The following is a 57,671-nucleotide window of genomic DNA, read 5'->3' as shown; positions in this document are numbered from 1 at the left end:
GCCCGGGCACGGCCGTCATGCCTCGCCGCAGGACGCCCCCGGCGAGGCCAGCACCCGGGACGCGCTGCGGTGCCCGAGCCCGGCCGCCAGCCGCAGGTCGCCGGTCTCCAGGAATCCGGCCAGGAACCCCGCCGCGAAGGCGTCCCCGGCCCCGGTGAGGTCGCGCACCTGCGCCACCGGCGGCACCGGCACCGTGAACGGGTCCTCGCCGGGCGCGTCGACGGTGGTGGCCTCGGCGCCAGCCTTGGTGACCACCGTGGTCGCCGCCAGCCGGGCGCGTTCGGGCCCGGGCAGGCCGTCCACCAGCAGGCCGAGGAAGGCTGACTCGGAGCGGTTGGCGAACAGGAAGGTCGGGGTCAACTCGGCCATCAGGGTGAGGAACCGGTGTCGACCGAACTGCTGCAGCATGCCGGTGGAGGAGGCGTCCACCGAGGTGGTGGCGCCCGCCCGGCGGGCCCGGACGAGTGCGTCCACCGCGGTGGCGCCGACCGGCTCGCCGTCGAAGGAGTAGGCCGGCACGTGCAGGTGGGTCAGGCCGGCCAGCCACGCGTCCGGAACGCGTTCCAGCAGTGTGGCGGCACCGCGGTCGGGCAGCATGGTCCGCTCGCCGTCCTCGTCGATCAGCACCACGATGCTGCCGGTCCGGCCGCGCCGGGAGACCCGTACGTCGACGCCGTGACCGCCCAGTTCGGCGACCACGCCGTCTCCGGCCGCGTCCTCGCCGACGCAGCCGAGGAAGCGGGCCGGGTACTGCCCGGCGGCGAAGCGGGCGACGTTGGCCGCACTGCCGCCGCGCCGTCGGAAGACCCGGGCGCCGGTGTCGGTGCCGTGCCGCAGCGGTCCGTCGACCCAGACCACGATGTCCTCGACGAGGTCGCCGAGCACCCCCAGCACGGCTCAGGCCCCGGTCTCGGCAGCCGAGGCGGACGCCCCAGCCGACCTGGTCGGCCCAGCCGAGGGCGCCGGCCCGGTCGAGCCGGCCGACGCCGCCGGCCCGGCCGCCCCGGCCAGGGCGATGGCGATCTCGCCGCCGAGGCGGACGTTGCCCCGGTAGACCTCGACGTTGACCTCCAGGCTGCGGCCGCCGGTGTCGCGCTGGATGTGGTCCAGCAGGAACGGCGTCGAGGCGTTGCCGGTGATGCCCTGGCGCGCGGCCTCGGCCCAGGCGCGGGCCAGGATGCTGTCCAGTTCCTCAGGCGGCAGTTGCTTGGCCGGGTCGACCGGGTTGGCGATCAGGACGGCCTGCGGCAGGTCGAGCCGGTCGCGGGCGTCGATGACCTTGGCGGCCTCCTCGGGCGAGTCGACGCTGAAGTTGATCTCGTGGCCGGAGTCGGTGACGTAGAAGCCGGGGTACTTGCGGGTGCGGTAGCCGATGACCGGGATGTTGTAGGTCTCGAAGCGCTCCAGGGTGGCCCGGATGTCGAGGATCGACTTCACGCCGGCGCTGATCACGGTGACCGGGGTGGCGGCCAGGGTGGTCATGTCGGCCGACTCGTCGAAGCTCTCGGAGGCGCCGAAGTGCACGCCGCCGAGGCCGCCGGTGGAGAAGACCCGGATGCCGGCGCGGTGGGCGAGGAAGGCGGTCGCGGCGACGGTGGTGCCGCCGTGGCGGCCGAGCGCGGCGACCACCGGGAGGTCGCGCAGGCTCACCTTGTCCAGGCCGTCGATGGCGGAGAGTTCGGTGATCTGCTCGGTGCTCAGGCCGACCGTGGGAATCCCGGCGTGCACACCGATGGTCGCCGGGACGACGCCCGCCTCCCGCAGCCGTTCCTCCGCCTCCAGCGCCACGGCGAGGTTGCGGGGGCGCGGCAGGCCGTGGGTGAAGATGGTGGATTCCAGGGCGACCACGGGCCGGCCGACGGCGAGGGCCCGCGCGACCTCTTCGGCGACGCGGATGGCGGGGGCGGCGGGGGCGACGGAGGCAGTGGGGGCAGCGGCGGCGCCGTGGGTGCTGGAGCCGCCGGGGGTGCTGGGCGGAAGTTCGGTCATGTTGCGAACTCTCTGTGAGATGCCACTGCGGTGGGGCAACGCGGATCTCAGCGTATGGACGGCTCGCATCGGGATCCAGAATGAGTACTGGGGTTACTGATAGACCATCACCTATTGGTTCGTCCGCCCCTCCTCTACCCTGGCGGCCATGGGTTTCACCTTGCGTCAGCTGGAGGTCTTCCTGACGGTGGCCGGGACGCTGCACTTCGGACGGGCCGCCGAACGGCTGCACATCTCCCAGCCGACGGTCAGCCAGGAGGTCGCCCGACTGGAGCGGACCGTAGGCGTCGAGCTGTTCGACCGCAGCCGCCGTTCCGTCGCCCTGACCGCCGCGGGCGAGGTGATGGCCGCCGAGAGCGCGCGGCTGCTCGGCCAGGCCGAGGCACTGCTGGCCCGGGTCCGGCTGCACGAGGAGACCCGCCTGGGCACGGCCCGGATCGTCGCCTCGCCGAGCGTGGTGAACCGGCTGCTGCCCGCCGTGGTCAGCCGGGCCGAGCAGGAGCTGCCCGCGCTCGACACCGTCGAACAGGCCGTGGACACCGGCCAGGTGTCCGCCACCCTGGCCGCCGAACTGGCCGACATCGGCCTCGGCCGCTTCCTGGACGAGGTGGACGGCTACCGGCTGGAGCGGATCGCCGACGAGCCGGTCCTGGTCGCGATCGGCCGGGACCACCCGCTGTCCGGCCGCGCCGCCCTGCGCCTGACCGAACTGCGCGACCTGCCCCTGCTGCTGTGGCCGCGCGAACAGCACCCCCGCTACTACGACCACGTCCTCGGCCTCTGCGGGGACCGCGGGGTCGACCCGCCGGTCCTGGTCAGCCCGCCGCGGATCGTCGGCTCGCGGCTCTACCTGCTCGCCCGCAACCGGGCCTTCTCCCTCGTGCCCGGCTCGATGACCGGCCACCTCACCGAGGACGTGGCCACCGTCCGGCTGGAGGGGCGGGCCACCCTGCCACTGGAGATGCAGTGGCGGCTGGACGACCGGCGGCCCCGGCTGGCCGCTCTGCGCGACCTGATCCGGCAGGAGGCGGCGGCCCTCGAAGCGCACGACGAGGAGCACGAGGGGCACGACACGGAGCAGGACACGGCGCCCGGCGAACGGCCCGGCGAACGGCCCGCCGAACGGCCCGCCGAACGGCGGTAGCAGGGCCTCGACCGCCACCCTTGACGCTGGCATGCCACCGCCGGAAGGATGCCGGATCATCCCTCCGGCCCACGGCGACGCTACGGGCCGCCCGACCCCGGGATCCGCCTTGGCCCTGCGCCCGCTCCTCCGCCGCGCCGCCGGATTGTTCGGCGCCGCCGTCCTCTCCCTCGCCGGCACCCTCACCGCCGCCGGCCCCGCCCACGCCGACTTCGGCACCGACTACCACGACCCGGTCACCGCCACCAGGCCCCTCACCCGGCCGGACACCCGCTCCTGCACCGTCGAGGTGATGCACGAGCGCGAGTTCCGCAACGGGTACGGCAACCCGCCCGACACCCCGTACGCCGCCACCCTCACCCCGCCCGCCGACTGCGCGGGGCCGTGGTCCGCGGTGGTCATGGACGTGCACGGCCAGGTCGCCGGGCGGCAGTTCGACCGGATGTTCAGCGTCCGCGTCGGCGGCGTCCAGGTGCTGCTGTCCTCCACTCCGGAGCCGTCCAAGGACGGCATCGCGTGGAGCGTCGAGCACGACGTCACCCGGTACGCCCCGCTGTTCACGGCCGGCCCGCAGGAGTTCTCCTTCGACCTCGCCAACGTCACCGACGCCACCTACACCGGCGTCTTCACGATCAGCACGAGCCTGACCTTCTACACCGCGAACGACCGCTGGCCGGCCGCCCGCACCGCCGACCGGCTGCTCACCACCGGGCCGTTCGCGCTCACCCAGGCCGCCTCCACCGCCGGGCGCGAACTCACCTTCCCGCAGAACCTCGAACGCCTCACCGCCGAGGTCTACACCCGGGGCGGCGGAGCCTGCGAGGAGTTCGCCTACGCCTCCGCGCCGGACGCCTTCGTCGCGGCCAACCCCGGCCTCGGCGCCTGCGGCAAAGGCCCGTTCCGCGAACTGCGGCTCACCGTCGACGGCCGGGTCGCCGGGGCGGTCTGGCCGTACCCGGTGATCTACACCGGCGGCTGGGATCCGCTGCTCTGGCGGCCCGTCCCCGGCATCTTCGCCTTCGACCTGCCCGCCTACCGGCTCGACCTCACCCCGTACGTCGGTCTGCTGCTCGACGGCCGCCCGCACACCGTCGGCGTCACGGTGAACGCTACCGAGGCGCAGAGCAACGACGGCTGGACCGGCCAGGTCAACCTCTTCGCCGAGACCGACCACGGCGCCGCCCGCACCAACGGACAGCTCACCGAGCACCAGGTCGCTCCCGAGGCCGCCGTGGCCACGCAACTCGCCGACCACGGCGGCGGCAGCGGGGACTGGACGGTCACCGCCGCCCGGCACGACCTCGCCCGCGGCTGGGTGCAGACCTCCCACGGCCGGATCACCACCGAGGTCCGCGACGACCTCACCTTCCGCTCCGCCCAGCAACTGCGCGACAGCGGCAACGACGTGGCCCTGCACAACGGCGCCGACCTCACCCGCACCACCGCCACCTGGGGCGGCGGACCGCACCGCACCGTCATCGTCCACGAAGGCGAACCGCTCGACGTCACCTACAAGGTGAGCCACGACGCGGCCGGCAACACCGACCAGAGCACCGCCATGGACCTCGGCTACCACCGCGAGGCCACCGCGGCGACCGGCGGCCACGTCACCCGCAGCGCTACCGTCGACCACACCCTGCGTCCCACCGCCCGGCGCCACGACGGCGACCGCACCGTCCGGACCGGCAGCAGCACCGAGGACTACCGCAGCACCGGACCCGAGGGGCCCTACCACCGCACGCTGGACTTCGTGGACGGCTGGCCGCGGCCCTGACCCGGTCACCCGACCCCGACCCCGACCCGCGAAAATTGTCCGGATTTCGCACCGTTCACCCCTGGTGCACGCGGCGTGGGAGGCGCATCATGGGAAATGGACCTGCGAGGTAGCTGAAGGAAGTTCGACCGCAGGAGGCAGTGGCGACAGATCGAGACGGATCAGGGTCTGCCGCTGATTCTCTACCTCGGTCGACGATCGAACTACCGGCCCGGAGGACGAAAGTCCGGAGGCCACCCCCGCCTCGCAGGTTCCGCGCGTCCACGGAGCATCCCCTCGACTCCGTGGACGCGCTGTGCGCCGGTCCGCCGGCCCTCCGGAATGGCGCGCGGCGGCGCCTCTCAGTGCGGCAGGTTCCTGAGGAGCCCGGCCCAGCGGGCACTCGGCGTCCGACGCTCGTCACACCGGGCAGTCGCCACGCGCCGACCCCACGCGCCGCCCGGCGGAGGAGTCCGGCCGACCGGAGAGTTCACGCCGGGACCCCGGCGCGGTTCACCTCCGTACGGTGAGCTGACCGCCATGAACGCTTCCAGTGGACGATCCCCTGTCAGCCGGCGCGGACTCCTGGCCGGCGCCTCCGGTCTCGGCCTCGGCAGTGCCGTGTCCCTCTCCGGACTCGCGGACACCCCCGCCGCCGCTGCCCCGCCCTCCCCGCTGCTGTGGCAGCGGCCCGGACGCTCCGGCGCCCCACGGGTGGCCGGCCTGCACCTCCAGTTCGGCTCGGACGCCTCGCGCGAGGTGGTCGTCTCCTGGCACACCACCCGGTCCGTCGCCAACCCGCGGGTGGTGTACGGGACTTCGAACGGTGGTTTCGGCCGGAGCGCCCAGGCCGCGACCCGCACCTACCGGGACGCAGCCTCCGGCACCGAGGTCCAGGTGCACCACGCCCGGCTGACCGGCCTGCACCCCGACACGGACTACGTCTACGCCGCCGTCCACGACGGCACCACCCCCGAGCTGGGCACCGTCCGCACCGCGCCGTGCGGCCGCGCCGCCTTCACCTTCACCAGCTTCGGCGACCAGGGCACCCCCACCCTCGGCAGGAAGACGGCCAACGGGTACGTCAACGACAACCTCGGCAGCCCCGCCGCCGGCGACACCACCGCCGGGGTCGAACGGATCGCCCCGCTGTTCCACCTGCTCAACGGCGACCTCTGCTACGCCAACATCGCCACCGACCGGGTCCGCACCTGGTCCGACTGGTTCGAGAACAACACCCGCTCGGCCCGCCACCGCCCGTGGATGCCCGCGGCCGGCAACCACGAGAACGAGAAGGGCAACGGCCCGATCGGCTACGGCGCCTACCAGGCCTACTTCGACCTGCCGGGCTCCGGCTCGGACGACGAACTGCACGGCCTCTGGTACTCGTTCACCGCCGGCTCGGTACGCGTCATCAGCCTCAACAACGACGACGTGGCCCTGCAGGACGGCGGCAACTCCTACGTCCGCGGGTACTCCGGCGGTGCCCAGCAGCGCTGGCTGGAGCGGGAGTTGGCGGCGGCGAACGCGGATCCGGGGATCGACTGGATCGTGGTCTGCATGCACCAGGTGGTGATCTCCACGGCCGACAAGTTCAACGGCGCCGACCTCGGCGTCCGCGAAGCCTGGGTCCCGATGTTCGACAGGTACGGCGTGGACCTGGTGGTCTGCGGCCACGAGCACCACTACGAGCGCTCGCACCCGATCCGCGGCCAGCAGCAGACCGACACCCGCACCCCGATCCCGGTCGCCACCGGAACCCGGACCGTCGACACCACCAAGGGCACCGTCCACCTGGTGATCGGCGGCGGCGGCACTTCCGCCCCGTCCAACCAGCTCTTCTTCGACCCGCCGAAGGCCCGGGTCATCACCGGCGTCGGCGCCGTCGACCCGGCCACCGGCAAGCGCCCGCCGGTGTACGTGATCGAGGACGCCCCCTGGTCGGCGTTCCGCGACGCCGACCACCCGTACGGCTTCGCGTCCTTCGACGTCAACCCGGGCGAGCGCGGCGGGCAGACCACCATCGACGTGACCTACTACTCGGTCAGCGGACCGTACGGCGACCTCGTCCCCGTCGACCGCTTCACCCTGACGCGCCCCCGAGGCGCTCGCGGCGGCGGCCGGGGCCGCTGAGCCGGCGCTCGTCCCGCCCGGCCGGTCTGCGGGCCCGGCGGGCGGCTCTCCCGGGGGAGGCGGCCCTCCTCCTCCGGGGGGAACCGACTGCCGTGAACTCCCCGCCCCAGCGGGAGGTCCGCGCGGGCGGCCGGCAGCAGACTCATTGCCGTCGGAACCACCGCCCCCGAAGGAGGACGAACCCGCCATGAACCGCCGGCTCGCCACCATCGCAGCCTCCCTGCTCCTGCTCGCCGCGACGACCGCACCCGCCATGGCCGCACCCGCCCCTGCCCCCGCGACTCCTCCCGCCGCGGCGCTCGCCACCGCACTCGCCACCTCGGCGCCGACCACCCCGGGGGAACCGGCCGCGGCGGCGGAGCGGAGCGGGGCGGTGAGCGTGCACGGCAGCGGTGACACCGTCCTCACCTCCGCGTTCCGGGACTTCGCGGGCGACCCGGTCCGGATCACGCTGGACGCCCGGGCCACCGGCAACCTCGACCCGGGTGGCACCCACGGCCACTTCCACGTCCGGCACGTCCACACCGACGGCCGGCTGGTCGCCGACTTCGAGGGCGACGTCACCTGCCTGGGCGTCGGCGGCCGGGAGGCGATCGCCACCGGCGTGATCACCAAGGGCGAGGCGTCCTGGTTCCCCGGCCTGGAGATGACCGGACAGAAGGTCTCCCTCTCGGTGGAGGACGACGGTCGGCACGGGGACCGGATCGGCTGGGTCTGGGGCGCGCTGGGGCAGCCGGTGGCGGACTGCCAGGGCGCGGTACCGTTCATCCGCACCACCGGTGGCGACTTCACCGTGCGCGGCTGACGTCCGCCTGACCAGGGTTTTCCGGGGTCGCCGGGCGGGCCGCGCGCCGCCGCCGACCCGTACACCCGGACAACCCTGGAGGCCCGATGTCGCCCGACCGCCCGACCGCACCGGGGCCGTCCGAGCCAGGCGCGGGGTCCAACGGCCTCACCGGGGAGGGCCGTTGAACCCCGCGCCCGACCGGCCGGAGCCTGCGCCCGACCCGCTCTCCGCACCCGGTCCGCACCCGCCCGACTACGGCCGACTCACCGCGATCGGCCCGTACTTCGCGCTGGACACCTCCCCGGAGGCAGCCCCGCCCGCCGGCTTCCGGCCGCTGCCCGAGCTCTTCGACACTGGGCCGGACGCGCCCCTGGCCGCGCGACTGCGGGTGGTGGCGCAGCGGCTCGGCACCACCGAACTCCGGGTGGCCGCCTCGATCCTGCACCTGGGGCTGGCAGCCCGCTTCTGGTCCGTGGGCCTCGGCTCAGCCGTCCTGCTGGGGGTGGTGCCGACGCTGGAACGCGCCTGGGTGCGCATCCCGGACCAGGGCCCGATCGACCTGTGGGCGCCACCGGAGCCGGTCCCGCCCACGACCGGCCTCCACCCCGGCGCCGGCGCCGGCATCGCCCCCCGCCCCGCTTCTCTCGTGGAGCAGCTCCACGAGGCCGTGCTGCTGCGCCAGTTGGATCCACTGGCGGCGGCCGTCCGCGCCGCCGCCCCACTCTCCCCGCGCCTGCTGCTCGGCAACGCCGCCTCCGCCCTGGCCGGCACGCTGCGGGTGCTGGACGCCCACGCGCCCCACACCGCACGGGCGTTGGTCGCCGAGCTGCTGGGCCGCCCGCCGCTGGCCGGGGCCGGCGCGCTGCGCGTCGGCCCGCGCGGTACGGCCTTCCGGCGGAGCAGCTGCTGCCTCTACTACCGAATCGGCCCGAATGCCGGACTCTGCGGGGACTGCTGCTTCACCGAACCGCCCACCCGGGCAAAGCGGAACGGCTAGACCACCCCCGACGGCGTCGCCGCCCGCTCGACCACCGGATCGGCGCATCGGCACATCAGCGCACCGGCACAACAGCGCACCGGCACAACAGCGCATCAGCGCATCGGCGTCGCTCCGGCCCGCCACAACCTGGAGTCGGCGCCTGCGCGGGAGGAGACCAGCAGGATCCCTCCACCTGCGCGTTCCGGCCCGCGTCCGGCTTGTCCAGGGCCGGGCGCGGGCCGTCAATCCTCACCCGGGGCCGATGCCCCTGGCACCGGGTGAAGCCTTCCGAGCGGGCGGTCAGACGCCGACCGCCTCCTCCATCTCCTCCTCGGCCTCCGCCGGCGTCTCCACCGAACGGCGCCCCCGGCCCTCGTACCTCGCCGCGGCGACCAGGGCCACCCCACCGAGCAGCAGCCAGACCAACAGGGTCAGCACGTGCCCGCCGAGGCCCGCGCCGCCGTCGAAGTACAGGATGCTGCGCGCGCCCTCCTGGAAGCCCGCGCCGGTCCAGAAGCCGTGCAGGCCGCCGAAGAAGCCGTTCTGCAGCTCGGGCCGGTAGATGCCGCCGGAGGAGGTGAAGTTGAGCATCACGAACAGGACCATCATCGTCAGCGTGGTCCACTTCTTCAGGAAGCTGTGCAGGCCGATGCCGATCAGCACGATTCCCGCGGAGTAGAGCCAGCCGAGGGCCCAGACCGCCGCGCGGTCGTGGTCGACGACGTGGAACACGGGCCCGGCGGTGACGATCCCGATGACGCTCACCACCAGCGAGACCACCACCCCGACCAGCGCCCGGACCTTCATGCCCAGGGCGGCTCCGGCGGCGCCGATCACCGCCACGCTCGCGTAGGACCCGATGCTCAGCGCGACCAGGAGGAAGAAGAGGCCCTGGCCGGTCGGGTCGCCCTTGGCGGGGGTGGTCAGGTCGGTGACGTGCAGGGGCACGCCCTGCTTGTCGGTGACGGTGGTGAACACCGCCGTGGCGGCCACCACCGAGGTGTCGGAGTTCCCCTTGGCCACGAGCAGTTCGGGGCTCCTGGCGTCCGGGACGAAGGCGCCGATCAGGTCGCGGTCGCGCAGCTGGTGCTCGGCGGCGGCACGGTCGTCGACGGTGCGGACGTCGAGCGCGTCACCGGCCTTGTCCTGGATGGCCTGTGCCAGCCCGTGCGCCTGCGGGGAGGTGCCGACGACGGCGACCTTGAGGTGGTGCGGCTCGGGCTGGTGGAAGGCGCTCTGGTAGGCGAGCGCCATGCCGAGGCACATCAGCAGCGGGGTGATCAGGTGGACGGCGAGGTGCTTGAGCGAGTGCCCCAGGGCGGGCGCTGCGGCGGGGTTCTGGGGTGTGCTCATGGTGTTCGTACCGTCCTCCGTGGTGTCGCGTTCAATCAAGAAGGTGTCAAATACAACCAATCAAGGTGGCAAATGCAACCATCTATGGATGGAGTTTACAACTATCTGGCCGTGGGCGGAAGCCGGTTCCCCGGCCCGCCGCCATCTCCCGCCTCACACCGGCCCGAACACCCGAGGACCGCGCCCGCACCGGCACGAACACCCCGGGCCGTGTTCACACCAGCATGAACACCCCGAGCCGCGTTCACGCCGGCACGAACACGCCGTGACCCGCGCTCACACCAGCTCGAACACCCCGTACCCGAACCCGTCGGCCCGCAGCTCCCCGTCCGCCACCCGCACGCCCTGCACCTCCAGCGGCCGGACACCCCCGGGCTCCAGGCGTACGGCCGCCGGCTCCCGGCGCGGGTTGACCGCCACCAGGTACCGCCCGGCCCGGGTGTACACCAGCGGATACCCGGCGTGCCGGACCTCCACCGCGCCGCCGGAGCCCAGACCCCGGTGCGCACGGCGCAGGGCGATCAGCCGCCGCACGGTGTGCAGCAGCGAGGTCGGGTCGGCCCGCTGGGAGAGCACGTCCGGGCGGTGCGGGTCCGGGTCCACCGGCAGGTACAGCCGCTCGGGCGGGGCGGTGGAGAAGCCCGCCGACGGGCCGGGCGTCCACTGCATCGGTGTGCGCGAGCCCGCCCGGTTGAACCGGGGCCCGAGTACGCTGCCCTCCGTGTCCGGCAGGCCGGGCAGGTAGCGCATGCCGATCTCGTCGCCGTAGTAGACCGCCGGGAGGGTCGGCCAGGTGAGCAGGAAGGCGAACGCGGGGGCGAGTTGCCCGGCCGTGCGCGGGCCGGCGGCCAGCCGCGAGAAGTCGTGGTTGGCGGTGGGCAGCACGATGTGCCCGCTGTCCTCGGTGAGTTGGGCGGCGGAGCGCCAGGCGTCCAGGAAGGGCTCCGGGGTGCCCCGGCCCTCGGCCTCGAAGTAGCAGGCCTCCTGCTGCCAGAACTCCTCCACCGTCCCGCCGTTGTTCTGCCACAGCGACCGCAGCGGCAGTCCGTGGTCCTCGCCGCCGAAGTGCAGGAAGAAGTCCGCGTGGAAACCGGCCGCGACGGCGGCGGCCGGGTCGCCCCACTCGGCGAGCAGGACGGCCTCGGGGTGGCTGCCGTCCAGCCAGTCGCGCAGTTCGGTCCAGAGCTTGGCGGTCTCGACCTTGCCCGGGTCGTCCTTGACCAGGGAGTACGCCATGTCCACCCGGAAGCCGGAGACGCCGAGGCCGAGCCAGTGCGCCATGATGTCGCGCAGCGCCGCCCGATTGGCGCGCGGCCCCTCGGCATCCACCGGCTGGCGCCAGGGTTCGTCGGAACTGCTGCGGGCGTAGCCGAAGTTGAGCGCCGGCTGGCAGTCGAAGAAGTTCGGCCGGTACCAGCCCGGGCGGCTGCCCGGCGAGGCGACGAAGCCGTCCACCCGGCGGTCGGCCCAGATGTAGCGGTGGTCGGACGGGTCCTCGGCGGCGGCCAGGAACCAGGGGTGGCGGTCCGAGGTGTGGCCGGCCACCAGGTCCAGCAGGATCCGGACGCCCTTGCGGCGGGCGGCCTCGACCAGCGCCACCAGGTCCTCGGTGCGGCCGTAGCGCGGGGCGGGCGTGAAGTAGTCGCTGACGTCGTACCCGGCGTCGCGGAACGGCGAGGCGAAGCACGGGTTGAGCCAGACCGTGTCGATGCCGAGCCAGGCGAGGTGGTCGAGGTGCGCCGCGATGCCGGCGAAGTCTCCGATGCCGTCGCCGTCCGAGTCGGCGAAGGTCTGCGGGTAGATCTGGTAGAGGACGGCATCGGCGAGCCAGTCGGGGCCGGGGCGGGTCGAGGTCATGGGCGGGTCCTCCTACCGGGTCCGGGGCCCGGAGTGCACCGGGCGGGGCTGAGCCGGCCGGATTCGGCCGAGGCCGAGCCGGGTGCCACCGATTCTCGTCCAATCCCGGCCGCTCCGACAGCCCGCCTCGCTCCGGCGCCGGTCGACCGCAGGCGCCGGTCGAACGCGGCCGCCGGGCGAACGCGGCCGCCGGGCGAACGCGGCCGCCGGGCGAATGCGGCCGCCGGGCGAACGCAGGCGCCTACGACGCCTCGCACGCCTCGCACGCCTCGCACGCGTCCGTGAACTTCCGGGCCCGCCGGGTGATCTCCGCCCAGTCCCCCGCCGCGACCGCCTCCGCCGGCACCACGTCCGTCCCCGCGCAGACCGCGATCGCGCCCTGCCCCAGGAACTCCGCGGCGTTGCCCGCGTCGATCCCGCCGGAGGCCACCAGCGGGACGTCCGGGTAGGGGCCGCGCAGGTCCTTGAAGTAGCCGGGGCCGAACGCCCGGGCCGGGAAGATCTTGACGGCCGCGGCGCCGAGGTCCACCGCTCGGGCCACCTCGGTCGGGGTGAGCGCCCCGAGCACCACCGGCACGCCGGCGGCCTGCGCCGCTTCCGCCACCTCGGGCCGGCAGCCGGGCGTGACCAGGAAGGACGCGCCCGCCGCGACGCCCTGCTCGGCCTGTTCGGCGGTCAACACGGTACCGACTCCGACCCGCCACCCGGCCTGCGACGCCCGTCGCAGATGCTCCGTCACCTCCGGCGTGGTGTAGGTGAATTCGGTCAGTCGGATGCCTCCTGCGGCGAGTGCCGCGCACAGCGCGGAGGCGTCCGGGATCCGCGGCGCGCGGACCACCGCGATCACCCGGTCGTCCCGCAGTACGGAGAGAGAGTTCATGCGGCGCGGGCCCCTCGGTCGGTTCGGCGCAGGGCGCGCCCGGGTCGGGCGCCGGTGGTGCGGCCCTGCCGGACGACGGCGATGCCGTTCACGTACACGTGCTCGATGCCCTCGGCGGGCAGTCTGGGCTGCTCGAAGGTGGCGGCGTCCCGGACCCGTTCGGGATCGAGGAGCACCAGGTCGGCGTGGTGGCCGGGGGCGATCCGGCCGCGCCGCTCCAGCCCCAGTCGGGCGGCGGGCCTGCCGGTCATCCGGGCGACCGTCTCCTCCAGCGTCAGCACCCCCAACTCCCTGCTGTAGTGGCCGAGGTAACGCGGGAAGGTGCCCCAGGCCCGGGGGTGGGGGCGGGCGCCGACCAGCAGACCGTCGCTGCCCACGGTGTGTGCCCGGTGACGCATGATCGCCCGCACGTTCTCCTCGTGCCCGACGTGCTGGAGGACCGTCGTGGCCAACTCGTCCCGGCGGAGCAGGTCCAGGAACACCTCCGTGCCCGTCCGCCGCTCCTCCTCGGCGAGTCGGGCGATCGTCCGGCCGACCGTCCCGGCGAGCGCGGCCGACCGGACGCCCGAGATCTGGATCGTCGCCCAGTCGGCGACCACGCCGTGGCAGCCGTCGCTGCCCTTCTCCTCCAGGTCGTGGCGGATCCGGGCGCACTGCGCCGGGTCGGCGAGCCTCGCCAGCGTCGCCGCCGGGCCGCCCTCGGTGGCCCAACTCGGCAGCAGGGCGGCCAGTGTGGTGGAGCCCGGCAGGTAGGGGTAGCTGTCCAGGGTGAGGTCGACGCCGTCGGAGAGCGCCCGGTCGACGAGTTCCAGCAGCTCGCCGGCCCGGCCCCGGTTGACGCCGAAGTTCATCGTGGCGTGGGTCAGGTGCAGCGCGCAGCCGCTCCGCCGGGAGATCTCGACCATCTCCGCGTACCCCTCCAACGCCCCCTGGCCGTACGACCGTTGGTGCGGCGCGTGGAAGCCGCCGTAGGCCGCGACGATGGTGCACAGCTCGACCAGCTCGGCGGTGTCGGCGTACGTCCCGGGGGTGTAGCTGAGGCCGCTGGACAGGCCGACCGCGCCGTCCAGCAGGCTCTTTGCCAACACCTGCCGCATCCGGTCGAGTTCGGCCCGGGTGGGCGGGCGGCGGGCCCAGCCCATGACCAGCGTCCGCAGCGTGCCGTGCGGCACGAGGTAGCAGGCGTTGACGGCGACGCCGGTGCGGTCGAGCCGGTCCAGGTAGCCGGCGACGTCGCGCCAGTCCCAGTCGAGGTCCGCCGGATCGCCGTTCCAGCCCGCGAGTTGGCGCCGCAGCGCGGGCAGTGTGGTGTCGTCGACCGGGGCGTAGGAGAGGCCGTCCTGGCCGAGGACCTCGCAGGTGACGCCCTGGGTGACCTTGGCCGGGTGCGCGGGTTCGAGCAGCAGGGCAAGGTCGGAGTGGGCGTGCATGTCGATGAAACCGGGGGTGAGGACCAGGCCGTCGGCGTCCACCACCTCGGGCGCGCCGAGGCGGTCTCCGATCCCGGTGATCAGGCCGTCGGCGATCCGGACGTCCGCCCGGTAGCGGTCCGCACCGGTGCCGTCCACGACGGTGGCGCCCCGGAAGACCACCGCCCCGGCCCCAGGCCCGACCGCTCCCGCCTTACCTGTATCCACCCCGACCGCTCCCGCCCTGCCTGTGCCCACCCCGGCCGCCCCCGCCCCGGCCATCAGAAGAACGTCCTGACCAGACCGGTGATCTTCGGCTCGGCCGCGTCCGCCGAATCCAGCACCGGAACCGCCGTCCACTTGTCGAAGGCCGTGCACGGGTGCGACACCCCCAGGCGCAGCACCGCGCCGATCGGCGCGAGGTCGCCCGCGTCGCGCAGGAAGGCGTGCTGGTCGTTGAGCGCGGTGATCCGGGCCGCCGTGCCGGTCAAGCGGGCGCCGCCGCGCACCTGTTGCGGCTCGGGCAGGCCCTCGTCGAACGGCAGGTCGCGCTTGCCCGCGTCCAGCAGGGCGAGTTGCGGCTCGGGCCGGGAGATCACCCGGGCCCAGCCGTGCAGCGCACCGCGGAACTGCGCTTCGCCGCGGTTGCGGGCCAGCGGCGAGATGCCCCGGTAGAAGCCGTCGTCGTGGGCGATGTAGGCGCCCGAGCGGAGCACCACCAGGGTGTCCGGCAGGTCGGTCAACTCCTCGACCACCAGGTCGAAGTAGGCGCTTCCGCCGGCCGTGACCACGGGTGGCGCGTCGTCCGGGTAGGCGTTCGCGAGCCGCCCGTGGAGTCGGCCGAGGTCCTTGAGGTAGCCGCGCACGGCGGCGAGCCCTTCGGTGGAGGCGTCGTGGGCGAGGGCCCCTTCGTACCCGCCGATGCCGGCGAGGCGCAGTGTGGGGGCGCGCAGCACGGCGGCGGCGACCTCGACGGCGGTGTCCGGCCCGCGGGCGCCGGTCCGGCCGCCGGGGCCGCCGAGTTCGATCAGCACCTCGACCGGCCGCTCGGCCCCGGCGACGCGCAGTGCCTCGTCCATCAGCCGCACGCTCTCGGTGGAGTCGACCCAGGAGACGAAGGCGAAGCGCGGGTCGGCGGCCAGTTCGTCGGCGAGCCAGGCCAGTCCGGCCGGGTCGAGCAGGGTGTTGGCGAGCAGGATCCGCTGCACGCCGAAGGCCCGGGCGACGCGCACCTGGGGGAGGTTGGCGAGGGTGATGCCGTGGCTTCCGGCGTCGAGCTGCGCCTGCCAGAGGGCCGGTGCCATGGTGGTCTTGCCGTGTGGGGTGAGGGCGACGCCCGCCTTGGCGCACCAGTCGGCCATGGTGCGGATGTTGTGGTCGAGCGCGGCGCCGTCGAGGGTGAGCAGCGGGGTGCCGAGCGAGGAGAGGGTCGGGCTGGTGGCCAGCCACTCCCGCACGGTGCGGATCGTGGGGGTGCCGTCCGGCCGTCCGGCGGGGGGAGGCGGAGAGGGCGCGGCCTTGAACCGCCAGTCCAGCGGTTCGTCGGCCAGGGCCGCCACCGCGTCGGCGTCGATGCCCGGGCCGGTACCGCTGCTTGCGAAGGTCTGCTCCACGGTCTTCCTCCATCCGCCGCGTTGCACCGTGCGGCGCGTTGCAACATGCGCAACGAGGGTTGCACATGTTGGCAGCACGGTTCTAGCATCGGCGCCGGACCACGGTCAACGGAACCCGACCATGCTCCGAGGCTCCGGCTCGCACCCGACGGGCTCGGACCGTCCGTGCCGACGGTGTTGCCGCACCCCGGCATGGTCGACGCACGACCGACGCCGCTGCCGCACCCCGGCATGGTCGACCCACGACCGACGCCGCTGCCGCACCCCGGCCGGTCGGCGCACGGCCGACGGAGTCGGCCCGCTCTCGACGGAACGGCCGCAGACGAGGAGCCCCGCACATGCCGCGACAGGACGCCCAGGGCCCGGCCCGACCCGGCCCTCCCCCGACGGCCGTGTGCGTGGGCGAGTCGATGGCCGTCCTGCTGCCGGACCGCCCCGGCCCGCTGGAGGCGGTGGAGAACTTCCGGCTCGCGGTCGGCGGCGCCGAGTCCAACGTGGCCGGCGCGCTGGCCGCACTCGGCGTGCGGACCGCCTGGATCAGCCGGGTCGGCGACGACGGCTTCGGCCGCCGGCTGCTCGCGGAGGTCGCCGCCCGCGGCGTGGACGTCTCGGCCGTCACGGTCGATCCGCACCGCCCGACCGGCCTCTACTTCAAGGAGGTCGGCGGCACCACCGGCCACCCCCACGATCCGGGCCCCGGCCGCAGCCGGCTGCACTACCACCGGCGCGGCTCCGCGGCCGCCGCGCTCTCCCCCGCCGTGCTCGCCGATCCGGGCGCCGCCGCGCTGCTCTCCGGCGCCCGGCTGCTGCACCTGTCCGGCATCACCGCCGCGCTCTCCGACGACTGTCTGGCGCTGCTGCGCGCCCTGCTCGCCCAGCGCCGTCCGGACCGGCTGGTCAGCTTCGACCTCAACTGGCGCCCTGCGCTCTGGCGGGACCGCGACCCGGCCGTGCTGCCGCCGCTGCTGGACGCCGCCGACCTGCTGCTGCTCGGCGCCGACGAGGCGCAGGCCGCCTTCGGCACCGACGACCCGGCCGCTCTGCGCCGACGCTTCCCCTCCCCCGCCACGCTGGTGGTGAAGGACGCCGCCCGGCACGTCACCGCCGTGGAGCGGGACGGCCGGGCGGTCACCGAGCCGGCCCTCGCGGTCGAGGTGGTGGAGGCCACCGGCGCGGGCGACGCCTTCGCGGCCGGCTACCTGGCCGGCACCCTCCGGGGCCTGGACCAGCGCCGCCGGCTGCGGCTCGGCCACCTGAGCGCCGCCTGCGCGCTGACCGCCCACGGCGACCAGGCCGAGTTGCCTCCGGCCGCCGTGGTGGCCGCGCTGCTCGACGCCTCCGCCGCGCACTGGGCGGCCACCCGGGTCACCCCGGACGGCATCACCGGCCCAGCCCTGCGCACCGACGGCATGCATCCGGTCGACCGGCCGCCACCCACCGGCCGCACCCGACCCGCCGACGGGACGCGCCCCGCCGATCCCCCTCCCTCCACCGACCGCCCTCCGTCCAGGGACCGCACGCCGCCCTCCGACCACACGCCGTCCACCGACCGGGCCCCCCGATGAGCGGGATCCCCAGCCCCCGAAGCGGAGCACGATGAGCCAGACCGTCAGCCGCGCCCTGCGCATCCTCGCCGAGCTCGGCGAGGGCGAACGCTCCCTCGACCAGCTCGCCGAGGTGCTCGGTGTCCACAAGACGACCGTGCTCCGGCTGCTCCAGAGCCTCGAGGAGGAACGGTTCGTCTACCGTGACGCGGCCTACCGCTACCACCTGGGCGCCGGCCTCTTCGCCCTCTCCGGCCTGGCCCTGGAACAGCGCGGCATCCGCCGGATCGCCGCCCCGCACCTGGCCGAGCTGAACGCCGCCACCGGCCAGACCGTGCACCTGGCCGCGTACGAGGGCGGCGAGGTGGTCTACATCGACAAGTTCGACTCCCGGCACCCGGTGCGGATGTACTCCCGGATCGGTCTGCGCGCCGCCCTGCACAGCGCCGCCGTCTCCAAGGTGCTGCTGGCCGACCTCCCGCTGCCGGAGCGCCGCCGGGTGGTGGCCGGAATCGACTTCACCCCGCACACCGAGCGCACCCTCACCTCGCCGGAGGCGCTGCTCGCGGAGCTGGAGAAGGTCGCGGCCCAGGGCTGGGCGCAGGACCACGCCGAGCACGAGGCCTTCATCAACTGCGTGGCCGCGCCGATCCGGGACGCCGGCGGCCGGGTCGTCGCCGCCGCCTCGATCTCCGTCCCGGACGTCGTCCTCCGGTACGAGCAGGTGCTGGACCTCCTACCCCAGCTGCTCGCCACCACCCGGGCCGTCTCGGCCGACTGCGGCCTCCCCGAGCACAACTGACGATCCATCACCGACCGTAAGGAATTCCGCACCCCATGTCCTCCGAAAAGATCGAGATCCGCACCGACGGCGCCCCCGCCCCGGCCTGGACGTTCTCCCAGGGCGTCCGCAAGGGCCCGATCCTGCAGGTCTCCGGCCAGGGCCCGCAGGACCCGGCGACCGGCGAGTACCTCCACCACGGCGACGTGAGGGCGCAGACGCGACGCACCCTGGAGAACGTCAAGGCCGTCGTGGAGGCCGGCGGCGCCACCATCGGGGACGTGGTGATGTTCCGCGTCTACCTCACCAAGCGCGCCGACTTCCCGCTGATGAACGAGGTCTACGCCGAGTTCATCGAGGAGAACATCGAGCCCGGCGGCGTGAAGCCCTGCCGCACCACCGTCTTCGTGGAGCTTCCGCAGGAGCCGATGCTGGTCGAGATCGACGCCCAGGCCGTCGTCGCCTGACGCCCTCCGACCCGCCCGGCGGGGCCCGGACGCCGCCCCGCGTCCGGGCCCCCGGCACGTCCGGGACGCCTGCTTGCCAGGCCCCGAACACGGACATTAGGTTAGCCTCACCTAACCAGATGGAGGTCCGTTCCATGAGCCTGCCCACCGGCGACACCGAGGTCCCCGAGCCCACCACCGCCGAACGGATCCACAGCCTGCTCGGCGCGACCTCCTCGCTCACCGTCCGCACCCTGGGCGAGCAGCACGACCTCGACACCCCGGTCTCCGTCCACGGCTCCCACCTGCGGTTGCGCGCCCCGCTGGACGCCCCGCTCACCGCGGCCGCCGCCCACGCCGCCGACGGCCTCGCCGCCGTCCTCGACGTCACCGACGTCTCCCCGGTCGCCGTCCGCGACCGCATCCGCGCCCGGCTCACCCTGGCCGGCCGGCTGCACCTCGCCCACCTCGCCGCCGACGGCCTCGGCGTCCACCTGCGCGTGGACGTCGCCCACGCCGTCCTCGCCACCCCCTACGGCACCGGCGCGATCACCGCCGCCGACCTCGCCCTCGCCGCCCCGGACCCGCTGGCCCGCCACGAGGCCGCGCTGCTCACCCACCTTGCCGACGACCACGCCGACGCCCTGGACGTCCTCACCCGCCTGCTCGACCCGGCGCTGCTCGCCCGCACCCCGGCCGTCCGCCCGCTCGCGCTGGACCGCCACGGCCTGGTGCTGCGCCTGGACCACCCGGACGGCCACCGCGATGTCCGCCTGGCCTTCCCCGAACCGGCCCGCGACACCGAGGACTTCGGCCACCGGATGCACCACCTGCTGTCCGCCGCCCGGTCCGGCCAGCCCGTCCACCGCGGCTGAACCGGGTTCACCGCCCGACGGCGCGCTCCGGCGCGATCCGCCCCTCCCGCGCGAACGACACCTTTCCGCCACCGCCCGAAGCCGACCTCCCCGAAGCCGACCTCCCGAACAAAGCCGGCCTCCCGACAAGGCCGACCTCCCGAACAAGGCCGACCTCCCGACAAGCCGGTCTCCTGCCAAAGCCGGCCTCCCGCCTACCAGGGAGCGGCAGAGCCGAGCGGACGCCCCGTTCGAGCAGCGGCGAGCGCCCCGCGAACTCCCCCGGCCGGCCCCGGAAACGGCAGTGGCCGGCCCGGCTCGTGAGGGAGGTTGGTCCCACGAGCCGGGCCGGCCTGGGCGTGTCCCGCGCCCATGTCCGCCGTACGGCGATCACCCGGTCGAGCGGTCACCCGACATGACCATCCCGGAGGATCGATTCGCTCCGCAGCAGCGGTGGTTCCTGAAGCCCCGGAGGGGTCAGAGCGCGACGCCGTGCGCGCGCAGGTAGGCGACCGGGTCGATGTCCGAGCCGTACTCCGGACCGGTGCGGATCTCGAAGTGCAGGTGCGGGCCGGTCACGTTGCCGGTGGCGCCGGAGAGGCCGATCTGCTGGCCGACGGTGACGGTCTGACCGATCTTCACGCCGATCGAGGACAGGTGCGCGTACTGGGCGTACTTGCCGTCGGCGAGCTTGATCTCGACCTCGTTGCCGTAGGCGCCGCCGTTGCCGGCCTTGACCACGACGCCGTTGGCGATCGCGCGCAGCGGGGTGCCGGTGGCGGCGATGAAGTCCTGGCCGGTGTGGTGGCCGGAGGCCCACATCGAGCCGGCCACGCCGTAGGCCTCGCCGAGCTTCGGGTTGGCCAGCGGGGCGACGTAGCCGGAGGTGGCGGCGACCGGAGCGGCCGTCACGGCCTGGGCCGGAGCGGCGGTCTGCACCTGGGTCTGCACCTGGGCGGCCGGCTTGGCGGCCTCGGTCTTGACCTGGACCTGGGCCTGCGGCTTGGCGGCCGCGGCCTGGGTGACCGGCGCGGCCGGCGCGGCGGGCTTCGCCGGGGCGGCGTCCGCGGACGGCGCGGCGGCGTGGCCGGCGATCGCGAGCTGCTGGCCCGGGAAGATCAGGTTCGGGTTGGCGCCGACGACCGAGCGGTTCTGCTCGAACAGCGCCTGCCAGCCGCCGTCGACGTGCTTGACGTCGGCGATCTTGGACAGGGTGTCGCCGCTGACGACCCGGTAGGTCTCGTGCGAGGCGGGCGCGGCGGGTGCGGCGGCCTGGGCGGCCGGCTTGGCCTCGGCACCGGCGGCGGCGTGGGCGACCGGGGCGGTGTGGACGGCCGGGGCGGTGTGGGCCTGGGCGCTCACCGCGGTCACGAGCGGGAGGACGAAGGAGACACCGGTGACGGCGGTGGCGATGCCGATACGGGCGGCGCGGGGCAGGACGATACGACGAGCCTGTGCAGGCATGGGTTTTTCCTCTCCGACGCCTGCGAGGTGAGCTGTCGGGTTCGGGCTGGAGTTGCCCGGCCGCATGCGCGGCTTCACCCCTAGCCGGCCCTGGACGCCCGCGCCCTGAGGCGCGAACTCCGGTCCGGCGACTTACCTGTGGGTCCCCCGCTCCTGCCGTGCAGAGTTCAGTTCGAACCACCGGGCAGCGGCAGGACTCGGCGTTCCACCCGGCGGATCCGTCCGGACTGGCCGGGCGGTCGCTGAACTAAAACCCATCCGTTCGGGTGAAGCAATGTCGATCTCTTGAACGGACAACCACCTCCGCCCACCCGGTGACCGTCCGGATACCCCAGCACACGGTGCGTACACAATCCATTCACCCCGCGCCACTGATCCACGACCCTGCGCCGACCACCACGACACTGTGTGACTGTGCACTCACGCACCGCACGGGACCGACACACCCACCGGTGACCCTTGTCACGTGCGCCCCACGGGGCGGAGGATCAGGCCGTGGCCACCTCCGAGGCCGGCACCCTGCGCCTGGGCACCGCGCAGGGTCGCTGGGTACTAATGGCGACCGTGCTCGGCTCCAGCATGGCGATGCTCGACGGCACCGTGGTGAACGTCGCCCTGCCCCGCATCGGCACCGACCTCGGCGCCTCCCTGGCGTCCCTGCAATGGACCCTGAACGCCTATCTGCTCACCCTGGCGGGCCTGATCCTGCTCGGCGGCGCGCTCGGCGACCGGTACGGCCGGCGCCGGGTCTTCCTGATCGGCGTGGTCTGGTTCGCCGCCGCCTCCGCGACCTGCGCCGCCGCACCGAACATCCAGGTGTTGATCGCCGCCCGCGCCGTCCAGGGCATCGGCGGCGCCCTGCTCACCCCCGGCTCGCTCGCCATGCTCCAGGCGGTATTCCACCCTGACGACCGTTCGGCCGCGGTCGGCCTGTGGTCCGGCCTCGGCGGGGTGTCGGCCGCGATCGGCCCCTTCGTCGGCGGCTGGCTGGTCGACGGCCCCGGCTGGCGCTGGATCTTCCTGCTGAACCTGCCGCTCGCCGCCGCCGTGATCGCGGTCACCACCCGGTCCGTGCCGGAGAGCCGGGACGAGAGCGCCTCCGGCCGCTTCGACGTGCCCGGCGCGGTGCTCGCCGCCCTGGCCCTCGGCGCGATCACCTACGCGCTGACCGCCGCCGGGGAGGGCGTCTCCGCCGCCGTCTTGGTCAGCGGGGTGACGGGCGTGCTGCTCGGCGTCGCCTTCGTGGTCGTCGAACGGCGCGCGGCCGAACCGATGCTGCCGCTCGGCCTGTTCTCCTCCCGGCTGTTCACCGCGGTGAACCTGGTCACCCTGTGCGTGTACGCGGCGTTCAGCGGCGTCTTCTTCCTGCTGGTGGTGCAGCTGCAGATCGTCGCCGGCTTCTCGCCGCTGGTCTCGGGCTTCGCCCTGGTGCCGATCACGGTGCTGATGCTGGCCCTGTCTGCCCGCGCCGGGCGCCTCGGCAAGCGGATCGGCCCGAGGATCCCGCTCACCGTCGGCCCGCTGGTGTGCGCCGCCGGGGTGCTGCTGATGCTGCGCACCGGCCCGGGGTCCTCGTACTGGACGGACGTGCTGCCCGCCGTCACGGTGATGGGCTGCGGCATGACGCTGCTGGTCGCGCCGCTGACGGCGACCGTGCTGGCCGCCGTCGAGGTCCGGCACGCGGGCATCGCCAGCGGCGTCAACAACGCCGCCGCCCGCGCGGCCGGCCTGCTCGCGGTGGCCGCCCTCCCGGCGCTGGCCGGGCTGAGCGGCGACGCCTACCGGGTGCCGTCCGCGGTCGACTCCGCCTTCCACACGGCGATGCTGATCTGCGCGGGCCTGCTGGCCGGCGGCGGCCTGATCGCCTTCGCCACCGTCCGGGGCAACGTCCTGGCCCCGGCGGACCACCAGGTCGCCGAGCCGGACTGCGAGTGGAACTGCGGCACCACCCCGCCGCTCGACCCGGGCCACGTCCACACGCACGGGGGCCCCGCCGCCGGTCCGGCGGCGGGGCCCCCGCCCGAAAGCTGACCCGACGTCAGAGGATGTCGCCGGGCGCGTACTTGGCGGCCTCCGGGTAGGCGGCCGCGACGGCCTCCACCCGGCGGACCACCTCGGCGACCTGGGCGCCGGCCGCGCCGGTGAAGGAGAGCCGGTCGGCCAGCAGCGCGTCGAGCGCGGCCCGGTCCAGCGGGATCCGCCCGTCCGCGGCCAGGCGGTCCAGCAGCTCGTTCTCCCGGGCGCCGGCGCGCATCGCCAGCGCGGAGGCGACGGCGTGCTCCTTGATGACCTCGTGGCCGGTCTCCCGGCCGACACCGGCACGCACCGCGCCCATCAGCACCTTGGTGGTGGCGAGGAACGGCAGGTAGCGGTCCAGCTCGGCCTCGACCACGGCGGGGAAGGCGCCGAACTCGTCGAGGACGGTCAGGAAGGTCTCCAGCAGGCCGTCGAAGGCGAAGAAGGCGTCCGGCAGCGCGACCCGGCGCACGACCGAGCAGGAGACGTCGCCCTCGTTCCACTGGTCGCCGGCCAGCTCGCCGGTCATCGAGGCGTAGCCGCGCAGGATGACGGCCAGGCCGTTGACGCGCTCGCAGGAGCGGGTGTTCATCTTGTGCGGCATCGCGGAGGAGCCGACCTGGCCCTCCTTGAAGCCCTCCGTGACCAGCTCGTGGCCGGCCATCAGGCGGATGGTCTTGGCCAGGCTGGACGGCGCGGCGGCCAGCTGGACGAGGGCGGTGAGCACCTCGAAGTCCAGCGAGCGCGGGTAGACCTGGCCGACGCTGGTCAGCACGTTCTCGAAGCCGAGGTGCCCGGCGACCCGCTGCTCCAGCTCGGCCAGCTTCGCGGTGTCACCGCCGAGCAGGTCCAGCATGTCCTGGGCGGTGCCGACGGGGCCCTTGATCCCGCGCAGCGGGTAGCGGGCGATCAGCTCCTCCAGCCGGCGGAACGCGACCAGCAGCTCGTCGGCGATCGACGCGAAGCGCTTGCCGAGGGTGGTGGCCTGGGCGGCCACGTTGTGCGAGCGGCCGGCCATGACCAGCTCGGAGTGCTGGGCGGCCAGCTTGGCCAGGCGCACCAGCACGGCCACCGTGCGGTCCCGCACGTGCTCCAGCGACTGGCGGATCTGCAGCTGCTCGACGTTCTCGGTCAGGTCCCGGGAGGTCATCCCCTTGTGGATCTGCTCGTGGCCCGCGAGCTCGCTGAACTCCTCGATCCGGGCCTTCACGTCATGGCGGGTGACCCGCTCGCGGGCGGCGATCGAGCCGAGGTCGACCTGGTCGATCACCCGCTCGTAGTCGGCGACGGCGTTCGCCGGCACCTCGACGCCGAGGTCCTGCTGGGCCTTCAGGACGGCGAGCCACAGGTGGCGCTCAAGGACCACCTTGTGCTCGGGGGACCACAGCTGGGCCAGGGTCGCCGAGGCGTACCGGGAGGCCAGGACATTGGGGATCTGGGGCTTCGCGCTCACGCTTCGCAAGAGTAACAGCCGAGGTCACGCCGGACCTCGGCGGATGGGGCAGCCCGCCCGCGACCGCCCGCCGCACCACCCGCCCGACCACTCACCGAACCGCCCGCCGAGCCGCCCCGCCGAACCGCCCGCCGAACCGCTCGGGCGGACGGCACCGGCTGCACGGCTCCTACTGCGCGCCGCCCGTCCGGCCGGTCAGCACCGGCAGGACCTGCCCGCAGATCGAGTGCAAGGCGATCCGCTGCTCGTCCGTCATCGCGTGGAAGGCCTGGTGGGTGCGGGCCATCTCGCCGCGGATGTGGTTGAGGATCTCCCGGCCCTCGGCCGTGATCACCACGATCTTCACCCGGCGGTCACCTGCCGCCGCGGCGCGGTTGGCCAGGCCCAGCGACTCCAGCCGGTCCACGATCCCGGTGACGTTCGACGCGTCGCAGCCCAGCCGCCCGGCCAGCGCGCGCATCGGCACCGGCTCCTGCACCGCGCCCAGCGCCTTGGCCTGTGAGGAGGAGAGCCCGTGCCGGGCCGCGGCCGCCGCGAAGTCCTGGAAATACGCGGCGCCGACGGCGGCCAACGCCTCCATCAGCTCGGCGTTGGTCGGTACGGTCGTCGTCGCTGTCGAACCCATGGGGTCAGGGTACGACCAGGTGCTTCAGTAACTCAAGCTTTGACCGGGGCAACCGTCGGCGAGCCGCCTCACACCCCGGCCCCGCCGGCCCGCACCCGGACGTCCCGAACACCCGGGCCGCCACCCGCCCCGGCCGCACGGGACGGAACAGCTAGAGCACGAGCTGGTCGAACAACCGGCGCAGCTCCGCCTCCGGGTCGGCGGTCAGCCCGGTGTGCACCGGCCCGGGCTGGACGACCGCACTGCGCGGCGCGGTCAGCCAGCGGAACCGCTGCCCGGGGCTGTCCCCCGCCGCCGGACCGGCCTGCGGGCCGCCCCGGCAGACCGCCTCGATCCCGTGCAGCGCGCGCCGCACGCCGTGCACATCCACCACCGGGTCCAGCGCCAGCAGCCGCGCCTGGTCCAAGTGCGTCCGCGCCGCCAGGTGCGAACTCTGCCGGCAGTACAGCAGCACCCCGACGTTGACGCACTCGCCGCGCTCGACCCTCGGCACCGCGCGGATCACGGCGTACTCGTAGTCGTGCAGTTCGACGGTGGCCGGCAGCGCGGGCGTCGACGACTCGGTCATGCGGGCACCTCCGGCAGCCAGTCACGCGGACCGGCCAGTCGCTCGGTCAGCTGGGCACGGTACGCGGCGCGCACCTCGTCGGGCGAGTCGAAGCCGGGCTCGTCCTGCAGCCAGACCTCGGGGATGTGGGCCACCGCGCCCTCGATCGCCGCCTCCGCGAGCGGCGCGAGCGCCTTGTCCGCCGCCGCCAGGTCCGGCCCGGCGGCCAGCAGCGCATGGTCGGAGGCGTCGTACGGCCGGCGGATCCACCCGGCGGCGCCGGACCAGTTGTGGTGGAAGATCAGGCTCGCGCCGTGGTCGATCAGCCGCAGCCCGCCGGTCGCCACCAGCAGGTTGGGGTTGCGCCAGGACCGGTCCACGTTGCCGATCAGCGCGTCGAACCAGAGGACCTGGCCCGCGAGTTCGGAGTCCACCTCGAAGCAGAGCGGGTCGAAGTTGAGCGCGCCGCTGACGAAGGCCATCCCGAGGTTGGTCCCGCCACTGGCCCGCATCTGGTCCTGGATCTGCTGGTCCGGCTCGCTGCGCGCGAGCACCGGGTCCAGGTCGACGGTCACCAGCTCCGGCACCGGCAGCCCGAGCCGCCGGCCCAGTTCCCCGGCCAGCACCTCCGCCACCAGCGCCTTGCGCCCCTGCGCCGCGCCGACCCACTTCAGCGCGTAGAGCCGCCGATCGTCGGCTTCGACCAGGCCCGGCATCGAGCCGCCTTCTCGCAGTGGCGTCACGTACCGGATCGCCGTCACCTCGGGTAGCACGATCCACACCCTATCGGTGCCGCCGCCCCTCAGCTCCCGACCGCCCGACCGACCGACCGACCGACCGGGGCACCGCACCACCACCGCAGCACTGCCGCCGCCGCGCCACCGCAGCAGCAGCACGAACACCACAGGCCACACCTTCCCCTTCAGTCACTCCTACCTCATCCGCCCCACCCCGGTGGCAGCCTCCGCTGCTCCGTGCGAGTGTGGCGGACAGTAATCGGGACCTTCACGGCAAAGGGATGAGCGATGGAACGACCTCGGATCCTGATCGTGGGCGGTGGCTTCGCCGGCCTGGAGTGCGCCCGCCGCCTCGAACGCAAGCTCTCGCCCTCGGAGGCCGAGATCTCGCTGGTCACACCGTTCAGTTACCAGCTCTACCTCCCCCTCCTCCCCCACGTCGCCGCCGGCGTCCTCACCCCGCAGTCCGTGGCCGTCTCGCTGCGCCGCTCGCTGCGCCGCACCCACATCGTCCCCGGCGGCGCCATCGGCGTGGACCCGTCCTCCAAGGTGTGCGTCGTCCGGAAGATCACCGACGAGGTGGTCGCGTTGAAGTACGACGCCCTGGTGCTCGCCCCCGGCAGCGTCACCCGCACCTTCGACATCCCGGGCCTCACCGACTACGCCCGCGGCATGAAGACGCTCGCCGAGGCTGCCTACGTCCGCGACCACGTGATCGCCCAACTCGACCTCGCCTCGGCCACCCTGGACCAGCGGGAGCGCGAGTCCCGGCTCCAGTTCGTGGTGGTCGGCGGCGGCTACGCGGGCACCGAGACGGCCGCCTGCCTGCAGCGGCTGACCACCGCCGCCGCGCACCGCTACCCGCGCCTGGACGCGCGGCAGATCAAGTGGCACCTGATCGACATCGCCCCGAAGCTGATGCCGGAGCTCGGCGACCCGCTCGGCGAGGCCGCCCTCGAGGTGCTGCGGGAGCGCGGCATCGAGGTGTCCCTGGGTGTCTCGGTGGCCGAAGTCGGTGCCGAGTCGGTCAAGTTCACGGACGGCCGGGTGCTTCCCTGCCGCACGCTGATCTGGACCGCCGGTGTGGCCGCGAGCCCGCTGATCGGCACCCTGGACGCCGAGACGGTCCGCGGTCGGCTCGCGGTGACGGCGGAGATGCGGGTGCCGCAGTTCGAGGGGGTGTTCGCGCTCGGTGACGCCGCCGCCGTCCCCGACCTCGCCAAGGGTGACGGCGCGGTCTGCCCGCCGACCGCCCAGCACTCCGCCCGGCAGGGCCGCGCGGTGGCGAACAACGTGATCGCCTCGCTCCGGCACCAGCCTCTGGAGCCCTACTACCACAAGGACTTGGGCCTGGTGGTCGACCTCGGGGGCAAGGACGCGGTGTCCAAGCCGGTCGGCGTGGAGATGCGCGGGCTGCCCGCCCAGCTGGTGGCGCGCGGCTACCACCTGATGGCGATGCGCACCAACGTCGCCAAGTTCCGGGTGGGCGCCAACTGGCTGCTCAACGCGACCGCCGGGGACGACTTCGTCCGCACCGGCTTCCTCGCCCGCCAGCCCGCGCGCCTGCGCGACTTCGAGTACACCGACGCCTATCTGACGAAGGATCAGGTCCGGTCGCACGCCCAGTCCCTGCTCGCCAAGGGCTGACCGCTTCGGCGTTCGCCACCGACCACCACTTCGGCGCCCCCGCGGCCAAGGCTGCGGGGGCGCCGAAGCGCACGGTCACCGCGCGGTCAGGTACATCCCGCTCGCGTCCTGCCCAGCCGTGTTGTGGCAGGCGTAGTCGCCGCTCGGCCGGCCCCACAGCAGCGTCAGGCAGCGCCCGACCGCCTGCTGGCCGTAGTAGTCGGGGTGCATCGACTCCTGCAGCGCACCCTGCGTGGCGTTGAGCCCGCCGTCCAGGAACCGCGCCCACTCGCTGGTGGTCGCGGACGGGCCGGAGCTCGCGGTCGGCTGGCTGGTGGCCGTCGAGCACACCTCCCGGCCCTGCAGCATGTCCGACAGGTCCAGGAACTGCGCGCCCTTGGACGCGGCGACGCCCGCCAGCGCCTGGGAGATCTGCGGCACCATCGTGTCGCGGGCCCAGTCGGCGTCCCCGTCCCAGAACGGGCAGCCTCCGGTGCCGGAGCGGGTCCAGCCGCTCTCCGGGTACCGCATCTCGGCGCTGCGCGGGATCGGCGACGGGTAGGACTGCAGCACCAGGCGGTAGTCGGACCGCCCGTAGCCGGCGTCGGCCATGACCGCGCGGATCTCGTCGATCGCCTTGCCGACGCCGGCCATCGCCGTGGGCATCTTCGAGTCGATCGAGGACTGCGCGGAGTCGTGGCAGTACGAGTACCAGATCAGGTAGTCCTGCACGCAGCTGGAGATGACGTCCGCGAAGCCCAGGTCGTTGCCGCCGATCGACAGGGTGATCAGCTTGACGTTGTTCTGCCGTGCCACGGTGGCGAGTTGGTCGGCCTGCGGGGCCTCGCCCTTGTACGCCTGGCCGCCGTTGGCGGCGCGGAAGACGTTCGCGGTGACGGCGCCCGAGCAGGCCAGGTCGATCTCGTTCTGGGCGCCGGTCGAGGCGCTGAGCACCTCGGCGACGTCCGAGCGGTCGCAGCCGCTCGCGGCGGTGGCGCCGTAGACCCGCGAGGGGTCGTACGAACTGCCGGTCCAGGCCCGGTCGGTGCCGTTGCGGCTGCCGCTGGTGCCGGCCGCGTTGCCCTTCCAGCGGCCGGCCTCGCCGGAGATGTAGCTGTCGCCGAGGGTGACGCTGGCGGTGGGCCCCGCGGGCACGGCGGCCGCGGCGTGCGTCGGCGCGGCGACGGCCAGGCCCGCTACGGCCAGGGGGAGGGCGGCGGCTGCGGTGAGCAGCCGTCGGCCGAGTGGAGGCGCGCTGCGGGTGATGCTCGAACGGTTTTCGGGCACGGCGGAACTCCTGCGGCTCGGTCTCCCCGTGGTGTGGGGAACGGGAAGACGCGTAAGTGAGGGTGGGCCGCCGGCCGGTGGCGCGAAGAAGATGACATGCCCGCGCTTGTTACCGCTAGGTACCTGCAGCAGGTTTCCACTTCGTTACCGTCGGGTTCAGACCAGCCGCGACCCCGTTCCGCCCGCCCCCAGCACTGCCGCCAGGTCCTGTGCCAGCTCCCGCGCCTGCGCCGCCTCCAGCTGCGCCGTGGTGATCCGCAGCCCGGGCGGCGACTGGATCCGGTACCGCGCGCCGGGCGCCACGACCCAGCCGCGCTGCACCAGCGCCGCCAGCGCCGAGGTCTCGTCCGGCACCGGCACCCAGACGTTCAGCCCGCTCTCCCCGTGCGCCTCGATCCCGCGCGCCGCCAGCTCGCCCAGCAGTGCGTCGCGCCGGGCCCGGTAGGCGGCCGCCACCCGCGCGACCGGCGCCGCGTCGCCGCGCCACAGCTCGGCGACGGTGCGCTGCAGCAGGTGGCTGACCCAGCCCGCGCCCAGCCGCAGCCGGCCGGTCACCCGGCCGATCGTCTCCGCGTCGCCGACGGCCACCGAGAGCCGCAGGTCCGGCCCGTACGCCTTGGCCGCCGACCGCACCACCGCCCAGTGCCGGACACCGGCCCCGACCAGCGAGTGGTAGGGCTGGTCGACCATGCCGTGCCCGTGGTCGTCCTCGATCAGCAGCACCTCGGGGTGCCCGGCCAGCACGGCCTTCAGCGCCTCGGCCCGCCGCGCGGTGAGCGCCGCACCGGTCGGGTTCTGCGCCCGGCTGGTGACCACCACCGCCCGGACGCCCTCGGCCAGCGCCGTGGCGAGCGCGTCCGGCAGCGGGCCCTCGTCGTCCAGCCGGACGGGCACCTGCTTCAGGCCCATCGCGGGCAGCAGGTCGAGCAGGCTGCCCCAGCCGGGGTCCTCGACGGCCACGGCGTCCCCGGGGCGCAGCCGGGCGCCGAGGATGCGCTCGATGGTGTCGAGCGAGCCGGAGGCGACGGCGACCGGGCCGCCGGGCAGGCCGTCGGCCTCGAAGGAGGCGCGGGCGAGCGCGAGCAGCCCGGGGTCGACGGCCGGGTGCCCGTAGAGCACGGGCTCGGCGCGGGCGGCCTCGGCGGCGGCCGCGAGGGCGGGGCCGAGGTCGGGCAGCAGCGCCGGATCGGGGTTGCCGGCCGACAGGTCCCGGGCGTGCGGGGGGACGGGGATGCGGATCTGGTCGCGCGGGGTGAGCGCGGGCCTGGGGAGGATCCGGCTGCCCTTGCGGCCGGCCGTCTCGATGACGCCGCGGTCGCGGAGCAGGCGGTAGGCGGCGGCGACGGTGTTGGGGTTGACGCCCAGTTCGGCGGCGAGGTCGCGCAGCGGGGGCAGCGCGGTTCCGGGGGCGAGCATTCCGCTGCTCACGCCCTGTTCGATGTGCGCCGCGATTTCGCTGGCGCGTCGCCCGGTCAGCGGATAGTCTCCTAGCACAAACATAATTATGCACTAGTACATAGAGGATGTCATGTCAGACACCCCGGAAGGCTCGCCGACCTACTCCCGCACCCCCAGGACCACCCCCACCCGCTACAAGGACCGGGCCACCTGGGAGCAGGAGGCGATCCACGCCATCCTCGACAGCGCCTACATCTGCCACCTCGGCTTCGTCGCCGACGGCGCCCCCGTCGTCCTGCCGACGATCTACGCCCGGGTCGGCAGCCGGCTCTACGTCCACGGCTCCACCGGCAGCCGCCCGCTGCGCGCCGCCTCCGGCGCGGAGGGCATGCCGGTCTGCGTCACCGTCACCCAGGTCGACGCGCTGGTGCTGACCAAGTCCGCGTTCAACCACTCGGTGAACTTCCGCTCGGTCGTCGCCCACGGCACCGCCCACCAGGTCACCGACCCCGAGGAGCTGGACATCGCGCTGGCGGCCCTGGTCGACCACGCGGTACCCGGCCGCTCCGCCGAGGTCCGACCGGCCAACGCCAAGGAACTCGCCGCCACCGCCGTCATCCGGCTGGAGCTGGACGAGGTCTCGGCCAAGACCCGCGCCGACAACGCCGAGGACGAGCCGGAGGACGTCGACCTGCCGCACTGGTCCGGCCTGATCCCGGTCACCACCGTGCACGGCACCCCCCTGCCGCACCCCGGCACCACCGTCCCGCTCCCCGCGCACCTGCGCGGCTACCCCCACTGACGAGGAGCGCACCGATGCTGATCAGGTCATGGGACCGCGGCGACGAGGACGAGTGGCGCGCCTGGCTGGCCGAAGGCCGCGACTTCGGCCTGCTCGCCGCCAACGGCGGCCCCGGCGAGGGCCCGGTACTCGTCCCGACGCACTTCCTGCTGGACGCCGAGCGCGGCGAGGTCCTGCTCCACCTCGCCGCGCCCAACCCGCTGCTGGCCGCCGTCCGGGCCGACCCGCAGGTCACCCTCGCGGTCACCGACGGCTACGCCTTCGCCCCCGGCCACTGGCGCGGCGCACCGGGCACGCCCACCAGCTACTACGCCTCCGTCCACTTCCACTGCACCGCCGAGGTCGTGGAGTCCGCCGCCGGCAAGGCCGAGATCCTCAACCGCCAGCTCGCGCACTTCCAGCCGGAGACTCCCGAGGTCCGCGTGATGCCGGGCGTCGGCGAGCTGGCCCGTCAGCTGCCCGGTCTGCGCGGGCTCCGGCTGACCGTGAACGAGGTGCGGGCCAAGTTCAAGTACGACGACAAGAAGCCCGCCGAGGCACAGTTCGGGATCGCCGACCGACTCGCCGAGCGCGCCGACGGCCGCGGGCGCGGCCGCGACCAGTACGCCGCCGCGCGCACCCAGTTGCTCCGCCGCCACCGCCGGCGCACCGCCGGGCCCGGCACCACCGCCCCGAGCGCGGCCGCACCCGGCACCGCCACCCCGACCGCGGCCGGCTGACTCCGCGTCACCCGATCGGCCCTCAACACGGGCAGGTCGGCCCCGGCGCTGCTCGAATGTGAGACGAGCCCTGCCCACTCGGCGCCAGAGCGGGCCCGTCCACCCCCGGGAGCACATGTGTCCTCAGTCAGCAGCCAACAGGCGTCCGGCGAGGCCCACCTGGGCCATGTGGTGTTCATCTCGGCGGCCGCCGCCATGGGCGGCTTCCTGTTCGGCTACGACAGCGCCGTGATCAACGGCGCGGTGACGGGCATCCAGAAGCACTTCGGGGTGGGCCACGGCACCACGGCCTTCGTGGTGGCCATCGCGCTGCTCGGCTCGGCGGCCGGGGCGGTGGTCGCCGGCCGGCTCGCCGACCACTTCGGCCGGGTGCGCACGATGCTGCTGGCCGCCGTCCTGTTCGCGGCCAGCGGCATCGGCTCGATGTTCCCGCCGAACATCGAGGTCCTCGCGGTCTGGCGGGTGATCGGCGGCATCGCGATCGGCATCGCCTCGGTGATCGCACCCACCTACATCGCCGAGGTCGCGCCGACCGCCTACCGCGGGCGGCTCGCGTCCTTCCAGCAGATGGCGATCGTGCTCGGCATCACCGTCTCCCAGCTCGCCAACTACGCGCTCAACCAGGCCGCGGGCGGCGAGTCCACCAACCACCTCGGCGGCATCCAGGCGTGGCAGTGGATGCTCGGCGTCGAGACCGTCCCCGCCCTGGTGTACGGGCTGATGGCGCTCTCCATCCCGGAGTCGCCGCGCTTCCTGATCGCCGACCACCGCGAGGCGCAGGCCCGCCGGGTGCTGGTCGAGGTGGAGGGCGAGGGCGTGGACCTGGACCTCCGGGTGGCGGAGATCCGCGCCGTGCTGGAGTCCTCGCGCAAGCCCCGGCTCAAGGACCTGCTCGGCGGCCGCTTCGGCCTGCTGCCGATCGTCTGGGTGGGCATCGGCGCCTCGGTGTTCCAGCAGTTCGTCGGCATCAACGTGATCTTCTACTACTCGTCCCTGCTCTGGCAGTCGGTCGGCATCAACGAGTCCAACTCCCTGCTGATCAGCCTCTCCACCTCGATCATCAACGTGATCGGCACGGTGATCGCGATGACCCTGGTGGACCGGATCGGCCGCAAGCCGCTCGCCCTGGCCGGATCGGCCGGCATGGCGGCCGCGCTCGGCACCGCCGCCTGGGCGTTCTCCTACCGCAACGGCACCGGCGACACCGCCACCCTGGACAACACCCACGCCACGGTCGCCCTGGTCGCCGCGCACGTCTTCGTGCTCTGCTTCGCCTTCTCCTGGGGCGTCGTGGTCTGGGTCCTGCTCGGCGAGATGTTCCCCAACCGGATCCGCGCGCTGGCCCTGTCGGTCGCCGCCTCGGCCCAGTGGATCGCCAACTGGGCGATCACCGTCAGCTTCCCGGACCTCGCCGACTGGAACCTCTCGGCGACGTACGCCATCTACGCGGCCTTCGCGCTGCTGTCCATCCCGTTCGTGGCCTTCTGCATCAGGGAGACCAAGGGCCGCGCACTGGAGGAGATGGGCTGACCGGGACGCCCGACCGAACCCCGCCGCACGCGGCCCGACCCATCGAGAGGAAGCCATGCCTGACCAGGGCGGCTCCCGGCAGAACGTCACCTTCCCGAGCAACGGCCGTACCGCGCACGGGTACCTGGCCCGCCCGCCGCAGGGCGCGGGGCCGGGCCTGGTGGTGGTGCAGGAGTGGTGGGGGCTCACCTCGCACGTCGCCACCATGGCCGACCGCTTCGCCGCCGAGGGCTTCACCGTCCTTGCTCCCGACCTGTTCGGCGGCGCCACCACCCACGACCGGGCCGAGGCCGCGCGGCTCAAGCGCGAGCTCCCGGTCGGGCAGGCCGTCGAGGACCTCTCCGGGGCGGTCGACCACCTGCTCGCACTGGACGGCGTGGTCGGCGACGCCGTCGGCACGGTCGGCTTCTGCATGGGCGGCGGCTTCGCCCTGCTGCTGGCCGCCCGGGCCGGCGACAAGGTGGCCGCCGCGGTGCCCTTCTACGGCCTCCCGCCCGACCCGGACTTCGACTACCGCGGGCTGACGGCCCACGTCCTCGGCCACTTCGGCGAGTCGGACCGCTCGATCCCGATGGCCGCCGTGGACGAGGCGGCGATCCGGATCGGCGAGGCCACGGACGTCCGTCCCGAGATCCACTTCTACCCGGCCGGGCACGCCTTCATGAACGACGAGAACCTGCTCGGCACCTACGACCCCCTGCAGGCCCGGATCGCCTGGCGCCGCACCCTCACCTTCCTCCGGGGCCACCTCGGCTGACGGTGCCCTGTCCGGCCTGACCGAGCCGAAGGAGCACCACCGACGCACCGGTGCACGTCATCGCGCCGCCGTCCGCCCCGTGAGCGCCCTGTGCGCCCCGCGTGCGCCCGCCGCAGCGCAACCAGCGGTACGGGTGGTTCGTCCGAAGAGACAGCACACACCACCGCCTTTGGGGGGCCACCGGTGCCGAAGCCACTGCTGTTCCTGGACGTCGACGGGGTGCTCAACCCGGTCTGTCCCCATCCGGACGCCGGGTTCGACACCCACACCCTGTTCGGCTACTCCGTCCTGCTCTCCGCCCGGCACGGCAGGTGGCTGCGCGAGCTCTCCGGGACGTACGACCTGGTCTGGGCCACCACCTGGGAGGAGCACGCCAACACCCACATCGCCCCGGCGATCGGCCTGGACCCGCTCCCGGTGGTGCGGTTCACCGGCTACGTCCCGCAGCCCGGAGACCCTCGCGTCCCGTTGATGGAGCTGTTCTCCGCCGCCAAATGGGCCCCGCTGCTGCGCTACGCCGACGGGCGCCCGTTCGCCTGGGTGGACGACGTCATCCCCGGCCGGCTCGTCCGGACGTCGCTCTGGCGCCGCGACCGCCTCCTGCTGCCGATCGATCCCGGCCAGGGCCTGGAGCGCCGGCACGTCGACCGGCTGCTCGCCCGCCCGCCGCGCGGCCAGGCGCTCCCGTCCGGGCGGTCCGCGCTCAGGGGGTCGGCAGCCAACTGACGTGGCCCGCGAGCAGCGCGTATCCGACGAAGGCCACCGTGTCGATCAGCGCGTGCGCCGCCACCAGCGGCATCACCCGGCCCCACCGCCGGTAGAGCAGGCAGAACACCACCCCCATCACCGTGTTGCCGACCAGCCCGCCGACCCCCTGGTACAGGTGGTACGAACCGCGCAGCACCGAGCCGGCCACCACCGCCGCCGGCCAGGACCACCCCGACTGCCCCAGCCGGCGCAGCAGGTAGCCGAGGACGACGACCTCCTCCAGGATGGCGTTCTGCCAGGCGGACAGCACCAGCACCGGCACCCGCCACCAGACGTCCGGCAGCCCGGACGGCGCCACCGTCAGGTTGTACCCGGCCGCCTGCGAGGCCAGGTACAGCGCCAGCCCCGTCCCGCCGATCGCGGCGGCGACGGCGGCGCCCCGGCCGAGGTCCCGCAGCTTCTGCCCGAGGTCGAAGCCCAGGACCCGCAGCGAGACGCCCTCGCGCACCAGCAGGTAGCCGACCAGCACCACCGGCATCAAGCCGCGCCCGATGTAGTACAGCTGCCACACCAGGTCCAGCCAGGGCCGCCCGGGCGCCCGCGAGCCGTTCAGCATGGCGACCTGCCGGCCGAGCGCGAGCGGTTCGGTGAGCGAGCCCGCGAAGCTGATCAGCGCGCTGATCCCGCTTGCGCCGAGCGACAGGCCGAGGACGATCAGCAGTTCCGCGCCGAGTAGGCGGCGGGTGGGCTGGTCGGTCTCCGGCGAGGTCGGAACGGTGGTCACGGGGGCTCCAGCGGGCGGGCGGTCGTTCCGGCCGTCGGCCGACCGCCGGGGCGATCATCCTGACACAGCGGCCCGGCTAGCCGACCGGCCAGGTGTGCACCGGCTCTCCGGTGCGCATGTGCTCGGCGTAGCGCCGGGTCATCGCCGCGAGCGCGGCCGGCCGGTCCATCCCGTACTGCTCGCGCAGCCGGTGGAAGGTCGCGCTCTGCCAGGCCGCGCCGTTGGTGCGGCGCAGGCAGCGCTGCTCGATGATGCCCAGGTAGCGGTCCCGGTCGGCGGGTTCCACGCCCCACTCGTCGAGGCCCTGGTAGGCCAGCGGCAGCAGCTCGCCCAGCACCAGGTCCACGGCGGAGACCGTCTGCAGTCCGCCGCCGCGCCCGGCCCGGCCGGGGCGGGGCCACTGGAGGACGGCGTCGATGCCGTAGCGGGCGCCCTGCCGGAAGTTCTCGTCGGCACGCTCGAACGGCAGCCTCGTCCAGATCGGCCGGGGCTGTTCGGCGAGCACCCGCACCAGCCCGTAGTAGAAGGCGGCGTTGGCCAGCGTGTCGGCCACGGTCGGGCCGGCCGGCAGCGCGCGGTTCTCCACCCGCAGGTGCGCGACGCCGCCGGAGACGTCGTAGATCGGCCGGTTCCAGCGGTAGATGGTGCCGTTGTGCAGCCGCATCTCGGCGAGCTTGGGCGCGCCGCCGGAGGCCAGCACCTTGAGCGGGTCCTCGTCGTCGCAGATCGGCAGCAGCGCCGGGAAGTACCGCAGGTTCTCCTCGAACAGGTCGTACACCGAGTCCACCCAGCGCTCGCCGAACCAGGTGATCGGGCGCACGCCCTGGGCCTTGAGCTCCGCCGAACGGGTGTCGCAGGCCTGCTGGAAGAGCACCGGGCGGGTCTCCCGCCACAGCTCCCGGCCGAACAGGAAGGGGGAGTTCGCGCCGAGTGCGAGCTGCGGCCCGCAGAGTGCCTGGGCGGCGTTCCAGACCGAGGAGAAGCGCTCCGGGGTCACCTGGAGGTGCAGTTGCAGCGAGGTGGCGGCGGCCTCGGCGACCATGGTGACGGATTCCAACTGGAGATGTTCGACGCCCTCGATGTCCAGCGCGATCTCCTCTCCCCGGGCGGCCAGGATCTGGTCGCTGAGCAGGGTGTACCGCTGGTTGTGGCTCATCGAGTCGAGCCCGGTGTGGGCGTGCTCGAGGGTCGGCAGGATGCCCACCATGACGATCCGTGCCCCGGCCTCGGCGGCCCGCCGGTCGGCGTAGCGCAGCCCGGTGTCGATCTCCTCGCGCAGTTCTTCGAAGACGTGCCCGCCGAGCCGGTGGGGTGTGATGTTCACCTCGATGTTGAACTTGCCCAGCTCGGTCTGGAAGTCGCTGGAGCCGATCGAGCTCAGCACCTGCGCGTTGTTCAGGGCCGGCAGGCCCTGTTCGTCGGCCAGGTTGAGCTCGATCTCCAGTCCCATCACCGCCCGCGGCCGGTCGAAGCGGTCCTCCCGCAGCATCCGTCCCAGCACGTCGAGACAGGTCTGGAGCTTGCGCCGGTACAGCTGCCGGTCCGCCAGATCCGCCCGAGTCGCCACGACTTTCTCGCCCACGGTCCCCTCCTCCTGACTGAGCCACCCCGTCGAGCCACCCGGCCGACCGACCGTGCCAGCATCATGCCCACCTCGAAGATCGATACCCGATCACTCGGAATGGCTTGTAATGCAAGGGAACTGACGGAGAATCAGTGGAACTGCAGACTTGCTCGGCGCCACCGCCTGTGATAAACAGGTCACCCTGCGCATCCGTTCGACGGAATTCGCACAGCGCTCCGGCCGGTCCGCTCCCGCCTCGAAGCCCCTCGTCGACGGCGGGGCCCGCGCCGGCACCGCGATCCTGCACAACCGGACACGGCCAGGCCCCCGTCACCGAGGACGCGCCGCGCCACGCCGGTATGCCGCACTCGCACGCCGATCTCGCTTGGAGAGGCGGACCCCGCCATGACTCTGCAGACCCCCCAGCCCCCACCGAGCGCCCTGCGCGCGCTCCTGGGCGCACTCGACTCGGAGACCGCCCTGCGCCAGCCCGCCGCCGCAGCGCTGCGTCATCCCGTCGGCCGCCTGCTCCCCGCGCACCCGCTCGCGGTGCACGTCCTGGACGGCCCACGCCCCGACCTCTCCGCCGCCCGCCGCACCGGCTGGCGCTTCCTGATCAAGGACGGCTCCGACGTCGCCGCCGCCGCCGAGGTGGTGCAGAGCGTCGAGGGCCACACCTTCTCGCACTTCACCGCCGGCCCCTACCTCGACTCGACGGTCCGGGCATTGCGCGAGGCCCGGCAGCTCGCCCAGGGCTCCCGGGTCCGCCGACAGCCCCGCCTGCTGACCTTCCCCGGCCAGTACGCGACGGCGCTCTGGCTGCACAATCCCGACACAGGACCGGACTCCGACCTGCTGATCCCGCTCGCCCCGGCCCCGCTCGGCGTCACCGCGCACCGCGCCCACCCGGCCGCGGAGCTACTGCCGCTGCTCGCCCGTACCCCGCTCGCCAGGCCGCTGCTGCTCGGCTCCGCCTGAGCCGCCCGCAGTCGTAAGGGCCGCCGGGCCACCCGCCCGGCGGCCCTTCGGCGCGGCCGCGTCCGCGGCCCGGGTGCGCATCACCCGAACGGCACCGCCCGGACGGGCCATTCGCCATGGCCTGATCGGGCCAGGCCCGGGCTGACCCACCGGTGCGCCTTTTCTTCCCCGCCCCACCTGAACGGGTGATCTCTGCCCGGGAGTTGTGGCGCATGTCACCAAATCCCTGCGCGCGCGTCCCCAGACGCCGACACTGGGAACCAGCGTGGAAGGACCACCTGTCCTACCCACTTGAGCGCCGGTCAACACCTGACCGACGTGCGGACAGGATCCGACTACCGCGGCGGTTCCCGGGCAGCCCGACCTCCGGCGACCGCACCACGGGGAGGATCGCAGAGCGAAGCGAGGGTACGCGTATGTGCCAGCACCGTCCTGAGTGCCCGTCGGCCGAGTCCGAGGACCGCGAGGCGGCCGTGTCGGTGGCCTGCCACCCGGAGCAGGGCTGGAGCCTGCTCTGCAACGGCGTCGTGATGTTCGAGGACACCGGCGAACTGCTGCCCGACGGCCGGGTGATCGCCCCGCGCCGCCCCGTCGCCCACGCGGCCTGACCGACCGGTCCGGCCGCACGGCGGGGGCAGCCGCCGCAACGGCGCACAACGGGCGGGGCCCCGGCGGATCGATCCGCCGGGGCCCCGCGTTCGTGCGCCCGGGCCCGTCGTGGCCCGGAGTCCGTCAGACGCCGTACTCGTCCAGCGGCGGGCAGGAGCAGACCAGGTTGCGGTCGCCGTACGCGCCGTCGATCCGGCTCACCGGCGGCCAGTACTTGTCCGCCGGGTTCACGCCCGCCGGGAAGACGGCCTCCTGCCGCGAGTAGCCGTGCGCCCAGTCGCCGGCCAGCTCGGCGGCGGTGTGCGGGGCGTTGCGCAGCGGGTTGTCGTCGGCCGCCCACTCACCCGAGCCGACCTTGTCGATCTCGGCCCGGATGGCGATCATCGCGTCGCAGAACCGGTCGATCTCGTGCAGGTCCTCGGACTCGGTCGGCTCGATCATCAGCGTGCCGGCCACCGGGAAGGACATCGTCGGCGCGTGGAAGCCGTAGTCGATCAGGCGCTTGGCGATGTCGTCCACCGTCACGCCCGTCTCCTTGGTCAGCGGACGCAGGTCGATGATGCACTCGTGCGCGACCAGCCCGCCCGGGCCCGTGTAGAGCACCGGGAAGTGCGGCGCCAGGCGCTTGGCGATGTAGTTGGCGTTCAGCACCGCGACCTGGGTCGCGCGCTTGAGGCCCTCGCCGCCCATCAGCCGGACGTACGCCCACGAGATCGGCAGGATCGCCGCCGAGCCCCACGGCGCGGCCGAGATCGGACCGACGCCGGTGGCCGGGCCGGCCTCCGGCTGCAGCGGGTGGTTCGGCAGGTACGGCGCCAGGTGGGCGCGCACCGCGACCGGGCCGACGCCCGGGCCGCCGCCGCCGTGCGGGATGCAGAAGGTCTTGTGCAGGTTGAGGTGCGAGACGTCCGCGCCGAACTTGCCCGGCTTGGCGAGGCCGACCAGCGCGTTCAGGTTGGCACCGTCCACGTACACCTGGCCGCCGGCCTCGTGCACCAGGGCGCAGATCTCGGTGATCTGGGTCTCGTAGACGCCGTGGGTCGACGGGTAGGTGACCATCAGCACCGACAGGTTGTCGCGGTGCTGCTCGATCTTGGCCTTCAGGTCCTCGACGTCCACGTCGCCGTCGACCAGGGTCTTCACCACGACCACGCGCATGCCGGCCATCACCGCGGAGGCGGCGTTGGTGCCGTGCGCGGAGGACGGGATCAGGCAGACGTCGCGCTGGGTGTCGCCGTTGCCCTGGTGGTAGGCCCGGACGGCCAGCAGGCCGGCCAGCTCGCCCTGCGAGCCCGCGTTCGGCTGGATCGAGACGGCGTCGTAGCCGGTGACCTCGACCAGCTGCTGCTCCAGCTGGCGGATCAGGGTCAGGTAGCCCTGGGCCTGCTCGATCGGCGCGAAGGGGTGCAGCTGGCCGAACTCCGGCCAGGTCACGGCCTCCATCTCGGTGGTCGCGTTGAGCTTCATGGTGCAGGAGCCGAGCGGGATCATGCCGCGGTCCAGCGCGTAGTCCCGGTCCGACAGGCGGCGCAGGTAGCGCAGCATGGCGGTCTCCGAGCGGTGGCTGTGGAAGACGGGGTGGGTGAGGTACTCGTCCTCGCGCAGCAGGGCGGCGGGCAGCGCGTCGGCGTCCTCGGCCACCTCGACCGCCGGCACGCCGAACGCGGCCCAGACGCCGGCCAGGTGCTCACGGGTGGTGGTCTCGTCGGTGGAGACCGCGATCCGGTCCTCGCCGTCCTGGTACACGTTGATGCCGTTGGCGCGGGCGGCGGCGGCGATCTCGGCGGCGCGGCCCGGGACGACGGCGGTGACGGTGTCGAAGAACTCGCCGTGCAGCAGCTCGACGCCGCCGGCCCGCAGGCCCTCGGCGAGGGCGGCGGCGTAGCGGTGGGTGCGACGCGCGATGTCGGCCAGGCCGTCCGGGCCGTGGTACACGGCGTACATCGAGGCCATGACGGCGAGCAGCACCTGGGCGGTGCAGATGTTGCTGGTGGCCTTCTCGCGGCGGATGTGCTGCTCACGGGTCTGCAGCGCCAGGCGGTAGGCGCGGGTGCCGTCGGCGTCGACGGAGACGCCGACGAGGCGGCCGGGCAGCGAGCGGGCGTACTCGGCGCGCACCGAGAGGTAGCCGGCGTGCGGACCGCCGAAGCCCATCGGCACGCCGAAGCGCTGCGAGGTGCCGCAGGCGATGTCGGCGCCCAGCGAGCCCGGGGACTTGAGCAGGGTGAGCGCCAGCAGGTCGGCGGCGACGGCGACGACGGCGCCCAGGCCGTGCGCCTGCTCGATCACCGGGGCGAGGTCGCGGACCACGCCGGTGGCGCCCGGGTACTGCAGCAGCACACCGAAGACGCCGCGCTCGGCGATCTCCGCCGGGATGCCCTCGGAGAGGTCGGCGACGACGACCTCGACGCCGGTCGGCACGGCACGGGTGTTGATCACCGCGACGGTCTGCGGCAGGGTCTCGGCGTCGACCAGGAAGACGCCGCCCTTGACCTTGGTGACGCGGCGGGCCAGCGCCATCGCCTCGGCGGCCGCGGTGCTCTCGTCGAGCAGCGAGGAGCCGGAGGTCGGCAGGCCGGTCAGGTCGGAGACGAGGGTCTGGAAGTTGAGCAGCGCCTCCAGGCGGCCCTGCGAGATCTCCGGCTGGTACGGCGTGTAGGCGGTGTACCAGGCCGGGTTCTCCATGACGTTGCGCAGGATCACCGGCGGGGTGAAGGTGCCGTAGTAGCCCAGGCCGATCATCGGCTGGAGCACCTGGTTGCGGCCGGCCAGCTCGCGCAGCTCGGCGAGGACCTGGGCCTCGGTCCGGCCGGCGGGCAGGTCCAGGCCGGTGATGGAGCGGATCGCCTCGGGCACGGCGGTGACGGCGAGCTCGTCCAGCGAGCCGTAGCCGACGGACGCCAGCATCTTCTCCTGCGCGGGGGCGTCGGGGCCGATGTGGCGGTTCTCGAAGGGGCTGGCCAGCTCAAGCTCGGTGAGGGTCGAGGCGCCGGTGGGGCGTCCCGCGTTCGGCTGGGCGTTCATGGTGGTCGAGGCCTCCTGGTCACGGACCGGCGGGGGTACGCACGCCGGCCGGCCTTCCCGCTGCGGACAGCGGATCGGCCCTGGCGGACGAACCCGACAGGCCTCCCCCTCTGTCATCGGGACCTGAGAGCTTCGCCCGCACGGTGCGCGGTCGGCGCGCCGTCGGCTTGCACCGTCGGTGAGGGTGGTGATCGCCGGCTCCCATGCCGACGGTCCTGCCCTGCTTTCCAGAGTGACCTACCCCACACGGTACGGATGCCTGAGAGATTCCGGGGAGGAGTTGCTCCTTCGGCGCCCCGACCAGCGCTTTTCGCAATCGGAGACTCTCCCGAGCGGGCTCTGCGGTCGCCGCCCAGGGTACCAGCGGGAGGCCTTCCGATCACGGGTGCGTCGCGTCACCTCCGGTCTACGCGCGTCCCCCGGACGGCGCAGCTCCCAGCCCGTCCGGCGCACTCGGGTCGCGCCCGTCCGATTCATGGCTTTTGGTGTGAAGTGGCGGGACGACAAGGGTGCTCCGGCCGCCTTTCCTGCGGGAATTCCGCAGGCCCAGCGCACTGGAGGAAAGAGTGCAGACCGACATCGACCCCCGGGATCTCATCGGCCACAAGGCGGTCGACCGCAGCGGAGACAAGATCGGCACGGTCGACGAGGTGTACCTGGACGACGCCACCGGTCGGCCCGAGTGGGCCGCCGTCCGGACCGGCATCTTCGGCCGGGACGCCTTCGTCCCGCTCACCACGAGCGAGTTCTCCGGCGACGAGCTCCGGGTGCCGTACGACAAGTCGCTGGTGAAGGAGTCGCCGGACTTCGGCGTCGGCCAGCACCTGTCCCCCGCCCAGGAGCTCCAGCTCTACCGCTACTACGGCCTCGACACCTCGGTGGACGGGCACGGGGCCGACGAGGACGGCGGCCGGGCCGCCCAGCCCGACCTCGACTTCGGCACCGCCGCGGCGGCCACGACCACCGCCAAGCCACTCGCCTTCCGCTCCCACGAGCCCGGCCCGGCCACCACGGTCGCCCCCGTCAACCACAGCCCCAGCACCGCCACGGAGGCCCCAGTGCAGACCGTCAGCACCCCTGCACCCGTCACCACGGCCCTCGCGCCCACGCCCGCGACGGAGCCGAGGTTCCACCAGGCCCCGGCGGCGAGCAGCCCTTCTCCCGCCCCGGGTACGGCCCCGTCCGCCCCCACCGGCCCGGTCGAGATCACCTGCCACGAGGAGCGGCTGGACATCACCACCGAGTGGCACACCGTGGGCACCGCGAAGCTGCGCAAGTACGTGACGACCGAGCAGATCGAGCGCCGCGTCCCGGTGGTCCGCGAAAGGGTCCGGGTCGAGCGGGTGCCGGTCAGCGACGCCGAGCGCACCGCGCTCAGCGACAAGGAGATCGCCGAGGCCGTCGAAGAGGTCACCCTCCGTGAGGAGCGCCCGGCGGTCCGCAAGTACCTCACCCCGATCGAGCGCGTCCGCCTCGTGGTCGAGCGGTACACCGACGAGGAGGTGATCCGGGACGAACTCCGCCGCGAGCACGTCGAGGTACACGACGACACGGCGTCCCAGGCGGCCGCCGCCCCGGCCCCGGATATGTCCCACGCGGAAGCCCTGCGGCCCGTCGTCTGACCCTCCCCGCACCCGAAGGACCCCGGCCGGACGACCGGGGTCCTTCCGCGTGTCCGGGCCGGCGGGGGCGCTCCCTTCCCCCCTTTGCCAAACCTTAACCACTCGATATTTGACACTCTGAAGTATTTCCCGCACAGTTACTTCAGTTCATTCACTATGTACGGGAGGAAGCAACCGTGAGTGAGGCACCCCAGCCCACCACCGCGGCCGAGAAGCAGAGCAGCGCCCGGGTCCTGCCGGCCCTCATCCTGGCGATGCTGTCGTTCAGCGTGGTGCAGACCGCGGTCGTCCCGATCCTGCCCTCGCTGGCCAAGGAACTGGACGTCACCGCGTCCAGCGTCACCTGGCTGATGACCGCCAACCTGCTGTCCGCCGCCGTGCTGACTCCCCTCCTGGGCCGCTTCGGCGACCTCCGGGGCCGTAAGCCGATGCTGCTGATCTCGCTGGCGGGCCTGGTCGCCGGTTCGGCACTGGCCGTCAGCACCCACTCCTTCACCTGGCTGGTCGTCGCCCGCGTCCTGCAGGGCGCCGGCGGTGGCGTCATGCCGCTGGCGATCAGCATCGTCCGCGACGAGCTGCCCAAGCAGAAGGTGACCGGCGGCGTCGCCGCCATCAGCGCCTCGATGGGCGTCGGTTCCGGCCTCGGCCTGGTCGCCACCGGCGTCCTGCTGGAGCACTGGAACTACAAGTCGATCTTCTGGATGGGCCTGGTCTTCGGCCTGATCGCGATCGCCCTGGTCGCCTTCCGCGTCCCGTCCGACCCGGTCACCGACAAGGAGGGCGGCGCCGACCCGCTCGGCGCGATCACCCTGGCCGGCTGGCTCTCCGCCCTGCTGGTCGCGGTCAGCCAGGGCAACCACTGGGGCTGGACCTCGACCAAGACCCTCGGCCTGTTCGCCATCGCCGCCGTCGTGGCCCTGATCTGGGGGATCATCGAGACCAAGGTCGCGCACCCCCTGGTCGACATGAAGATGATGTCCCGCCCGGCCGTGGCCTTCACCAACGCCGCCGGCCTGCTCATCGGCTTCGGCATGTACGGCTCCTTCATGGTCATCAGCAACTTCGCCCAGACCCCGGAGAAGCTGACCCACTACGGCTTCACGGCCACCGTGCTGCACGCGGGTGTCATGCTGCTGCCGTCCGCGATCGGCTCGATGGTCGCCGCCCCGCTGGGCGCCCTGCTGATCGCCCGCCGCGGCCCGCGCCTGCCGCTGGTCCTCGGTGGTGTCCTCGGCGCCGTCTCGATGGCCTACCTGGCCCTGCGACACAGCCACGAGGGCGACATCTACACCGCCTCGGCCATCTTCGGCCTCGGTGTCGGCCTCGCCTTCGCCGCGATGCCGGCCTACATCAACGGCGCCGTCCCGGTCGAGCAGAGCGGCATCGCCAACGGCATGAACTCCGTGCTGCGCACCGTCGGTGGCGCGATCGGCACCGCCGTCATGGCCGCCATCCTGACCGGCGACACCATGAAGCTGCCGCCGCAGATCCCGATCTCCCTGCCCACCCTGGACGCCTACAAGCACGCGTTCTGGACCGCGGCCGTGGTCTGCGTGATCGCCGGTGTCGTCCCGTTCCTGATCCGCGCCACCAAGACCGACGCCCTCCCCACGGTCGTCGACGGCCCGGTCCCGCAGGACTCCAGCGACAAGCTGGTCAAGACCGACGCCTGACGAGGCGTCCGGCCCCCGCGCTCAGGGACAGGGCGCGGGGCCCCGGTCCTCCGTACGTCGCGAGGGCATCACGACCGTACGGGTTCCGGCACGGTGATACGGCTCCACCCGGTACTCCCCCACCGGGTGGGGCCGTTTTCGTCTCTCCGCCCCTCACGCCCCAGCCCCTCACGCCTCAGCCACCCTCCCCCGACCCGTCGCCGTCCCCGCCGGACCCGGCGCCCTCAGCAGAGGTCGCGCCCTCCTCCCGGCGCAGCGGCAGCGGCCGGGAGGGTTCGAGTGCCGGGTCGTCCACCGCGAAGGTCCGCACCCGCCCGGGCCCGCTCCACGGCGTCTCGAACCGTACGGTGACCCTCCCGACACCACTGCCCTGGACCCACCCCGGCCCGAACTCGGCATGCCGGACGTCCTGCCCGGGCAGCCAGCGCCGCACCACGGCGGCCTCCGGCTCCTCCTCGCTCTCCACGGCGGCGGCCTCGGCGGCCGCTGCGGTGTGCTCCTCGGCCTCCTCCCGCAGGGCCTGCGCGAACAGGTCCTCCTGGGTGTAGTCCGCGAGTTGGGCGACGCCCACGCCGAGCAGCCGGACCCCGCCGGTGATGTCCACCTGCTCGGCCAGCCGCCGCGCGGTCGCGGTGATCACCGCCTCGTCATCGGTGGGTCCGCCGAGCGTTTCCGAGCGGGTCAGCGTCGAGAAGTCGAACCGCCGGACCTTGAGCACCACCGTCCGCCCCGAGCGCCCTGCCGCCCGCAGCCGCCGCACGCACCGGGCGGCCAGCGCCTCCACCTCGCGCAGCACCCGCTCCCGGTCGGCCAGGTCCACCTCGTACGTGTCCTCCACCGAGACGGACTTGGCGTCCTGGTCGGCCACCACGGGCCGCTCGTCGAGCCCTATCGACATCTGGTGGATCCCGGCGCCGTGCGCCCGCCCGAGCAGCTGGACCAGTTCCGCCTCCCCCGCCTCGGCGAGATCGGCCACGGTGCTCAGCCCGGCCCGCCGCAGCACCTGCTCCGTGGCCGGCCCGATCCCGGGCAGCGCCCGGACCGGCAGCGGACCGAGCACGGCCCGCTCCTGTCCGGGTTCGATCAGCACCAGGCCGTCCGGCTTGGCCTGCTCGGAGGCGATCTTGGCCATCAGCTTGGATCCGGCCGCGCCGACCGAGCCGGTCAGTCCGGTGAGCCGCTGGATGTCCGCGCGCAGGTCCTCCGCGAGCGCGAGCACCAGCCGCTCGCCGGTCTCGTGGTCCGCCTCCGCCAGCACCGGGCCGTACGGTCCGGCCTCCAGGTCCACGAAGGCCTCGTCCAGGCTGAGCGGCTGCACCAGCGGCGACAGCTCGCGCAGCAGGCCCATCACGGTGTCGCTGACCTGCCGGTAGGCCTCGAACCGGCCCGCCAGGAAGGCCGCATTGGGGCAGAGCCGGCGTGCCTGCGCCATCGGCAGCGCCGAGTGCACCCCGAACTTCCGCGCCTCGTACGAGGCCGTGGAGACCACGCCACGCCCGCCGAGCCCGCCGACGATCACCGGCTTGCCGCGCAGGCTCGGCTTGGCCGCCTGCTCCACCGCCGCGAAGAAGGCGTCCATGTCGAGGTGGATGATGCTCGGCAGTGATCGCACCCGCCGATCATCGCGTACGGGTCCGACAGTGCGTACGAACCCGGCCGACGCCCCCTTCCGGTGCTCCGGCGTCCGGCGGCCCGGTGGCGGCGCCGTCGGCTACTTCTTCGCCGCCTGCGCCAGCGCCTTCGGAATGCCGTCCTCCTTGGGCCCGAGGAACTCCGGGTCCGGCCGCAGCCAGGCGTTGACCGCCGCCTTGCCCGCCCCGGCGACCTCCCGAAGCCCGCCGTACAGCCACGTCACGTCGTGCAGCTCCGGCACCCCGACGGCGTACGACCGGATGCCCGCCGCCTCGCAGAGCGCCAACGCCCGCCGGACGTGGAAGTCCTGGCTGACCAGCACCGCCCGGTCCACCCCGAAGATCCGGTGCGCCCGGGTGCAGGAGTCCCAGGTGTCGAAGCCCGCGTAGTCGCGGACCACCCGGTCCGCCGGCACCCCGTGCCCGGTCAGGTACGTGAACATCGCGTCGGGCTCGTCGTACTCGATCCGCCCGTTGTCCCCCGTCACGAGGATCGCCCGGACCTTGCCCTCCCGGTAGAGGTCCACCGCCGCGACCAAGCGGTGCTCCAGGTACGGCGAGGGCTTGCCCTGGTCCAGTCCGGCGCCGAAGACCACCGCCACCGGGGCGGACGGCGCGCTCTCCACCGTGCCCACCCGGTCCCCCGCGGTCACCCACACCCAGGCACTGGGCGCCAGCGCCAGCGAGCACAGCACCGTGCCCACCTGGAACACCCTGCGCTGGGTCCCCCGCTGCCGCAGTCGCGTCCGCAGCAGTCCGGCTCTGCGCCGCAGCAGCCCCGATATCCCGGTGCCGACCCCCATGTGCCCCTCCGTCGCTCGTTTCACCAGGCAACACGACGAGGCCGCGGGGCCGAACGGTTCCCCGTCCGGCCCGCGGCCCCGTCGAACAACCAGTCAGACCGCCCGGTTGCGCCGCTGCGCCAGTTCGTCGGCCGGGTCGTGCCCGACCAGGGTCTCGCCGGTGTCGGTGCGCTCGGCGTGCAGTCGTCCGACGACGAGCTCAAGCTCCCGCCAGACCGCGCCGACCGCGATGCCGAACACCCCCTGACCGCCCTTCAGCAGGTCCACCACCTGCTGCGGCGTGGCGCATTCGTACACCGTCGCGCCGTCGCACATCAGCGTCATCCCGGCCAGGTCCGCCTGCTCGGCGGCCTGCAGGTGGGCGACGGCCACCCGGATGTTCTGCAGCGAGACCCCTGCGTCGAGCAGCCGCTTCACGATCTTGAGCAGCAGGATGTCGCGGAAGCTGTAGAGCCGCTGGCTGGTCGCCGGGTAGGCCGTCCGGACGCTGGGCTCCAGCAGTCCGGTGCGGGCCCAGTAGTCCAACTGGCGGTAGGTGATGCCGGCCGCCGCACAGGCCGTGGGGCCGCGGAAGCCGACCAGTTCGGAGGTCGGGGCCAGTCGCTCGATGGCCGGCTGACCCGGCTGCACGGCCGGGAACCTGCCCACCACCCGGGGGAGGTCCGCGACGGTACGGGCTGCGCGCGGCACGTGCACGGCGCACAGGCCTCCCACGGCCGCGTCATCGCCGGTGCTGCTCATGCCTGCCTCCGTCCACTCGTGCTGCGGGCAACCCGACTGCGGGCATCGGCCACCCGGACAGCCACTCCTGACGGTAGGCAGTCCCCTATGACCCGTCAACGATCGCCACGCCGGGTCAGACAAACCACATCACTCAGGAGAGTGGTTTTTCGTGCCCCTAGTGTGGGTAGATGGACGAATTTTGGCAAAACGACGGGCCGAGCGGGCCCCACAATCGGTCCGCGCTGCTTCGCGCTACTGCGGACCGCCGCCGCCGAAGTCCTCGGGCGAGACCTGGTCGAGGAACTCCCGGAACTTCTCGACCTCGTCCTCCTGCTCGTCCGGGATCGCGATGCCCGCCTCGGCGAGCACCTCCTCGCTCCCGTAGATCGGCGTGCCGGTCCGGAGCGCGAGCGCTATCGCGTCGGACGGCCGGGCGCTCACCTCGACCCCGCCGGCGAACACCAGCTCGGCGTAGAAGACACCCTCGCGCAGATCGGTGATCCGTACCTCGGTGAGCTGCTGGCCGAGCGCCTCCAGGACGTCCTTGAACAGGTCGTGCGTCAGCGGGCGCACCGGCGTCATGCCCTGCTGGGCGAAGGCGATCGCGGTCGCCTCGCCAGGGCCGATCCAGATCGGCAGGTAGCGATCTCCCCCGACCTCCCGCAGCAGCACGATCGGCTGGTTGGAAGGCATCTCCACTCGGACACCCACGACGTCGAGCTCATTCACACACGCAACCCTATGGCTCCGGTCCCGGATATGAAAGCGCAGGGCCGACGCCGCTGGTCAGCGCGGTGCACCGGCCGCCCGGAGGCCGCCGCGGCGGCTACCCGCGGGTCCGCAGACCGGCCTGGACCATGGCCGCGTGAAGCCGTACGGAAAGCGTCGCGAGTTCCCGCGCGGTGGCCTCGGCATGGGCCCTGGTCTGCGGGTTCCGGTGCCGGCGCAGCGGCGCCACCACCTGCTCCACCAGTGCGACCTCGCGGTCGGCCGCCGCCTTCATGGCCCTCAGGTGCCGCGGCTCCAGTCCGTACCGGCCGAGCTCCGCGACCAGCCGCGCCACCTGCAGTGCCTCGCCGTCGTACCCGCCGTCCGGGCCCGGGGCCACCAGGCCGTACGCCTCCCACTCGGCCAGCTCCCGCTCGCCGGCCTCGGCGGCTGCGAGCAGTTCGGCGCGCCCCAGCCGGACCCCGGACGCGACCTCGGCGGATGCCGTCAGTTCCCGGTCCGCCTCGTCCACCGGCCCCGGCCGGGTGTCGGCTGCGGAAGGCAGCGCGGGCGGGGCCTCGCCGCGTTCGATGGCGTCCAGGTGCTCGCGGATCACCCGCAGCGGGAGGTAGTGGTCCCGCTGCATCCGCAGGACGTAGGCCAGCCGGTCGACGTCGGCCGGGCTGAACTTGCGGTAACCCGAGGGCGTACGCTGCGGCTCGACCAGTCCTTCCGCCTCCAGGAAGCGGATCTTGGAGATGGTGACCTCGGGGAAGTCGTCGCGGAGGAAGGCCAGCACCGCGCCGATGCTCAACAGTTCGTCACCGCCGCGCCGCCGCCCGGCAGGCCGGTCCGGGCGGACCGGCTGCCTTGGGCCCGCGACCACCCCGCGCCCGCCGCGCTCCGCCTGCGGACCGGACAGGGCTGGGGTGGCCGCCCCGAGAGAAGAGGAAGGGGTATTCGTATTCACTCGGGCTCCTACCGACGTTGGTTTCAGTACCCCCGGTTGTGGCCGGCGAAGAACACCAGCCGGTACTTCCCGATCTGGACCTCGTCGCCGTTGTTGAGCGTCACCTCGTCGATCCGCTCCCGGTTCACGTAGGTGCCGTTCAGGCTGCCCACGTCCGCGACGCTGAAGCCGGCCGGCGTGCGGCGGAACTCCACGTGGCGGCGCGAGACCGTGACGTCGTCCAGGAAGATGTCACCCTGCGGGTGGCGCCCCGCCGTGGTGACGTCCGAGTCCAGCAGGAAGCGGCTGCCGGAGTTCGGGCCGCGCTGGACGATCAGCAGGGCCGAGCCCGGCGGCAGCGCGTCGATCGCGGACAGCACCTCGGCCGACAGGGCCGGCGTGGTGCCGGTGCCGGTCGTGGTGGTGGGGTCGTACGACTCCAGGCCGGAGATGGAGATGGTCGACGTGGTCTCCGCCGCCCCCTCCGGAAGCAGGCCGCCGCGCAGCGCCGCCCCGCAGTTGGAGCAGAACCGGGCCGCGGCCGGGTTCTGGTTGCCGCACCTGGGGCACGGAGTGGGGCCAGCCATGTTCACAGCCTCCTGGCGCGGCACACCCGACGGGTTGTGCCCGGCGTACGGGTCCGGGGCAAACCCTCCACCAGAGGTTGAGGGTCCTGCCGGGAAACCTATGCGCGGGTCGCCGGAAGGGTCAACCGACGCGCCGTGGCCCGCCGGATTCCCCGCGTACTGGGCGGCACCGCCGTCCCGGAACAACTGCTGTCCGGCGTACGGCGCGGCCTCGGGGGCAGGTCGCATGCCCGGCACGGCGGGCTCGTCCTCCGGCCTGCGGTGCCGCGCGGTGGGCGCCTCGACGGCGGCCGCGTCACGGCTCTTGTTGCGACCGAACAACTTCGAGAAGAAACTCACGGGCGAATCCCCTTGCGTGTGACAGACCCGCCCGCGGGGCAGGGTGAGAACCTCGGACAGGCCACGAGCCCGGTTGCGGCTCGGGCCCGCTGGAGTGGTACTCCGACGGTTGGTGCGGCGGTAGTTGCTGCGGAACGTACTGGCGCGAGCCAGTCTCGCCCACGTGACGACGGCGCCCCGCACCGGGTGCCGCCCGCCCGTGACGGGCCGTTCGCCGAGCGCCTCGTCACTTCGAAGCCGGCTTGGCGTACTGCGGCGTCTTCAGGTCCACGAGAGCGTCGACGACCACCTTCTGCTGCTGGGTGATCGTCGCCCGCGCCTGGTGGCTCTCCAGCGTGCGGACGACACCTCCCGGGATGTTCAGCGCGGGCGTCAGGTCCTGCGGGTTCCCCACGACGGTGAACCGATAGGGCTGCGAGACCTTCTTCCCGTCGATCTGCACCCCACCGCCCGACTGGTCGGTGAAGTAGGTGTTGACCACCACGCGCACATCGTTGATCTGAATCGCCTCCGCCCCCGCCGCTCGAAGTTCCTGCAGGGTGTCCAGCAGCATATCTGCCTTCACCTGCCCTTGGGGGTCATCGACCGTGAGGACGATGCCCGGACCAGTGGCTTTGACGGTACCGGCCAGAACACCGAGCTCCGTCACCTTCTTCCTGGTCTGTTCCTGGGCCTCCTTGGCCTGGTTGGAACTGTTCTCCAGCTTCGCCAGGGACTGCTCCAGCTCCGCCTTCTCCTGCTGGAGACGCTGTTGGCGGCTGTCCAGCTCGTCGAGGATCCGGACCAGGTCCTCCTGTCGGGCCCCGCGCAGCTGGCTGTGGTGGTCGTTGGTCGACCGCACCTGGATCGCCAGCCCCAGACCGAGCGAGAAGAGCAGCAGCGCCACCACCAGCTGACCGCGCGACAGCCTCGGCGGCCACAGCGCCGCCTTCAGGCGCCGTCGACCGGTGTTCCGGTCCACGACGGGCGACTGCTCGGCGGCCTCCGCAGCGGGCTCGGACTCCGGCTCCGCCGCCGGCTCGGGTTCGGCCTCCGGCGCGGGCTTCGACTCGACGGCCGGGGCGGGCAGGGGAGCAGGCTTCGCGCCCGGGCCGGGGCCGGGGCCAGGGGTCGTCTCCGGCTCCTTCGGCTCGAGCCTCGGCAGGACCGGCTTGGCGAGCCTGAGCGTCGGCTCCGGCAGCGATCCGGCCTCAAGCTCAGCCTCAGCCTCAGACTTCTCCTGGCCGGCGTCCCCGCCCGTCTCCTCGGCAGCTCCGCCGGCGCCCGGCTCGGGTGCCTCCACGGCCTTTCCGGTCGCCTCCTCGGCAGTCGGCTCCTCAGCGGTCGACTCCCCGGGGGTCGATTCCTTGACGATCGAGGAATCGACGGTCGAGGGGTCGACGGTCGGCTCCCCGGTCGCCGGCTCGACCTCCACGGCCTCCGGCGTTTTCTCTTCAGCCGTCCCGCGGCCCGGCTCAGGCACGGAAGACATGGCGCCGGATCGCGGCCGCGTTGGAGAAGATGCGGATGCCGAGGACGACGACCACACCCGTGGACAGCTGCGAGCCGACGCCCAGCTGGTCGCCGAGGAAGACGATCAGCGCCGCGACCACCACGTTCGACAGGAACGAGACGATGAACACCTTGTCGTTGAATATCCCGTCGAGCATCGCCCGGACACCTCCGAACACCGCGTCCAGGGCCGCGACCACGGCGATCGGCAGGTAGGGCACGACGGCGTCCGGCACCTCGGGTTGGACGAAGAGGCCGACGACCACTCCGATCACGAGACCCAGTACGGCAATCACGGTCTGGCTGCTCCTGTCCCTGTCGCGGTCTTGGCGGATCCGGTGGACGGACGCCGCTTGGTGGTCGGACCACCGCTGGTCGCGGATGGTGACGTGGTCGTTGAGGCCGATGGTGAGACGGACGCACCCGGGCTCTGCGAGGTTCCCTGGTCCGCCGAGGACGGTCCGGTCGGCATCGGGGTGCCCGGCGGCGTCGCGCTGGGAGAGGGTTCGGGCGTGACCGGCTGCGCGGTCCGCAGCGTGACGCCCACCGCCGCCGGCAGCGTCAGGCTCTTCTGCGTGGAGAGCGTCGACTTGATGCCGTACCTCTCCTGGAGCAGCCGCAGGTACTGTCCGGCCATGTCGTTCTCGAAGGCCGCCAGGACCTTCGGTCCGTCCCCGATCGCCTGGATGGAGTACGGCGGCACCAGCGGCCGGTTGTCCACCAGCACCGCCTCGCCCGCGGCCCGGATCGCGGACAGCGCGGTCAGCCGCTGGCCGTTGATCGCCACGGCCTCGGCCCCGGAGCCCCAGAGGCCGTTCACCACCAGTTGCAGGTCGTGGTCCCGGAGCCGTCCGCTGTTGGAGAAGCCCTGTCCGGCCCGGGGGTCGACGTTGCCCCCGAGGCCCGTCCCGGCGGCGTCCTCCAGGACCAGCTTGACGCCCGGCCCGGTGACCTCGCCCAGGCCCACGGTGCCGGTCAGACTGCCCGGGTCGCCGTCCCCTGCCGAGGCGAGCGCCTGCTGCTGGGTGCTGTCGACCTTGCGCCGCAGTTCCTGCACCTGCTTCTGCAGGTGGTCGGCCGAGGTGTTGCTGTCGTTGATCCGCTGGATCAGCGCGTCCCGTTCCTTGGCGAGCGTCGGTTCGGCCTTGTGCGCGTTCACCGCGCCGACCGTCACCACCGCTCCGACCAGCGCCAGCCCGGCGCCCAGCGTGAGGAGTCCCTGGAGCGTGCCGGGCATCCGGCTGTCCCGGGCACCGCCGCGGGCCGCGGCCGCCTCGGCGTAGCCCTCGTCCAGGCTGTGGTCCATCACGTTGGTCAGCAGGGACATCGAGGCGTCCGGGCGGTTGTACCGCCCGTTCGGGGCACTCGGCGTCGGCGTCGCTGGCATGCGGACCATCGTCCCATGGCGGAGGAGGGGCCAGTGCACGGCCCCTGAGCTGCACACATGCTGGACACACGACAGAAAGTGACGGATTACCTCGAATGAGGTGTAAACGGACAGCGGGGCGCACGGACCGAGCCGTGCGCCCCGCCGATCAGGGCAGTTCCGTCCTCAGCTGCGGGCCGTCACCGCCCGGCGCTCTCGACCACCGCCGCCCATTCGTCCAGCAGCGCCTCGGTCGCCTCGTCATCCGGTCCTTCCGCCCACAGGTGGGTGACCGCCTCGGCCGGGTCCGGCAGTACCAGCGTCCAGCGCCCGTCCGCCTCGACCACGCGGACGCCGTCCGTGGTGTCCAGGCGCCGGCTGCCCGCCGCCTCCACCACCGAGCGCATGACCATGCCCTTGGCCGCCCACGGCGTCGCGATGTCCCGGCGCCGGATGTGCGCCTGTGGGATCCGCGCGTCGATCTGGCTCAGCGTGAGCTGGGTCCGGGCGACCAGGCCGACCAGCCGGACGAAGGCCGCCGCCCCGTCCAGCACGCCGCTGAACTCCGGCACCACGAAGCCGCCGCGCCCGTCGCCGCCGAACACGGTGTTCTCGGCGGACGCCGCCTTCGCGAGGTCGTCCGGGGTCGTCGTGGTCCAGGTGACCTGGGTGCCGTGGTACGCGGCGACCTGCTCGGCGATCCGCGTCGTGGTCACCGGAAGCGCGACCTGACCACTGCGCCGCTCGGCCGCGACCAGGTCGAGCAGCACCAGCAGCGCCCGGTCGTCGTCGATCACCCGACCGAGCTCGTCCACGAACGCGACCCGCTCGCCGACCGGGTCGAAGCGGACGCCGAACGCCGCCCGCGAGGACGCCACCAGCTCGCCCAGCCTGGCCAGCCCGGCCCGTCGCTCCTCCGCGTCCTCCGTCGGCCGCGCCTCGTCGAGCCCGCTGGAGACGGTGAGCGCCTCCACTCCGAGCCGGCCGAGGATGCTCGGCAGCACGAGGCCTGCACTGCCGTGCGCGGTGTCCACGACCACCTTCAGCCCGGCTTCCCGGACCCCGGTGATGTCGACCGTCCGCAGCAGGTTGCCCGCGTAGGAGTCGAAGACGCTGGACGGGAAGGTCAGGTCACCGATCTCACCGGGGAAGGCCCGCCGGTACTCCTGGCGCGCGTAGACACGGTCGAGCTTGCGCTGCCCGGCCTGGGACAGGTCGGCCCCGCGCTCGTCGAAGAAGAGGATGTCCAGCGAGTCCGGCACTCCCGGCGTGGTCCGCAGGAAGATCCCGCCCGCGCTCCCCCGCGCCGTGTGCTGCCGGGCCACCGGCATCGGCACGTTCTCCAGGTCCCGGACGTCGATCGCCGAGGTCTGCAGCCCCGAGATCATCGCCCGTTTGAGCGCACGCGCACCACGCGAGTGGTCACGCGCAATGGTGACGGTCGCCCCCTTCTTGAGGGTCGTCGCATAGGCGCCCGCCAGCCGGACGGCCAGCTCCGGCGTGATCTCGACGTTCAGGATCCCCGAGACGCCGCGAAGGCCGAACAGGTGCTCCTGGCCGCGCGACTCCCAGATCACCGAGGTGTTGACGACGGCGCCGGCCTCGATGGTCTTGAACGGGTAGACCCGGACGTTCGCCCCGATGATCGACTCCTCGCCGACCAGGCACTCGTCCCCGATCACCGCGCCGTCCTCGATCCGCGCGGCCCGCATCACGTCGGTGTTCTTGCCGACCACGCAGCCGCGCAGATTGCTCTGCGGCCCGATGTACACGTTGTCGTGCACCACCGCCTTGTGCAGGAACGCGCCGCGCTTGACGACCACGTTGCTGCCCAGCACGGTGTGCTCGCGGAGCTCGACGCCGGCCTCGACCTTGGCGTAGTCCCCGATGTAGAGCGGCCCGCGGAGCACCGCCTCCGGGTCCACCTCGGCACCCTCGGCGACCCAGACGCCGGGCGAGATCTCGAAACCGTCCAGCTCGACGTCGACCTTGCCCTCCAGGACGTCCGCCTGGGCCTTGCCATAGCTCTCGTGCGTGCCCACGTCCTCCCAGTAGCCCTCGGCGACGTAGCCGTAGACCCGCTTCCCCTCCTTCAACAGCTGCGGGAACACGTCACTCGACCAGTCGACGGACTCACCCGCCGCGACGTAGTCGAAGACCTCGGGCTCCATCACGTAGATACCGGTGTTCACCGTGTCCGAGAAGACCTGGCCCCAGGTCGGCTTCTCCAGGAAGCGCTCGACCCGCCCCTCGTCGTCCGTGATCGTGATACCGAACTCCAGTGGGTTCGGCACCCGGGTGAGGCAGACGGTGACCAGAGCATCCTTGCTGCGGTGAAAGTCGATCAATTCAGAGAGATTGAAGTCGGTCAGCGCGTCACCGGAGATCACCAGAAAGGAGTCGTCCTTGAGCGCGTCCTCGGCGTTCTTGACACTCCCCGCAGTGCCCAGTGGCGTCTCCTCGTGGGCATATGTCAGATGCATGCCCAGCTCTTCGCCGTCACCGAAGTAGTTCTTGACCAGTGAGGCCAGGAACTGAACCGTGACGACGGTGTCAGAGAGACCGTGCCGCTTCAGCAGCCGAAGCACGTGCTCCATGATCGGCCTGTTGGCGACCGGTAGCAGCGGCTTCGGCATGCTGGAGGTCATCGGGCGGAGTCGGGTGCCCTCGCCCCCTGCCATTACAACGGCTTTCATTACGGGTGCGTCCTCCTTCGCGGTGTGGACCAGCAGGTCCATCAAACCGTTCCAGAAGGTGGTCTACCCGGAAGAGATCGTCCGACGCACCGATGGAGCGTGGGGCTTCTCTCAGATCACGTCTCAGACTGCGGACGCCGGCCCCGCCGAGCGCCCCTTGACGATCTGCCTCGCCTGGACCGCGTAAAGAATGGCGGCCCACCAGTACAGGGTGGTGCCCCACCAGATGAAGGCCCAGCTCACCACCTCGGCCGGCCGCGCGATCCAGCTGTCCACGCTGCCGAGCAGCAGCAGCGGAAACGCGTACATCAGGTTGAAGGTCGCCGCCTTCCCCAGGAAACTCACCTGCAACGGCCCGTAACCGTGCCGGTTCAAAATGGGCAGCAGTGCGGCGATGAACACCTCCCGGGCCAGCAGAATCGCCGTCAGCCACCACGGCAGAATCTCACGCCAGGTCAATCCGACCAAGGTGGACAGCACATAGAGCCGGTCGGCCAGCGGATCCAGCAGCTGCCCCACCCGACTGATCTGCCCCCACCGCCTAGCGAGCTTTCCGTCCAGGTAGTCGCTGACACCGCTGAGCGCCAGGATCAGCAGAGCCCAGCCGTCATTGTTGGGCCCGCCGAAGACCGGCCACAGAATGAGCCAGAGAAAAAGCGGAACGCCGACCAGCCGGCCCATGCTGAGCAGGTTGGGGATGGTGAGGACGCGATCGGTCTGGACCCGCGTCTCCTGGACCTCCACCCGGGGGCCTCCTGTCCCGTGCAACGACAATGCATGTTGACCCTACAACAGAGAAGCCCCCGCCCGGTTCACCCGGCGGGGGCTTCTCTCGAAGAATTGTTCGGCGGCGTCCTACTCTCCCACAGGGTCCCCCCTGCAGTACCATCGGCGCTATGAGGCTTAGCTTCCGGGTTCGGAATGTAACCGGGC

The 57,671-nt window shown here is 73.0% G+C and carries 48 protein-coding genes, 1 rRNA gene and 2 riboswitches; of the genes, 20 read left to right on the top strand and 29 right to left on the bottom strand.

Going from position 1 to position 57,671, the window contains the following annotated elements; genetic code table 11:
* Window positions 1-15: 15 nt before the first annotated feature.
* Complete coding sequence (locus IF30_RS0128495) at window positions 16-894, bottom strand: carbohydrate kinase family protein (protein WP_030243758.1); 879 nt, start codon at window positions 892-894, stop codon at window positions 16-18.
* 3 nt (window positions 895-897) lie between these two features.
* On the bottom strand, window positions 898-1,989 hold the full coding sequence (locus tag IF30_RS0128490) for a pseudouridine-5'-phosphate glycosidase (protein ID WP_078891788.1): 1,092 nt from the start codon (window positions 1,987-1,989) through the stop codon (window positions 898-900).
* Between the two features lie 148 nt (window positions 1,990-2,137).
* On the opposite strand from IF30_RS0128490, the gene IF30_RS0128485 reads away from it, so the two are divergent.
* The 5 genes from IF30_RS0128485 to IF30_RS0128465 all read left to right on the top strand — a co-directional run bounded on the left by IF30_RS0128485 (window position 2,138) and on the right by IF30_RS0128465 (window position 8,803).
* Window positions 2,138-3,133, top strand: coding sequence for a LysR family transcriptional regulator (locus tag IF30_RS0128485; RefSeq protein ID WP_030243754.1), 996 nt, complete (start codon window positions 2,138-2,140; stop codon window positions 3,131-3,133).
* Window positions 3,134-3,242: 109 nt separating this feature from the next.
* Entirely contained in the window at window positions 3,243-4,907 is a 1,665-nt protein-coding gene (locus IF30_RS0128480; protein ID WP_037901479.1) for a peptide-N4-asparagine amidase, read from the top strand.
* A gap of 519 nt (window positions 4,908-5,426) precedes the next feature.
* Window positions 5,427-7,019: a purple acid phosphatase family protein gene (locus tag IF30_RS0128475; protein ID WP_030243750.1), complete on the top strand. Its 1,593-nt coding sequence runs from the start codon at window positions 5,427-5,429 to the stop codon at window positions 7,017-7,019.
* A 187-nt stretch (window positions 7,020-7,206) separates the two neighbouring features.
* Window positions 7,207-7,824 carry a hypothetical protein gene (locus IF30_RS43990; RefSeq protein ID WP_051711391.1) on the top strand — a complete coding sequence of 206 codons (618 nt, stop codon included), beginning with the start codon at window positions 7,207-7,209 and terminating at the stop codon, window positions 7,822-7,824.
* Between the two features lie 163 nt (window positions 7,825-7,987).
* Window positions 7,988-8,803, top strand: a complete 816-nt coding sequence (locus tag IF30_RS0128465; protein ID WP_051711389.1) for a (2Fe-2S)-binding protein — start codon at window positions 7,988-7,990, stop codon at window positions 8,801-8,803.
* A gap of 282 nt (window positions 8,804-9,085) precedes the next feature.
* Here the strand turns inward: IF30_RS0128465 and IF30_RS0128460 are convergent, their stop codons facing one another.
* From IF30_RS0128460 to IF30_RS0128440, 5 genes are all read right to left on the bottom strand, one after another.
* A complete protein-coding gene (locus IF30_RS0128460; protein WP_030243743.1) occupies window positions 9,086-10,138 on the bottom strand; it encodes a membrane protein in 1,053 nt (350 codons plus the stop codon).
* A gap of 276 nt (window positions 10,139-10,414) precedes the next feature.
* Entirely contained in the window at window positions 10,415-11,995 is a 1,581-nt protein-coding gene (locus tag IF30_RS0128455; protein WP_030243741.1) for an alpha-amylase family glycosyl hydrolase, read from the bottom strand.
* Between the two features lie 241 nt (window positions 11,996-12,236).
* Window positions 12,237-12,875, bottom strand: a complete 639-nt coding sequence (locus IF30_RS0128450) for a bifunctional 4-hydroxy-2-oxoglutarate aldolase/2-dehydro-3-deoxy-phosphogluconate aldolase (RefSeq protein WP_051711383.1) — start codon at window positions 12,873-12,875, stop codon at window positions 12,237-12,239.
* Entirely contained in the window at window positions 12,872-14,512 is a 1,641-nt protein-coding gene (locus IF30_RS0128445; protein WP_234322877.1) for an N-acyl-D-amino-acid deacylase family protein, read from the bottom strand. Before IF30_RS0128445 ends, IF30_RS0128450 begins: the two co-directional genes overlap by 4 nt.
* Window positions 14,513-14,565: 53 nt before the next feature.
* Window positions 14,566-15,897, bottom strand: coding sequence for an alanine racemase (locus IF30_RS0128440; protein ID WP_030243736.1), 1,332 nt, complete (start codon window positions 15,895-15,897; stop codon window positions 14,566-14,568).
* Window positions 15,898-16,235: 338 nt separating this feature from the next.
* On the opposite strand from IF30_RS0128440, the gene IF30_RS0128435 reads away from it, so the two are divergent.
* From IF30_RS0128435 to IF30_RS0128420, 4 genes are all read left to right on the top strand, one after another.
* Window positions 16,236-17,462 (top strand): sugar kinase, encoded by a 1,227-nt coding sequence (locus IF30_RS0128435; protein WP_078891785.1) that lies wholly within the window; start codon window positions 16,236-16,238, stop codon window positions 17,460-17,462.
* 31 nt (window positions 17,463-17,493) lie between these two features.
* A complete protein-coding gene (locus IF30_RS0128430) occupies window positions 17,494-18,243 on the top strand; it encodes an IclR family transcriptional regulator (RefSeq protein WP_030243732.1) in 750 nt (249 codons plus the stop codon).
* A gap of 35 nt (window positions 18,244-18,278) precedes the next feature.
* Complete coding sequence (locus tag IF30_RS0128425; protein WP_030243731.1) at window positions 18,279-18,689, top strand: RidA family protein; 411 nt, start codon at window positions 18,279-18,281, stop codon at window positions 18,687-18,689.
* Between the two features lie 134 nt (window positions 18,690-18,823).
* Entirely contained in the window at window positions 18,824-19,543 is a 720-nt protein-coding gene (locus IF30_RS0128420; protein ID WP_030243730.1) for a DUF2470 domain-containing protein, read from the top strand.
* Window positions 19,544-19,999: 456 nt separating this feature from the next.
* Here the strand turns inward: IF30_RS0128420 and IF30_RS0128415 are convergent, their stop codons facing one another.
* Window positions 20,000-20,986 (bottom strand): LysM peptidoglycan-binding domain-containing M23 family metallopeptidase, encoded by a 987-nt coding sequence (locus IF30_RS0128415; protein ID WP_030243727.1) that lies wholly within the window; start codon window positions 20,984-20,986, stop codon window positions 20,000-20,002.
* Window positions 20,987-20,988: 2 nt separating this feature from the next.
* Window positions 20,989-21,169, bottom strand: a riboswitch (cyclic di-AMP (ydaO/yuaA leader).
* A gap of 372 nt (window positions 21,170-21,541) precedes the next feature.
* On the opposite strand from IF30_RS0128415, the gene IF30_RS0128410 reads away from it, so the two are divergent.
* The gene (locus IF30_RS0128410; protein WP_078891791.1) at window positions 21,542-23,017 is read left to right on the top strand and encodes an MFS transporter; all 1,476 of its coding nucleotides are present in this window, start codon (window positions 21,542-21,544) and stop codon (window positions 23,015-23,017) included.
* Between the two features lie 7 nt (window positions 23,018-23,024).
* Here IF30_RS0128410 and purB read toward each other — a convergent pair whose 3' ends face one another.
* From purB to IF30_RS0128390, 4 genes are all read right to left on the bottom strand, one after another.
* On the bottom strand, window positions 23,025-24,464 hold the full coding sequence (gene purB / locus IF30_RS0128405) for an adenylosuccinate lyase (RefSeq protein WP_199807942.1): 1,440 nt from the start codon (window positions 24,462-24,464) through the stop codon (window positions 23,025-23,027).
* A gap of 160 nt (window positions 24,465-24,624) precedes the next feature.
* Window positions 24,625-25,080: a MarR family winged helix-turn-helix transcriptional regulator gene (locus tag IF30_RS0128400; RefSeq protein ID WP_030243720.1), complete on the bottom strand. Its 456-nt coding sequence runs from the start codon at window positions 25,078-25,080 to the stop codon at window positions 24,625-24,627.
* A gap of 151 nt (window positions 25,081-25,231) precedes the next feature.
* Window positions 25,232-25,648: a DUF3037 domain-containing protein gene (locus tag IF30_RS0128395; protein WP_051711381.1), complete on the bottom strand. Its 417-nt coding sequence runs from the start codon at window positions 25,646-25,648 to the stop codon at window positions 25,232-25,234.
* Window positions 25,645-26,400 carry a HipA family kinase gene (locus IF30_RS0128390; protein ID WP_030243715.1) on the bottom strand — a complete coding sequence of 252 codons (756 nt, stop codon included), beginning with the start codon at window positions 26,398-26,400 and terminating at the stop codon, window positions 25,645-25,647. Before IF30_RS0128390 ends, IF30_RS0128395 begins: the two co-directional genes overlap by 4 nt.
* A 252-nt stretch (window positions 26,401-26,652) precedes the next feature.
* Between IF30_RS0128390 and IF30_RS0128385 the strand changes: the two genes are divergently transcribed.
* The gene (locus tag IF30_RS0128385; protein WP_030243713.1) at window positions 26,653-28,011 is read left to right on the top strand and encodes an NAD(P)/FAD-dependent oxidoreductase; all 1,359 of its coding nucleotides are present in this window, start codon (window positions 26,653-26,655) and stop codon (window positions 28,009-28,011) included.
* A 75-nt stretch (window positions 28,012-28,086) separates the two neighbouring features.
* On the opposite strand, the gene IF30_RS0128380 is transcribed toward IF30_RS0128385, so the two are convergent.
* Window positions 28,087-29,277, bottom strand: coding sequence for a GDSL-type esterase/lipase family protein (locus tag IF30_RS0128380; RefSeq protein WP_234322876.1), 1,191 nt, complete (start codon window positions 29,275-29,277; stop codon window positions 28,087-28,089).
* Window positions 29,278-29,433: 156 nt separating this feature from the next.
* Window positions 29,434-30,771 (bottom strand): aminotransferase class I/II-fold pyridoxal phosphate-dependent enzyme, encoded by a 1,338-nt coding sequence (locus tag IF30_RS0128375; protein WP_037901475.1) that lies wholly within the window; start codon window positions 30,769-30,771, stop codon window positions 29,434-29,436.
* Between the two features lie 34 nt (window positions 30,772-30,805).
* On the opposite strand from IF30_RS0128375, the gene IF30_RS0128370 reads away from it, so the two are divergent.
* The 5 genes from IF30_RS0128370 to IF30_RS42085 all read left to right on the top strand — a co-directional run bounded on the left by IF30_RS0128370 (window position 30,806) and on the right by IF30_RS42085 (window position 35,209).
* Entirely contained in the window at window positions 30,806-31,477 is a 672-nt protein-coding gene (locus IF30_RS0128370; protein ID WP_030243709.1) for a pyridoxamine 5'-phosphate oxidase family protein, read from the top strand.
* Between the two features lie 14 nt (window positions 31,478-31,491).
* A complete protein-coding gene (locus tag IF30_RS0128365) occupies window positions 31,492-32,196 on the top strand; it encodes an FMN-binding negative transcriptional regulator (RefSeq protein ID WP_063752806.1) in 705 nt (234 codons plus the stop codon).
* A gap of 117 nt (window positions 32,197-32,313) precedes the next feature.
* A complete protein-coding gene (locus tag IF30_RS0128360; protein ID WP_030243706.1) occupies window positions 32,314-33,726 on the top strand; it encodes a sugar porter family MFS transporter in 1,413 nt (470 codons plus the stop codon).
* Window positions 33,727-33,781: 55 nt separating this feature from the next.
* Window positions 33,782-34,483: a dienelactone hydrolase family protein gene (locus IF30_RS0128355; protein WP_030243704.1), complete on the top strand. Its 702-nt coding sequence runs from the start codon at window positions 33,782-33,784 to the stop codon at window positions 34,481-34,483.
* A gap of 183 nt (window positions 34,484-34,666) precedes the next feature.
* Window positions 34,667-35,209 (top strand): HAD domain-containing protein, encoded by a 543-nt coding sequence (locus IF30_RS42085; protein WP_051711379.1) that lies wholly within the window; start codon window positions 34,667-34,669, stop codon window positions 35,207-35,209.
* Here the strand turns inward: IF30_RS42085 and IF30_RS0128345 are convergent.
* Both IF30_RS0128345 and IF30_RS0128340 read right to left on the bottom strand, forming a co-directional pair.
* Window positions 35,187-35,975, bottom strand: a complete 789-nt coding sequence (locus IF30_RS0128345; protein WP_030243699.1) for a CPBP family intramembrane glutamic endopeptidase — start codon at window positions 35,973-35,975, stop codon at window positions 35,187-35,189. The two genes, IF30_RS42085 and IF30_RS0128345, sit on opposite strands and share 23 nt — an antisense overlap.
* A gap of 76 nt (window positions 35,976-36,051) precedes the next feature.
* On the bottom strand, window positions 36,052-37,557 hold the full coding sequence (locus IF30_RS0128340; protein WP_030243696.1) for a glutamate--cysteine ligase: 1,506 nt from the start codon (window positions 37,555-37,557) through the stop codon (window positions 36,052-36,054).
* Window positions 37,558-37,944: 387 nt separating this feature from the next.
* Between IF30_RS0128340 and IF30_RS0128335 the strand changes: the two genes are divergently transcribed.
* Window positions 37,945-38,517, top strand: coding sequence for a hypothetical protein (locus IF30_RS0128335; RefSeq protein ID WP_030243694.1), 573 nt, complete (start codon window positions 37,945-37,947; stop codon window positions 38,515-38,517).
* A 416-nt stretch (window positions 38,518-38,933) separates the two neighbouring features.
* Entirely contained in the window at window positions 38,934-39,125 is a 192-nt protein-coding gene (locus tag IF30_RS0128330; RefSeq protein WP_030243692.1) for a DUF5999 family protein, read from the top strand.
* 124 nt (window positions 39,126-39,249) lie between these two features.
* Here IF30_RS0128330 and gcvP read toward each other — a convergent pair whose 3' ends face one another.
* Window positions 39,250-42,150 (bottom strand): aminomethyl-transferring glycine dehydrogenase, encoded by a 2,901-nt coding sequence (gene gcvP / locus IF30_RS0128325; protein ID WP_030243691.1) that lies wholly within the window; start codon window positions 42,148-42,150, stop codon window positions 39,250-39,252.
* Between the two features lie 237 nt (window positions 42,151-42,387).
* Window positions 42,388-42,491: riboswitch (glycine riboswitch) on the bottom strand.
* Between the two features lie 225 nt (window positions 42,492-42,716).
* Here gcvP and IF30_RS45680 point away from each other — a divergent pair.
* Together IF30_RS45680 and IF30_RS0128315 are read left to right on the top strand one after the other, a co-directional pair.
* Complete coding sequence (locus IF30_RS45680) at window positions 42,717-43,772, top strand: PRC and DUF2382 domain-containing protein (protein WP_078891784.1); 1,056 nt, start codon at window positions 42,717-42,719, stop codon at window positions 43,770-43,772.
* A 176-nt stretch (window positions 43,773-43,948) separates the two neighbouring features.
* Window positions 43,949-45,445 (top strand): MFS transporter, encoded by a 1,497-nt coding sequence (locus IF30_RS0128315; RefSeq protein WP_030243688.1) that lies wholly within the window; start codon window positions 43,949-43,951, stop codon window positions 45,443-45,445.
* A gap of 175 nt (window positions 45,446-45,620) precedes the next feature.
* Here IF30_RS0128315 and IF30_RS0128310 read toward each other — a convergent pair whose 3' ends face one another.
* From IF30_RS0128310 to rrf, 12 genes are all read right to left on the bottom strand, one after another.
* Window positions 45,621-47,057 carry a DNA polymerase IV gene (locus tag IF30_RS0128310; RefSeq protein ID WP_078891783.1) on the bottom strand — a complete coding sequence of 479 codons (1,437 nt, stop codon included), beginning with the start codon at window positions 47,055-47,057 and terminating at the stop codon, window positions 45,621-45,623.
* A gap of 99 nt (window positions 47,058-47,156) precedes the next feature.
* The gene (locus IF30_RS0128305) at window positions 47,157-47,879 is read right to left on the bottom strand and encodes a SanA/YdcF family protein (protein WP_051711376.1); all 723 of its coding nucleotides are present in this window, start codon (window positions 47,877-47,879) and stop codon (window positions 47,157-47,159) included.
* 93 nt (window positions 47,880-47,972) lie between these two features.
* Window positions 47,973-48,620, bottom strand: a complete 648-nt coding sequence (locus IF30_RS0128300; protein WP_030243682.1) for a MerR family transcriptional regulator — start codon at window positions 48,618-48,620, stop codon at window positions 47,973-47,975.
* A gap of 234 nt (window positions 48,621-48,854) precedes the next feature.
* A complete protein-coding gene (locus IF30_RS0128295; RefSeq protein ID WP_030062493.1) occupies window positions 48,855-49,331 on the bottom strand; it encodes a bifunctional nuclease family protein in 477 nt (158 codons plus the stop codon).
* A 97-nt stretch (window positions 49,332-49,428) separates the two neighbouring features.
* Window positions 49,429-50,124, bottom strand: a complete 696-nt coding sequence (locus IF30_RS0128290) for a MerR family transcriptional regulator (protein WP_037901472.1) — start codon at window positions 50,122-50,124, stop codon at window positions 49,429-49,431.
* A gap of 179 nt (window positions 50,125-50,303) precedes the next feature.
* Window positions 50,304-51,185, bottom strand: coding sequence for an FHA domain-containing protein (locus tag IF30_RS44665; protein ID WP_063752804.1), 882 nt, complete (start codon window positions 51,183-51,185; stop codon window positions 50,304-50,306).
* Window positions 51,186-51,411: 226 nt separating this feature from the next.
* Window positions 51,412-52,329, bottom strand: coding sequence for a DUF881 domain-containing protein (locus IF30_RS0128280; RefSeq protein ID WP_030243677.1), 918 nt, complete (start codon window positions 52,327-52,329; stop codon window positions 51,412-51,414).
* A 310-nt stretch (window positions 52,330-52,639) separates the two neighbouring features.
* Entirely contained in the window at window positions 52,640-52,972 is a 333-nt protein-coding gene (locus IF30_RS0128275; RefSeq protein WP_030062488.1) for a small basic family protein, read from the bottom strand.
* Window positions 52,969-54,063: a DUF881 domain-containing protein gene (locus tag IF30_RS0128270; protein WP_324605658.1), complete on the bottom strand. Its 1,095-nt coding sequence runs from the start codon at window positions 54,061-54,063 to the stop codon at window positions 52,969-52,971. The genes IF30_RS0128275 and IF30_RS0128270 overlap by 4 nt, the downstream gene beginning before the upstream one ends.
* Before the next feature lie 179 nt (window positions 54,064-54,242).
* A complete protein-coding gene (locus IF30_RS0128265) occupies window positions 54,243-56,738 on the bottom strand; it encodes a mannose-1-phosphate guanyltransferase (protein ID WP_030243671.1) in 2,496 nt (831 codons plus the stop codon).
* A gap of 123 nt (window positions 56,739-56,861) precedes the next feature.
* Window positions 56,862-57,482 carry a CDP-alcohol phosphatidyltransferase family protein gene (locus IF30_RS0128260; protein ID WP_030243670.1) on the bottom strand — a complete coding sequence of 207 codons (621 nt, stop codon included), beginning with the start codon at window positions 57,480-57,482 and terminating at the stop codon, window positions 56,862-56,864.
* A 98-nt stretch (window positions 57,483-57,580) separates the two neighbouring features.
* Window positions 57,581-57,671, bottom strand: a 5S ribosomal RNA gene (gene rrf / locus IF30_RS43985); the annotation flags it as partial.

This window comes from Streptomyces sp. NRRL S-350, assembly GCF_000719705.1.
Classification (GTDB): Bacteria; Actinomycetota; Actinomycetes; order Streptomycetales; family Streptomycetaceae; genus Kitasatospora.
This window is presented reverse-complemented; position numbering and strand designations above follow the sequence as displayed.

Excerpts from the sequence above, each read along its gene's own strand:
- IF30_RS0128490 (WP_078891788.1), bottom strand. The coding sequence starts at position 1,989 with ATGACCGAACTTCCGCCCAGCACCCCCGGCGGCTCCAGCACCCACGGC.
- IF30_RS0128485 (WP_030243754.1), top strand. The coding sequence starts at position 2,138 with ATGGGTTTCACCTTGCGTCAGCTGGAGGTCTTCCTGACGGTGGCCGGG.
- IF30_RS0128475 (WP_030243750.1), top strand. The coding sequence starts at position 5,427 with ATGAACGCTTCCAGTGGACGATCCCCTGTCAGCCGGCGCGGACTCCTG.
- IF30_RS43990 (WP_051711391.1), top strand. The coding sequence starts at position 7,207 with ATGAACCGCCGGCTCGCCACCATCGCAGCCTCCCTGCTCCTGCTCGCC.
- IF30_RS0128460 (WP_030243743.1), bottom strand. The coding sequence starts at position 10,138 with ATGAGCACACCCCAGAACCCCGCCGCAGCGCCCGCCCTGGGGCACTCG.
- IF30_RS0128455 (WP_030243741.1), bottom strand. The coding sequence starts at position 11,995 with ATGACCTCGACCCGCCCCGGCCCCGACTGGCTCGCCGATGCCGTCCTC.
- IF30_RS0128450 (WP_051711383.1), bottom strand. The coding sequence starts at position 12,875 with ATGAACTCTCTCTCCGTACTGCGGGACGACCGGGTGATCGCGGTGGTC.
- IF30_RS0128435 (WP_078891785.1), top strand. The coding sequence starts at position 16,236 with ATGCCGCGACAGGACGCCCAGGGCCCGGCCCGACCCGGCCCTCCCCCG.
- IF30_RS0128430 (WP_030243732.1), top strand. The coding sequence starts at position 17,494 with ATGAGCCAGACCGTCAGCCGCGCCCTGCGCATCCTCGCCGAGCTCGGC.
- IF30_RS0128425 (WP_030243731.1), top strand. The coding sequence starts at position 18,279 with ATGTCCTCCGAAAAGATCGAGATCCGCACCGACGGCGCCCCCGCCCCG.
- IF30_RS0128420 (WP_030243730.1), top strand. The coding sequence starts at position 18,824 with ATGAGCCTGCCCACCGGCGACACCGAGGTCCCCGAGCCCACCACCGCC.
- IF30_RS0128415 (WP_030243727.1), bottom strand. The coding sequence starts at position 20,986 with ATGCCTGCACAGGCTCGTCGTATCGTCCTGCCCCGCGCCGCCCGTATC.
- IF30_RS0128410 (WP_078891791.1), top strand. The coding sequence starts at position 21,542 with ATGGCGACCGTGCTCGGCTCCAGCATGGCGATGCTCGACGGCACCGTG.
- IF30_RS0128400 (WP_030243720.1), bottom strand. The coding sequence starts at position 25,080 with ATGGGTTCGACAGCGACGACGACCGTACCGACCAACGCCGAGCTGATG.
- IF30_RS0128395 (WP_051711381.1), bottom strand. The coding sequence starts at position 25,648 with ATGACCGAGTCGTCGACGCCCGCGCTGCCGGCCACCGTCGAACTGCAC.
- IF30_RS0128385 (WP_030243713.1), top strand. The coding sequence starts at position 26,653 with ATGGAACGACCTCGGATCCTGATCGTGGGCGGTGGCTTCGCCGGCCTG.
- IF30_RS0128370 (WP_030243709.1), top strand. The coding sequence starts at position 30,806 with ATGTCAGACACCCCGGAAGGCTCGCCGACCTACTCCCGCACCCCCAGG.
- IF30_RS0128365 (WP_063752806.1), top strand. The coding sequence starts at position 31,492 with ATGCTGATCAGGTCATGGGACCGCGGCGACGAGGACGAGTGGCGCGCC.
- IF30_RS0128355 (WP_030243704.1), top strand. The coding sequence starts at position 33,782 with ATGCCTGACCAGGGCGGCTCCCGGCAGAACGTCACCTTCCCGAGCAAC.
- IF30_RS0128335 (WP_030243694.1), top strand. The coding sequence starts at position 37,945 with ATGACTCTGCAGACCCCCCAGCCCCCACCGAGCGCCCTGCGCGCGCTC.
- IF30_RS0128330 (WP_030243692.1), top strand. The coding sequence starts at position 38,934 with ATGTGCCAGCACCGTCCTGAGTGCCCGTCGGCCGAGTCCGAGGACCGC.
- gcvP (WP_030243691.1), bottom strand. The coding sequence starts at position 42,150 with ATGAACGCCCAGCCGAACGCGGGACGCCCCACCGGCGCCTCGACCCTC.
- IF30_RS0128305 (WP_051711376.1), bottom strand. The coding sequence starts at position 47,879 with ATGGGGGTCGGCACCGGGATATCGGGGCTGCTGCGGCGCAGAGCCGGA.
- IF30_RS0128300 (WP_030243682.1), bottom strand. The coding sequence starts at position 48,620 with ATGAGCAGCACCGGCGATGACGCGGCCGTGGGAGGCCTGTGCGCCGTG.
- IF30_RS0128270 (WP_324605658.1), bottom strand. The coding sequence starts at position 54,063 with ATGCCAGCGACGCCGACGCCGAGTGCCCCGAACGGGCGGTACAACCGC.
- IF30_RS0128265 (WP_030243671.1), bottom strand. The coding sequence starts at position 56,738 with ATGAAAGCCGTTGTAATGGCAGGGGGCGAGGGCACCCGACTCCGCCCG.